This is a genomic window from Muriicola sp. SD30, assembly GCF_041205185.1.
In the GTDB taxonomy this organism is placed as follows: Bacteria; Bacteroidota; Bacteroidia; order Flavobacteriales; family Flavobacteriaceae; genus Muriicola.
The window spans coordinates 633,954-689,674 of sequence record NZ_JBGEWB010000003.1; the positions used below are offsets into that span (position 1 = coordinate 633,954).

67 protein-coding genes (2 of these 67 cut by a window edge) are annotated in these 55,721 nt (G+C 42.6%); 16 read left to right on the plus strand and 51 right to left on the minus strand.

Annotated features, from left to right (window positions below; translation table 11 throughout):
• From ctlX to rpsL, 38 genes are all read right to left on the minus strand, one after another.
• Positions 1–744 carry the 5' portion of a citrulline utilization hydrolase CtlX gene (gene ctlX, locus AB8P51_RS11895; protein WP_369749047.1) on the minus strand. The gene continues 192 nt to the left of window position 1, outside the view, so only the first 744 of its 936 coding nucleotides appear in the window; its start codon is at positions 742–744; its stop codon lies off the left edge, out of view.
• A 92-nt stretch (positions 745–836) separates the two neighbouring features.
• Entirely contained in the window at positions 837–1,751 is a 915-nt protein-coding gene (locus AB8P51_RS11900) for a dimethylarginine dimethylaminohydrolase family protein (RefSeq protein ID WP_369749048.1), read from the minus strand.
• A 10-nt stretch (positions 1,752–1,761) separates the two neighbouring features.
• Positions 1,762–3,045: a citrate synthase gene (locus tag AB8P51_RS11905; RefSeq protein ID WP_369749049.1), complete on the minus strand. Its 1,284-nt coding sequence runs from the start codon at positions 3,043–3,045 to the stop codon at positions 1,762–1,764.
• A gap of 136 nt (positions 3,046–3,181) precedes the next feature.
• Entirely contained in the window at positions 3,182–4,723 is a 1,542-nt protein-coding gene (locus AB8P51_RS11910; protein WP_369749050.1) for a glycogen synthase, read from the minus strand.
• Positions 4,724–4,799: 76 nt separating this feature from the next.
• Positions 4,800–6,092, minus strand: coding sequence for a phosphopyruvate hydratase (gene eno / locus AB8P51_RS11915; RefSeq protein ID WP_369749051.1), 1,293 nt, complete (start codon positions 6,090–6,092; stop codon positions 4,800–4,802).
• 102 nt (positions 6,093–6,194) lie between these two features.
• The gene (carA, locus tag AB8P51_RS11920; protein WP_369749052.1) at positions 6,195–7,322 is read right to left on the minus strand and encodes a glutamine-hydrolyzing carbamoyl-phosphate synthase small subunit; all 1,128 of its coding nucleotides are present in this window, start codon (positions 7,320–7,322) and stop codon (positions 6,195–6,197) included.
• A 93-nt stretch (positions 7,323–7,415) separates the two neighbouring features.
• A complete protein-coding gene (gene rplQ, locus AB8P51_RS11925; RefSeq protein ID WP_369749053.1) occupies positions 7,416–8,027 on the minus strand; it encodes a 50S ribosomal protein L17 in 612 nt (203 codons plus the stop codon).
• A 60-nt stretch (positions 8,028–8,087) separates the two neighbouring features.
• Entirely contained in the window at positions 8,088–9,080 is a 993-nt protein-coding gene (locus AB8P51_RS11930; protein WP_129605521.1) for a DNA-directed RNA polymerase subunit alpha, read from the minus strand.
• Positions 9,081–9,097: 17 nt separating this feature from the next.
• On the minus strand, positions 9,098–9,703 hold the full coding sequence (rpsD, locus tag AB8P51_RS11935; RefSeq protein ID WP_369749054.1) for a 30S ribosomal protein S4: 606 nt from the start codon (positions 9,701–9,703) through the stop codon (positions 9,098–9,100).
• Between the two features lie 95 nt (positions 9,704–9,798).
• Positions 9,799–10,191 (minus strand): 30S ribosomal protein S11, encoded by a 393-nt coding sequence (gene rpsK / locus AB8P51_RS11940; RefSeq protein WP_129605525.1) that lies wholly within the window; start codon positions 10,189–10,191, stop codon positions 9,799–9,801.
• 11 nt (positions 10,192–10,202) lie between these two features.
• Complete coding sequence (gene rpsM, locus AB8P51_RS11945) at positions 10,203–10,577, minus strand: 30S ribosomal protein S13 (protein WP_369749055.1); 375 nt, start codon at positions 10,575–10,577, stop codon at positions 10,203–10,205.
• Between the two features lie 2 nt (positions 10,578–10,579).
• Entirely contained in the window at positions 10,580–10,696 is a 117-nt protein-coding gene (ykgO, locus tag AB8P51_RS11950; RefSeq protein ID WP_010519235.1) for a type B 50S ribosomal protein L36, read from the minus strand.
• 12 nt (positions 10,697–10,708) lie between these two features.
• Entirely contained in the window at positions 10,709–10,924 is a 216-nt protein-coding gene (infA, locus tag AB8P51_RS11955) for a translation initiation factor IF-1 (RefSeq protein ID WP_013751343.1), read from the minus strand.
• Positions 10,925–10,927: 3 nt separating this feature from the next.
• Complete coding sequence (gene secY, locus AB8P51_RS11960) at positions 10,928–12,268, minus strand: preprotein translocase subunit SecY (RefSeq protein WP_369749056.1); 1,341 nt, start codon at positions 12,266–12,268, stop codon at positions 10,928–10,930.
• A gap of 13 nt (positions 12,269–12,281) precedes the next feature.
• Positions 12,282–12,734 (minus strand): 50S ribosomal protein L15, encoded by a 453-nt coding sequence (gene rplO, locus AB8P51_RS11965; protein WP_369749057.1) that lies wholly within the window; start codon positions 12,732–12,734, stop codon positions 12,282–12,284.
• 15 nt (positions 12,735–12,749) lie between these two features.
• On the minus strand, positions 12,750–12,929 hold the full coding sequence (rpmD, locus tag AB8P51_RS11970; protein ID WP_369749058.1) for a 50S ribosomal protein L30: 180 nt from the start codon (positions 12,927–12,929) through the stop codon (positions 12,750–12,752).
• A 6-nt stretch (positions 12,930–12,935) separates the two neighbouring features.
• On the minus strand, positions 12,936–13,460 hold the full coding sequence (gene rpsE / locus AB8P51_RS11975; protein WP_369749059.1) for a 30S ribosomal protein S5: 525 nt from the start codon (positions 13,458–13,460) through the stop codon (positions 12,936–12,938).
• An 8-nt stretch (positions 13,461–13,468) separates the two neighbouring features.
• On the minus strand, positions 13,469–13,825 hold the full coding sequence (rplR, locus tag AB8P51_RS11980) for a 50S ribosomal protein L18 (RefSeq protein ID WP_369749060.1): 357 nt from the start codon (positions 13,823–13,825) through the stop codon (positions 13,469–13,471).
• A gap of 10 nt (positions 13,826–13,835) precedes the next feature.
• Positions 13,836–14,378 (minus strand): 50S ribosomal protein L6, encoded by a 543-nt coding sequence (gene rplF / locus AB8P51_RS11985; RefSeq protein ID WP_369749061.1) that lies wholly within the window; start codon positions 14,376–14,378, stop codon positions 13,836–13,838.
• A 20-nt stretch (positions 14,379–14,398) separates the two neighbouring features.
• Positions 14,399–14,797, minus strand: coding sequence for a 30S ribosomal protein S8 (rpsH, locus tag AB8P51_RS11990; RefSeq protein WP_369749062.1), 399 nt, complete (start codon positions 14,795–14,797; stop codon positions 14,399–14,401).
• Positions 14,798–14,816: 19 nt separating this feature from the next.
• Positions 14,817–15,086: a 30S ribosomal protein S14 gene (rpsN, locus tag AB8P51_RS11995; RefSeq protein ID WP_369749063.1), complete on the minus strand. Its 270-nt coding sequence runs from the start codon at positions 15,084–15,086 to the stop codon at positions 14,817–14,819.
• A gap of 1 nt (position 15,087) precedes the next feature.
• Positions 15,088–15,639 (minus strand): 50S ribosomal protein L5, encoded by a 552-nt coding sequence (gene rplE, locus AB8P51_RS12000; RefSeq protein WP_369749064.1) that lies wholly within the window; start codon positions 15,637–15,639, stop codon positions 15,088–15,090.
• A gap of 2 nt (positions 15,640–15,641) precedes the next feature.
• Entirely contained in the window at positions 15,642–15,953 is a 312-nt protein-coding gene (rplX, locus tag AB8P51_RS12005; RefSeq protein WP_369749065.1) for a 50S ribosomal protein L24, read from the minus strand.
• 12 nt (positions 15,954–15,965) lie between these two features.
• A complete protein-coding gene (gene rplN / locus AB8P51_RS12010) occupies positions 15,966–16,334 on the minus strand; it encodes a 50S ribosomal protein L14 (protein ID WP_129605547.1) in 369 nt (122 codons plus the stop codon).
• 2 nt (positions 16,335–16,336) lie between these two features.
• On the minus strand, positions 16,337–16,594 hold the full coding sequence (gene rpsQ, locus AB8P51_RS12015; protein WP_369749066.1) for a 30S ribosomal protein S17: 258 nt from the start codon (positions 16,592–16,594) through the stop codon (positions 16,337–16,339).
• Positions 16,595–16,607: 13 nt separating this feature from the next.
• Positions 16,608–16,799: a 50S ribosomal protein L29 gene (rpmC, locus tag AB8P51_RS12020; protein WP_369749067.1), complete on the minus strand. Its 192-nt coding sequence runs from the start codon at positions 16,797–16,799 to the stop codon at positions 16,608–16,610.
• Positions 16,800–16,819: 20 nt separating this feature from the next.
• Positions 16,820–17,242, minus strand: a complete 423-nt coding sequence (gene rplP / locus AB8P51_RS12025; RefSeq protein WP_369749069.1) for a 50S ribosomal protein L16 — start codon at positions 17,240–17,242, stop codon at positions 16,820–16,822.
• Between the two features lie 19 nt (positions 17,243–17,261).
• The gene (gene rpsC / locus AB8P51_RS12030; RefSeq protein WP_369749070.1) at positions 17,262–17,972 is read right to left on the minus strand and encodes a 30S ribosomal protein S3; all 711 of its coding nucleotides are present in this window, start codon (positions 17,970–17,972) and stop codon (positions 17,262–17,264) included.
• Between the two features lies 1 nt (position 17,973).
• Entirely contained in the window at positions 17,974–18,381 is a 408-nt protein-coding gene (gene rplV, locus AB8P51_RS12035; RefSeq protein ID WP_369749071.1) for a 50S ribosomal protein L22, read from the minus strand.
• A 3-nt stretch (positions 18,382–18,384) separates the two neighbouring features.
• Positions 18,385–18,663: a 30S ribosomal protein S19 gene (rpsS, locus tag AB8P51_RS12040; protein WP_369749072.1), complete on the minus strand. Its 279-nt coding sequence runs from the start codon at positions 18,661–18,663 to the stop codon at positions 18,385–18,387.
• A gap of 13 nt (positions 18,664–18,676) precedes the next feature.
• Positions 18,677–19,501 carry a 50S ribosomal protein L2 gene (gene rplB / locus AB8P51_RS12045; protein WP_369749073.1) on the minus strand — a complete coding sequence of 275 codons (825 nt, stop codon included), beginning with the start codon at positions 19,499–19,501 and terminating at the stop codon, positions 18,677–18,679.
• A gap of 9 nt (positions 19,502–19,510) precedes the next feature.
• Entirely contained in the window at positions 19,511–19,801 is a 291-nt protein-coding gene (rplW, locus tag AB8P51_RS12050) for a 50S ribosomal protein L23 (RefSeq protein WP_369749074.1), read from the minus strand.
• 6 nt (positions 19,802–19,807) lie between these two features.
• Positions 19,808–20,437, minus strand: coding sequence for a 50S ribosomal protein L4 (gene rplD, locus AB8P51_RS12055; RefSeq protein WP_369749075.1), 630 nt, complete (start codon positions 20,435–20,437; stop codon positions 19,808–19,810).
• On the minus strand, positions 20,437–21,054 hold the full coding sequence (gene rplC / locus AB8P51_RS12060; protein ID WP_369749077.1) for a 50S ribosomal protein L3: 618 nt from the start codon (positions 21,052–21,054) through the stop codon (positions 20,437–20,439). The genes rplD and rplC overlap by 1 nt, the downstream gene beginning before the upstream one ends.
• A gap of 155 nt (positions 21,055–21,209) precedes the next feature.
• Positions 21,210–21,515 carry a 30S ribosomal protein S10 gene (rpsJ, locus tag AB8P51_RS12065; RefSeq protein WP_008613600.1) on the minus strand — a complete coding sequence of 102 codons (306 nt, stop codon included), beginning with the start codon at positions 21,513–21,515 and terminating at the stop codon, positions 21,210–21,212.
• 10 nt (positions 21,516–21,525) lie between these two features.
• Complete coding sequence (gene fusA, locus AB8P51_RS12070; protein ID WP_369749078.1) at positions 21,526–23,652, minus strand: elongation factor G; 2,127 nt, start codon at positions 23,650–23,652, stop codon at positions 21,526–21,528.
• A gap of 8 nt (positions 23,653–23,660) precedes the next feature.
• Positions 23,661–24,137, minus strand: coding sequence for a 30S ribosomal protein S7 (gene rpsG / locus AB8P51_RS12075; RefSeq protein WP_369749079.1), 477 nt, complete (start codon positions 24,135–24,137; stop codon positions 23,661–23,663).
• A gap of 22 nt (positions 24,138–24,159) precedes the next feature.
• Complete coding sequence (gene rpsL, locus AB8P51_RS12080) at positions 24,160–24,534, minus strand: 30S ribosomal protein S12 (protein WP_013305196.1); 375 nt, start codon at positions 24,532–24,534, stop codon at positions 24,160–24,162.
• A 498-nt stretch (positions 24,535–25,032) separates the two neighbouring features.
• Between rpsL and AB8P51_RS12085 the strand changes: the two genes are divergently transcribed.
• From AB8P51_RS12085 to rlmB, 6 genes are all read left to right on the plus strand, one after another.
• Positions 25,033–28,269: a SusC/RagA family TonB-linked outer membrane protein gene (locus tag AB8P51_RS12085; RefSeq protein ID WP_369749080.1), complete on the plus strand. Its 3,237-nt coding sequence runs from the start codon at positions 25,033–25,035 to the stop codon at positions 28,267–28,269.
• 18 nt (positions 28,270–28,287) lie between these two features.
• On the plus strand, positions 28,288–29,940 hold the full coding sequence (locus AB8P51_RS12090; RefSeq protein ID WP_369749081.1) for a SusD/RagB family nutrient-binding outer membrane lipoprotein: 1,653 nt from the start codon (positions 28,288–28,290) through the stop codon (positions 29,938–29,940).
• Between the two features lie 17 nt (positions 29,941–29,957).
• Positions 29,958–30,827 carry a hypothetical protein gene (locus AB8P51_RS12095; RefSeq protein WP_369749082.1) on the plus strand — a complete coding sequence of 290 codons (870 nt, stop codon included), beginning with the start codon at positions 29,958–29,960 and terminating at the stop codon, positions 30,825–30,827.
• Between the two features lie 184 nt (positions 30,828–31,011).
• Positions 31,012–31,767 (plus strand): hypothetical protein, encoded by a 756-nt coding sequence (locus AB8P51_RS12100; protein WP_369749083.1) that lies wholly within the window; start codon positions 31,012–31,014, stop codon positions 31,765–31,767.
• Positions 31,764–32,534, plus strand: a complete 771-nt coding sequence (locus tag AB8P51_RS12105; RefSeq protein ID WP_369749084.1) for a hypothetical protein — start codon at positions 31,764–31,766, stop codon at positions 32,532–32,534. Before AB8P51_RS12100 ends, AB8P51_RS12105 begins: the two co-directional genes overlap by 4 nt.
• Before the next feature lie 72 nt (positions 32,535–32,606).
• Positions 32,607–33,344 (plus strand): 23S rRNA (guanosine(2251)-2'-O)-methyltransferase RlmB, encoded by a 738-nt coding sequence (gene rlmB / locus AB8P51_RS12110; RefSeq protein WP_369749085.1) that lies wholly within the window; start codon positions 32,607–32,609, stop codon positions 33,342–33,344.
• Here the strand turns inward: rlmB and AB8P51_RS12115 are convergent.
• Positions 33,341–34,084 carry a rhomboid family intramembrane serine protease gene (locus tag AB8P51_RS12115; protein ID WP_369749086.1) on the minus strand — a complete coding sequence of 248 codons (744 nt, stop codon included), beginning with the start codon at positions 34,082–34,084 and terminating at the stop codon, positions 33,341–33,343. The two genes, rlmB and AB8P51_RS12115, sit on opposite strands and share 4 nt — an antisense overlap.
• A gap of 93 nt (positions 34,085–34,177) precedes the next feature.
• Between AB8P51_RS12115 and AB8P51_RS12120 the strand changes: the two genes are divergently transcribed.
• Positions 34,178–35,455, plus strand: coding sequence for a replication-associated recombination protein A (locus AB8P51_RS12120; RefSeq protein ID WP_369749087.1), 1,278 nt, complete (start codon positions 34,178–34,180; stop codon positions 35,453–35,455).
• Here the strand turns inward: AB8P51_RS12120 and AB8P51_RS12125 are convergent.
• The 6 genes from AB8P51_RS12125 to radC form a co-directional block, all read right to left on the minus strand.
• Entirely contained in the window at positions 35,452–36,336 is an 885-nt protein-coding gene (locus AB8P51_RS12125) for a hypothetical protein (protein ID WP_369749089.1), read from the minus strand. The genes AB8P51_RS12120 and AB8P51_RS12125 overlap by 4 nt on opposite strands.
• A 9-nt stretch (positions 36,337–36,345) precedes the next feature.
• Entirely contained in the window at positions 36,346–37,791 is a 1,446-nt protein-coding gene (locus AB8P51_RS12130; RefSeq protein WP_369749090.1) for a DUF5723 family protein, read from the minus strand.
• Positions 37,788–38,330, minus strand: a complete 543-nt coding sequence (locus AB8P51_RS12135; protein ID WP_369749091.1) for a hypothetical protein — start codon at positions 38,328–38,330, stop codon at positions 37,788–37,790. The genes AB8P51_RS12130 and AB8P51_RS12135 overlap by 4 nt, the downstream gene beginning before the upstream one ends.
• 64 nt (positions 38,331–38,394) lie before the next feature.
• Complete coding sequence (locus AB8P51_RS12140; protein ID WP_369749093.1) at positions 38,395–39,084, minus strand: YjjG family noncanonical pyrimidine nucleotidase; 690 nt, start codon at positions 39,082–39,084, stop codon at positions 38,395–38,397.
• Positions 39,077–40,324: a polysaccharide deacetylase family protein gene (locus tag AB8P51_RS12145; protein WP_369749094.1), complete on the minus strand. Its 1,248-nt coding sequence runs from the start codon at positions 40,322–40,324 to the stop codon at positions 39,077–39,079. Before AB8P51_RS12145 ends, AB8P51_RS12140 begins: the two co-directional genes overlap by 8 nt.
• 49 nt (positions 40,325–40,373) lie before the next feature.
• Positions 40,374–41,072 carry a DNA repair protein RadC gene (gene radC / locus AB8P51_RS12150; protein ID WP_369749096.1) on the minus strand — a complete coding sequence of 233 codons (699 nt, stop codon included), beginning with the start codon at positions 41,070–41,072 and terminating at the stop codon, positions 40,374–40,376.
• Between the two features lie 62 nt (positions 41,073–41,134).
• On the opposite strand from radC, the gene AB8P51_RS12155 reads away from it, so the two are divergent.
• The gene (locus tag AB8P51_RS12155) at positions 41,135–41,578 is read left to right on the plus strand and encodes a DUF1569 domain-containing protein (RefSeq protein WP_369749097.1); all 444 of its coding nucleotides are present in this window, start codon (positions 41,135–41,137) and stop codon (positions 41,576–41,578) included.
• A 20-nt stretch (positions 41,579–41,598) separates the two neighbouring features.
• On the opposite strand, the gene murC is transcribed toward AB8P51_RS12155, so the two are convergent.
• Entirely contained in the window at positions 41,599–42,960 is a 1,362-nt protein-coding gene (murC, locus tag AB8P51_RS12160) for a UDP-N-acetylmuramate--L-alanine ligase (protein ID WP_369749098.1), read from the minus strand.
• A 178-nt stretch (positions 42,961–43,138) separates the two neighbouring features.
• On the opposite strand from murC, the gene AB8P51_RS12165 reads away from it, so the two are divergent.
• Genes AB8P51_RS12165 through AB8P51_RS12175 form a run of 3 tightly spaced genes read left to right on the plus strand, consistent with a single transcriptional unit; the run spans position 43,139 to position 45,019 of the window.
• Positions 43,139–43,894: a class I SAM-dependent methyltransferase gene (locus AB8P51_RS12165; RefSeq protein ID WP_369749099.1), complete on the plus strand. Its 756-nt coding sequence runs from the start codon at positions 43,139–43,141 to the stop codon at positions 43,892–43,894.
• 12 nt (positions 43,895–43,906) lie between these two features.
• Positions 43,907–44,224, plus strand: coding sequence for a cupin domain-containing protein (locus tag AB8P51_RS12170; RefSeq protein ID WP_369749100.1), 318 nt, complete (start codon positions 43,907–43,909; stop codon positions 44,222–44,224).
• A gap of 6 nt (positions 44,225–44,230) precedes the next feature.
• Positions 44,231–45,019: an SDR family oxidoreductase gene (locus AB8P51_RS12175; protein WP_369749102.1), complete on the plus strand. Its 789-nt coding sequence runs from the start codon at positions 44,231–44,233 to the stop codon at positions 45,017–45,019.
• A 70-nt stretch (positions 45,020–45,089) separates the two neighbouring features.
• Here the strand turns inward: AB8P51_RS12175 and AB8P51_RS12180 are convergent, their stop codons facing one another.
• The 3 genes from AB8P51_RS12180 to AB8P51_RS12190 form a co-directional block, all read right to left on the minus strand.
• The gene (locus tag AB8P51_RS12180) at positions 45,090–45,605 is read right to left on the minus strand and encodes a DUF4136 domain-containing protein (protein WP_369749103.1); all 516 of its coding nucleotides are present in this window, start codon (positions 45,603–45,605) and stop codon (positions 45,090–45,092) included.
• A gap of 106 nt (positions 45,606–45,711) precedes the next feature.
• A complete protein-coding gene (obgE, locus tag AB8P51_RS12185) occupies positions 45,712–46,713 on the minus strand; it encodes a GTPase ObgE (RefSeq protein WP_369749104.1) in 1,002 nt (333 codons plus the stop codon).
• A gap of 67 nt (positions 46,714–46,780) precedes the next feature.
• A complete protein-coding gene (locus AB8P51_RS12190; protein ID WP_369749106.1) occupies positions 46,781–47,905 on the minus strand; it encodes an adenylate kinase in 1,125 nt (374 codons plus the stop codon).
• Positions 47,906–48,003: 98 nt separating this feature from the next.
• Between AB8P51_RS12190 and AB8P51_RS12195 the strand changes: the two genes are divergently transcribed.
• The 3 genes from AB8P51_RS12195 to AB8P51_RS12205 all read left to right on the plus strand — a co-directional run bounded on the left by AB8P51_RS12195 (position 48,004) and on the right by AB8P51_RS12205 (position 51,765).
• Positions 48,004–49,185: a 5-(carboxyamino)imidazole ribonucleotide synthase gene (locus tag AB8P51_RS12195; RefSeq protein ID WP_369749107.1), complete on the plus strand. Its 1,182-nt coding sequence runs from the start codon at positions 48,004–48,006 to the stop codon at positions 49,183–49,185.
• A complete protein-coding gene (gene purE, locus AB8P51_RS12200; protein WP_369749108.1) occupies positions 49,182–49,670 on the plus strand; it encodes a 5-(carboxyamino)imidazole ribonucleotide mutase in 489 nt (162 codons plus the stop codon). Before AB8P51_RS12195 ends, purE begins: the two co-directional genes overlap by 4 nt.
• Positions 49,671–49,734: 64 nt before the next feature.
• On the plus strand, positions 49,735–51,765 hold the full coding sequence (locus AB8P51_RS12205) for a M3 family metallopeptidase (protein ID WP_369749109.1): 2,031 nt from the start codon (positions 49,735–49,737) through the stop codon (positions 51,763–51,765).
• On the opposite strand, the gene AB8P51_RS12210 is transcribed toward AB8P51_RS12205, so the two are convergent.
• On the minus strand, positions 51,762–52,121 hold the full coding sequence (locus AB8P51_RS12210) for a rhodanese-like domain-containing protein (protein WP_369749110.1): 360 nt from the start codon (positions 52,119–52,121) through the stop codon (positions 51,762–51,764). The genes AB8P51_RS12205 and AB8P51_RS12210 overlap by 4 nt on opposite strands.
• Positions 52,122–52,191: 70 nt before the next feature.
• Between AB8P51_RS12210 and AB8P51_RS12215 the strand changes: the two genes are divergently transcribed.
• Positions 52,192–52,752, plus strand: a complete 561-nt coding sequence (locus AB8P51_RS12215; RefSeq protein WP_369749111.1) for a sigma-70 family RNA polymerase sigma factor — start codon at positions 52,192–52,194, stop codon at positions 52,750–52,752.
• A gap of 220 nt (positions 52,753–52,972) precedes the next feature.
• On the opposite strand, the gene AB8P51_RS12220 is transcribed toward AB8P51_RS12215, so the two are convergent.
• Positions 52,973–53,797: a hypothetical protein gene (locus AB8P51_RS12220; RefSeq protein WP_369749112.1), complete on the minus strand. Its 825-nt coding sequence runs from the start codon at positions 53,795–53,797 to the stop codon at positions 52,973–52,975.
• A gap of 140 nt (positions 53,798–53,937) precedes the next feature.
• Here AB8P51_RS12220 and gcvP point away from each other — a divergent pair, with 140 nt between their 5' ends.
• Positions 53,938–55,721 carry the 5' portion of an aminomethyl-transferring glycine dehydrogenase gene (gcvP, locus tag AB8P51_RS12225; RefSeq protein WP_369749113.1) on the plus strand. Its footprint extends 1,069 nt past the window's final position, so 1,784 of the gene's 2,853 nt are visible here — the first part of the coding sequence; it begins with the start codon at positions 53,938–53,940; the stop codon falls past the right edge of the window.

Below are 55,721 nucleotides of genomic sequence, written 5' to 3' on the forward strand. Positions count from 1 at the left end.
AACCTGGAGCATATTACCGGCAAAGTTTTGCAGCTGTACTTCAGTGATTGCTATGATCTCTTTTCCATCTCCTTTAAGGTGATTCAAAACGTTCCTTCGTTCCTTTTTGTCGTCTATTGCATCTAAACATATCACTGCGAAGGTTTCTGCTACACACATCATGACATTGGTGTGATATATGGGCATTCTGTTGCCATCTACCGACTGGTAGGCGGTAAAAATAATCGGCGTACATTCCATATCCTCACAGAATTCTATAAAGAGCTCTTCATCTGCTCTGGGGGATAAAGCACAATAGGCTTTCTGATGATCCCTGTCCATAATAATACTGCCTGTCCCCTCTAAAAACAGACCCTCTTCTTCTGCTGAAGTATAATCGATGACCGTTCTGATCTCAAATCCTTTTTCTTCTAGAACATCCAGAATATCTTCGCGTCGTTCCCTACGTCTGTTCTCGGCAAACATCGGATATAATCCTACGGTACCACTAGCGTGAAAAGACACCCAGTTGTTAGGGAATATAGAATCAGGGGTATCTCTTTCATAAATGTCATCTATAACAATCACATCTACTCCCTTTGATCTCAAAAGCGACACAAATTGGTCAAATTCCTGCTGTGCTCTCAGGTTGATCGTCTGATTCTTTATATCGATATCTTCCTGGAAATAGTTGTTGACCGCAGTTTCCTCGTTCATTCGAAAACGAACCGGTCTCACCATTAATATTGTATTTGTAATCTGCATTGAAGGAAAAAATTTGCAGGCTAAAGGTAGCTCTTTACCCGGATTATTTTAGTGGCCTTTCTCCTTTATTTTACCCGAAGAAATTGCTGGAATTATTCCCTGATCAGGGGCAGGGTACTACAACGCAATAGACCTTCCTGTTTGCCGATTTCTTGGTATGGAACTTCCTCAACCGTAAATCCCTGATCCCTTAACCAGTTGTTGAGTCGGGTAAAAGATCGCTCAGAAACGATCACTTCAGATGAAATGGAGAACACATTGCTAAACATCTGGTACATTTCCTCACTGTCAATTTCAAAGACACTATCTTTTCCAAAGTAGTTCAGTAGCCATTCGTATTCTTCTTCTACCAGAAAACCGTTTTTATGAAGTATAGCTTTGTCTCTTCCGATAGGCTGAAAACAACAATCGAGATGAAGGGCATTCTGCCTTGGATCTGTATTTGATTTTCTCAGATCAAAGGACTTTACTTTTTTATGTGGAAATGCCTCTTTTAAATAGGCAACCGCTTCAGTATTGGTCCGCGCGGTGATGTAGTCGGAGTAGTCGTCTCCCCTATAGGTTCCAACAAATATATAATCCTTCCACGGCATCACATCACCCCCTTCTATATGGACGGGCTCAGGCGGGATAAGGATTTTATCTGGATCGATGACATCGAGCACATGTATAATGGCTTCAAACTCCTTTTCCCTTTCAGGAAGGATATTAGCCTTGATGAGTTTATCCTCAATTACGAAAGCGATATCTCTAGAAAAAATCTGATTACAATTCTCCAGGATCTCTGGTCTGAATACTTTTACCCCATGTTTCCTGAGAACGCTGTTAAATGCCTCCATTTCACCTATCATATCCTCTTCTCTGGGATAGGTCCCTGCCAGGATATGTTCAAGTGATTTAGGGTCATAGGCTTCCTCCGGCTTTGGGATAGGGCCGGGACTGTTAGCAATACCAAGGACTACTGCTTTTAGCGGGGAGGTCTCATCCCTTACATTAAGTTGAAGCATAGATAGCTGCCTAACGCTTTTTTAGAGGAACAAAAGGTCGTTCATTTTCACCTATGTAAACTTGTCTCGGTCTGCCTATGGGTTCTCCCCTCAATCGCATTTCGCGCCACTGGGCAATCCAACCGGGTAATCTACCCATTGCAAACATTACAGTGAACATCTCCGTTGGTATACCCAAAGCTCTGTAAATGATCCCTGAATAAAAATCTACATTGGGATACAGTTTTCGCTTTACAAAATAAGGATCTTCGAGGGCCACCTTTTCAAGGCCTTTGGCGATAGAGAGGATAGGATCTTCGATTCCTAAATCCCCAAGAACTTCATCTGCGGCCTTTTTGATAATCTTGGCGCGGGGGTCAAAGTTTTTGTAAACCCTGTGGCCAAAGCCCATCAATCTGAAAGGATCATCCTTGTCCTTGGCTTTATTCATATATTTCTGAGTATCCCCTCCGTCGGCTTCTATAGCCTCCAGCATTTCCAATACCGCCTGGTTGGCCCCACCATGAAGAGGACCCCATAGGGCCGATATACCCGCCGATAGGGACACAAAAAGTCCGGCATGCGATGATCCTGTTATTCGCACCGTGGAAGTAGAACAATTCTGTTCGTGATCAGCATGCAGGATAAGGAGCTGATCCAGGGCATCGATAACAATCTTATTCTTAACGTATTCCTTATTGGGTCTCTTAAACATCATTTTGTGGAGGTTCTCCACATAACCCAGCGAATCATCCCCATAGTCGAGAGGAAGTCCTTTTTGTTTTCTCATTGTCCAGGCTACCAAAACCGGGAATTTTGCCATAATCCTGATAATAGCGTGGTACATTTCTTTCTCGGAGGAAATATTTACGGAAGAAGGATTAAAGGCTATTAAAGCACTGGTAAGGGAGGAAAGCACTCCCATCGGGTGTGCCGATTTTGGAAAGGCGTCAAGGATCTTTTTCATCTCCTCATCCACATGAGATTCATGTTTAATGTCTTCGTGGAACTGATTTAATTCTTCTTTATTGGGTAATTCCCCGAAAATAAGGAGGTAAGCAACTTCGAGAAAATCAGCCTTTTCAGCTAATTCTTCGATATTATATCCGCGATAGCGCAAAATACCTTTCTCTCCATCGAGGTAGGTTATTGCACTTTCGCAGGAGCCTGTGTTTTTATAACCGGGATCCAGCGTGATCATTCCTGTAGAGGAACGCAGGGTTTTGATATCTATGGCCAGTTCCTGCTCTGTGCCTTCAACGACAGGGAATTCGTATTTTTTTCCTTCGTATTCGAGTATTGCTTTGTCTTTCATGCAGGTGATTTTGAGATTATAATGACGGGATGTTAAAGGTAAGAAAAAGGGGCCTTCTTAACAATTCTAAGCAAGGCTTTATGTCCAGACAATGAACATTTTTTAAAGAATTTATCAGAGTGATAAATACATCTGTCTAATTTTGAATACTATAGAGTTTCTCGTAGTATTCATCGACGGATTTCTTCCAGGTAAAGCGCATTTTTTTGGCTTCAGACTTAATCGCCTTCCACTTTTCGGGTTTGTTTTGATAAATATCCAGAGCCTCATCAAAACAGCTGAGCATATTTTCGATCTTTTCATCATAACTGTCCCCGTCGAACGCAAAGCCCGTTTTAAGATGAGTTACTGTGTCCTTTAATCCTCCCGTATTGTGCACAATGCATGGATTGCCGTTTCTCATAGCCAGCATCTGACTAATTCCACAAGGTTCAAACTGACTGGGCATAAAATACAAATCGGTCTCCAGATAAATAGAGTCGATCACATCTTCAGACTGCCCGTTAAAAAATATAAAGTTTTGCTGTTCCTTACTCAGTTTCCTGAACAACTCCTCGTATTCAGGAGCCCCTGTCCCAAGGACCATATAGATGCCGTTTACTTTTTCAAGTTTCTCTAAAATAGCCAGAAGTGCCTCAGGCGATTCCTTAAAGAAAAAGAATTTTTGCTCTGTTAGTCGGGCAACACTGGAGCAAATAAATTTTGGTTTTTCGTATAAATAGGGAAGTAGCTTTTCCCCCGTATGAGCAAGAAAATCGGCTTTGTATTTCTTTGACTCTTCCTGCAGCCAACCAAAAATAGCCTTTACGGCATTTTTAAAGAGCATATTCCGTTTTGCCGATCGAATGTTTTTGTAGTTACTCCCATTTAATATCCCAAACAAACGACCCTGATTATCGGCCTGCAGAAGATCCTTCTCAAGCGACTCTCCTCCAATGAATTCAGGCGGTCTGCTGGGCTGTAAAATATCCCGTTTATACGAAGGTGAAACCGTATGAACCGCATCAGCAAGCCTTATCCCTGTTGCCATAAGGTTTATACAGTCCTGATAGCGATAGTCCATCAGTCGTTTCATATCATAGCTCACTTCGGGAAACCAGGTATTGACCGATGCCTCATTCCCTTCAAAAGGACGGATGCCCTGTATGGCCAGGTTGTGAATGCTATAAACAAATCTGTATTTCTTAAGGGAAGCGTATTTAGCGTGATAGGTTTTTAGAAAGAGTAAAAGACTCGTATGCCAGTCGTGTAAATGCACTATGTCTAAAGCTCCAAAAGCCTCGTTATTCAACGCTGTGGCTGCTGCTGTGCAAAAGATGGCAAATTTGTTCGAATCAGTGAAAAATGGCTTCTCCGGATCATTGTGATAAATTTTACCTATCTCACCCGCCTTAATCTCCGGATGGTGAATTACATAATGTTGAATATTCTCCAGTTCCTTCTTGGGTGGCACCTTGTAGAGTTCGGCCGTATAGGGTTTCCCGTTTAAACTAAAATTAAGTTCTGCCAAGAGTTCGCCATTGAGATGTAATCTCGAATAGCTCGGAACCACCACATGAACCATATCACCCCGTTCGGCAATCTGCCTGGGTACGTCACGTACCACATCTCCCATTCCTCCTGCTTTGCAATTAGGAATGGCGTCATTTTCGGCTGCGACAAATAAAAAGTGATTCATAAATGAGTTCTGGGAATAAGGGAAGTTAAAAAAAGCCTTTCAATTTACGAAAGGCTTTTCTATTCTTAACTGATTATTAATGTCCGACCTTGAACGCATCGACACCCGGATAATGGGCAACTTCACCCAGTTCCTCCTCAATGCGAAGCAGCTGGTTGTATTTTGCCATCCTGTCTGAACGGGAAGCAGAACCAGTTTTAATCTGCCCGGTATTAAGGGCAACTGCCAGATCGGCGATGGTATTGTCTTCAGTCTCCCCTGATCGGTGAGACATCACGCTCGTATACCCGGCATTCTTAGCCATGTTTACAGCAGCTATGGTTTCTGTGAGTGTTCCTATCTGGTTGACCTTAATGAGGATTGAATTGGCGATACCTTCCGAGATTCCTCTTGAAAGCCTTGTGACATTGGTCACAAATAAATCGTCTCCCACCAATTGTACCTTATCTCCTACCAGATCAGACAAGATCTTCCATCCTTTCCAGTCATTTTCATCCATTCCGTCTTCAATGGAAATAATTGGGTATTTGGCACAAAGTTCAGCCAGGTATTTCGCTTGCTCTTCCGAAGTTCTCACGGCTCCTTTGTCCCCTTCAAATTTTGTGTAATCGTATTTGCCATCCACAAAGAATTCGGCTGCGGCACAATCAAGGGCTAACATTACCTCATCGCCAAAAGAATATCCCGCATTCTTAACAGCAATGCTTATTGTATCTAAAGCGTCTTCCGTACCTTCCAGGGTTGGGGCAAATCCACCTTCATCTCCTACTGCAGTACTTAAACCACGATCGTGCAGTACTTTTTTAAGATGATGAAATATTTCCGTTCCCATCTGTATGGCATGCGAAAAACTCTTCGCCTTTACGGGCATCACCATGAATTCCTGAAAAGCGATAGGTGCATCCGAATGCGATCCCCCGTTGATTATATTCATCATGGGTACTGGAAGGGTGTTGGCACTTACCCCGCCTACGTACCTGTATAGTGACATCCCCATTTCGTTTGCTGCAGCTTTGGCAACCGCAAGAGAAACACCCAGAATAGCATTTGCTCCGAGTTTAGACTTGTTTGGGGTACCATCTAGTGAGATCATGGTCTGGTCAATCAGATTCTGATCAAACACCATCATCCCCCTAATTTCTTCAGCTATCTTAGTATTGACATTTTCGACCGCATTCATAACTCCCTTCCCCATATAGGCTTTCCCGCCATCTCGTAATTCCACGGCCTCATGTTCCCCGGTAGAAGCACCGGAAGGCACGGCTGCCCGGCCCATTACTCCGTTTTGTGTTACCACATCTACCTCTACGGTAGGATTACCCCTGGAGTCAAATATCTGACGGGCATGGACATCTAGTATAATACTCATAATTCTTGCTTTTTATGGGTTGATTTCTTTCATTTCAAAGATACAAAAGGCCCCGGTGAATCTTGAAGATTCCTGAAAAAATGGTTGATCCCCCTTCTTTTTTTATACTGAAACTCCTGTATTAGAATGCTCTTTAATCAATTGAAAAAACTGATCGAATAAATAGGAAGCATCATGTGGCCCAGGACTCGCCTCAGGATGGTACTGCACGGAAAAGACATTTTTATCTTTCATCTGTATCCCTGCTACTGTTTTGTCATTGAGATGTTCATGAGTGATCACCAGTTCCGGATGAGCCTCCGTTTCTTCTCTGTTTATAGCAAAACCGTGGTTCTGAGAGGTAATTTCTCCCTTCCCAGTTTCAAAATTGATCACCGGGTGGTTGATTCCCCTGTGTCCGTTGAACATTTTATAGGTAGAAACCCCGTTTGCCAGGGCAATAATCTGATGCCCCAGACATATTCCGAATAGTGGCTTGTCCTGGGCGATGATTTCCCTTGCCGTTTCAATTACTCCTTTCAGTGGTTCCGGATCACCCGGGCCATTTGAAATAAAGTATCCGTCGGGATTCCATGCCTTAAGCTCTGAGAAGGGAGTATTGTATGGGAACACTTTAATATAAGCATCCCTTGCTGCAAGATTTCTCAGGATATTCTTTTTGATTCCTATGTCAAGTGCCGCAATCCTGTAGGTTGCGTCTTCCTTTCCATAGTAGTATGGTTCTTTGGTCGATACTTTTGAAGCAAGCTCCAGGCCTTCCATGCTGGGTATCTTTTTAAGTTCAGCTTTGAGGGCATCCAGCTCATCTACTCTTGTTGAAATCACCGCATTCATGGCCCCGTGATCCCGAATATAACTTACCAGGGCTCGCGTGTCTACATCAGAAATAGCAAAGAGCTTATTATTGTTTAGAAATTCTAAGAGGCTTTCATCAGCGTCCGGCCTGGAATAATCATAACTAAAATTTTTGCATATGAGGCCGGCAATTTTTACAGAATCTGATTCAATCTCTTCGTTATGGGCTCCGTAATTCCCAATATGGGCATTAGTCATCACCATCAACTGTCCGAAATAGGACGGATCTGTAAAAATTTCCTGATAGCCGGTCATTCCCGTATTAAAACACACCTCTCCAAAGGCCGTGCCATCGGCATTTCCAACCGATTTACCATAAAAAATAGTTCCATCTGCCAGCAATATGAGTGCTTTCTTCTTGGTTTGATATTTCATTAAACTGCAATTTTTTGGTTTCACAAATAAACATAAAAAAAGGATAGACTTGCAGGTCTATCCTTTTCAAATTTTAAAGACATTATGAACATCCTATTCTTTGGAGTCATCTGTTTTTGTTTCTTCTGCGTCCTTGGCTTTCTCCTTCTTTGGAGCTTCAGCTTTAGGCTCTTCAGTTTTGGTTTCCTTTTCGGCTTTAGGAGCTTCAGCTACTTCCACCTCTTCAACGCTTTCAGCTGCAGGTGCTGCGGTAGTTTCTGCTTTCTTAGAGCTTCTGCCTCTACGCGTAGATTTCTTTTTCTTTGGCTTCCCGGCATTGTAAATTTCATTGAAATCCACCAATTCGATCATCGCCATATCAGCGTTATCACCCAGACGGTTTCCCAATTTGATAATTCTGGTGTATCCTCCTGGTCTGTCCCCTACTTTTTCTGCAACTGTGCTGAACAATTCAGATACTGCATATTTATCTCTCAGGTTTCTGAATACGATTCGCCTGTTATGGGTTCCTTTTTCCAATGACTGATTATTTTCAGCTTTGGATTTAGTGATCAGGGGCTCAATAAACTGTTTCAGGGCCTTGGCCTTGGCTACAGTAGTATTGATCCTTTTATGTTCAATCAGGGAACAGGCCATATTAGCCAGCATAGCCGACCTATGTGCCGTTTTCCTACTCAAGTGATTGACTTTCTTACCGTGTCTCATGCTCGTGTACTATATGATCTTCAGTTCCGGACCATTGCGGGTACCGGATCAGAACTAATATTAATCTTTATCTAATTTATATTTTGACAAATCCATTCCAAAATTCAGACCCTTGTTGATCACAAGTTCTTCTAATTCTGTCAGGGATTTTTTCCCGAAGTTCCTGAATTTCATCAGGTCATTCTTATTAAAGGAAACCAGGTCACCCAGCGTATCTACTTCTGCCGCTTTAAGACAATTTAAAGCTCTAACAGACAAATCCATGTCTACGAGTTTGGTCTTGAGCAACTGTCTCATATGCAGAGATTCCTCATCGTAAGTCTCTGTTTGTGCAATCTCATCAGCTTCAAGGGTGATACGCTCATCAGAAAACAGCATAAAGTGGTGAATAAGTACCTTCGCTGCTTCTGTAAGAGCTTCCTTTGGATGGATTGAACCGTCGGTGACAATTTCGAAAACCAATTTTTCGTAATCGGTCTTTTGCTCAACCCTGAAGTTCTCTATGCTGTATTTTACATTTTTCACCGGGGTGAAAATGGAGTCTACTGCAATGCTACCGATAGGTGCACTTGATTTCTTATTTTCTTCAGCCGGTACATATCCTCTGCCCTTTTCGATGATCAACTCCATGTTGATACTTACCTTAGGATCCATATTGCAGATCACCAGGTCTGGGTTCAGTACCTGGAAACCAGAGATAAACTTCTGAAAGTCTCCTGCAGTAAGTTGTTCTTTCCCACTGACAGAAACTGAAACGGTTTCTTCGTTAACATCGTCGATCTGTCTCTTGAAACGAACTTGTTTTAAGTTGAGAATAATTTCCGTAACGTCTTCTACAACGCCTTCGATTACCGAAAATTCGTGTTCAACCTTATCTATCCTTACCGAAGTAATGGCGAATCCCTCCAGGGAGGAAAGCAATACTCTTCTAAGTGCGTTCCCAACAGTTAGACCGTATCCGGGTTCCAAAGGGCGGAATTCAAATTTCCCTTCGAAATCTGAGGAATCGATCATTATAACTTTATCGGGTTTCTGAAAATTAAATAATGCCATAGTCGGGTATATGTGGTTTATTTAGAGTATAACTCAACGATTAATTGTTCTTTGATATTCTCCGGAATCTGCAGGCGTTCTGGAACGGCTACAAAAGTTCCTTCTTTCTTTTCGCTATTCCAGGTGATCCATTCGTACACACTGCTGTTAGCGGAAAGAGAATCTGCAATAGTCTGTAAGGATTTTGACTTTTCCCTTACTCCAACTACGTCACCCGGTTTAAGGGAGTAGGAAGGAATATTCACAACATTCCCATTCACGGTGATGTGTCGGTGAGAAACCAATTGTCTCGCACCCCTTCTTGAAGTGGAAATACCCATTCTGTAAACGACATTGTCTAGTCTGGCTTCACATAATTGAAGTAAAACTTCCCCGGTAACACCTTTGCTTCGGTTAGCCCTTGCAAAAAGGTTTCGGAATTGTTTTTCCAAAATACCATAGGTATACTTGGCTTTCTGCTTCTCCATCAGCTGGATAGCGTATTCTGATTTTTTCCCACGGCGTCTGTTGTTCCCGTGTTGCCCCGGAGGGTAATTTTTCTTTTCAAACGACTTGTCGTCGCCAAAAATCGCTTCGCCAAATTTACGAGCGATCTTAGATTTTGGTCCTGTGTATCTTGCCATCTTCTTTAAAATTAAAAGTGTGATTATGAATTAAGGCTTATCCTTCGATAATCGTAACTACACTTTTGTGAGAAATTAATTATAGGATATAATGATTAAACTCTTCTTCGTTTGGGCGGTCTGCAGCCATTGTGAGGCATAGGAGTTACATCGATGATCTCAGTAACCTCTATTCCGGCATTGTGCAGGGAACGAATGGCAGACTCACGACCATTTCCAGGTCCTTTTACGTATACCTTTACTTTCCTTAACCCGGCTTCATGTGCTGTTTTTGCGCATTCTTCTGCAGCAATCTGTGCAGCGTAGGGAGTATTCTTTTTTGAACCTCTGAATCCCATCTTACCTGCCGACGCCCATGAAATCACATCCCCTTTTTTGTTCGTCAGGGAAATAATGATATTGTTGAACGACGCAGTAATATGAGCCTCACCTGTAGATTCAACAATTACCTTACGTTTCTTGGTTGTTTTTGTACCTGTTTTTGCCATGTTACGCCTTATTACTTAGTAGCCTTTTTCTTGTTGGCCACAGTTTTTCTTTTTCCTTTCCTGGTCCTGGAATTATTCTTGGTTCGTTGCCCGCGTAACGGAAGTCCGGATCTGTGCCGGATTCCACGGTAACAACCGATATCCATCAGCCTTTTGATATTCAGCTGGTTCTCGGACCTCAATTCCCCTTCTATCTTGTAAGAAGAAACTACGTCCCGGATTCTCCCGATCTCGTCATCATTCCAATCAGACACCTTCGCATCAGCATTTACCTTTGCTTTGTCCAGAATTTCCTGAGCTCTGCTCTTACCAATTCCGAAGATGTAGGTAAGGGCTATAACACCTCTTTTTTGTTTTGGGATATCTACCCCTGCAATTCTTGCCATAATTACCCTTGTCTTTGTTTGAATCTGGGATTCTTCTTATTAATTACGTACAACCTGCCTTTCCTGCGAACAATTTTGCAGTCGGCACTTCTTTTCTTTATCGATGCTCTTACTTTCATGTCTCGAGTTTCTTAATATCTATATGTAATTCTGGCCTTACTCAAGTCGTAAGGACTCATCTCAAGTTTTACCTTATCCCCGGGCAATAATTTGATATAATGCATTCGCATTTTTCCCGAGATATGAGCAGTAACCACATGTCCGTTTTCCAGTTCAACCCTGAACATGGCGTTAGACAATGCCTCTATGATACTTCCATCCTGCTCTATTGCTGCTTGTTTGGCCATATCTTATGCTACTTTTCTGTTCTTTCCTGTTTTCATAAGTCCGTCGTAATGACGGTTCAATAGGTAGGCATTCACTTGCTGCACGGTATCGATTGCAACCCCTACCATAATAAGCAGGGAAGTACCTCCGTAAAACAGTGCCCAGCCTGCCTGTATATCCATCAATTTCACTACTATAGCCGGCAATACTGCCAAAAAGGCCAGAAATATTGAACCGGGAAGTGTAATCAATGACATGATTTTATCTAAAAAACTACCTGTTTCCTTTCCGGGTCTGATACCGGGAATAAAACCACCACTTCTTTTCAGGTCGTCCGCCATTTTATTGGTCGGGACAGTAATGGCTGTATAGAAATAGGTAAATATGATGATCAGCAAGGCAAATAATATGTTGTAAGCCAGACCAAATATATCCTGGAACTGGACTTCCATCCACTGACCAATTGCTGTGTCATTAAACGTTCTGCCAAGTAATCCCGGTGCAAACATAATTGCCTGTGCAAAGATGATTGGCATTACCCCTGAAGCATTCAACTTTAATGGGATATACTGCCTGCTTCCCATTATATTTTTTTCGTATCCTCCTGAGGCCGATCTCCTGGCGTACTGCACAGGGATCCTGCGGGTAGCCATCACCAGAAGCACACTTGCCAAAATAACAACAAACCAAAGGATTACTTCAACCAGAATAAGCATAGGACCTCCATTTCCGTCCCATCTCGTGATCGCTTCCTGTACAAAGGCCTGAGGCATTGTTGCAATAATTCCGATCATAATAAGAAGAGAAATACCATTTCCGATCCCCTTATCAGTGATCTTTTCCCCTAACCACATGGCAAAGACACAGCCTGTCACCAGTATGATCACAGAAGGTACAATAAAGCCTAATCCTTTTCCGAGAAGGAAAGCACTATCGGGAACTCCAAGTGCCCCAAGGCTGTACAAGTAAGCAGGAGCCTGAACGATACTGATACCGATTGTCAACCATCGGGTAATCTGATTCTTGGTCTTTCTGCCGCTTTCTCCTTCTTTATCGAGCTTTTGGAGGTACGGTACTGCTATACCCATCAGCTGCACCACAATGGATGCCGAAATATAGGGCATGATTCCAAGGGCAAAAACAGAAGCATTAGCGAATGCCCCTCCTGTAAATGCATTCAGAATACCCAGGATACCAGTTTCTGTTTGAGATGATAAGGCTGCCAATTGTGAGGTATCAATACCGGGAAGTACCACCTGTGCACCAAAACGGTAGACAAGCAAAAGACCGAGGGTCATCAGAATCCTGTTCCTCAGCTCTTCTATCTTCCAGATATTAGATATGATCTCAAAAAATTTCTTCATAGAGCCCGCTCTCTTATAATGTTATCGCTTCTCCTCCAGCCGCTTCAATTGCTTTCTTGGCGCTGGCGGTATACTTGTGTACTGTTATTTTCAATGGAGCCTTAAGTTCTCCTCCTCCGAGTATTTTAACCAAATCGTTTTTGCCGGCCAGGTTATTTGCAATGAGGTCTTCTAACCCCACTGATTTTTTTACTGCCCCGTTATCTACCAGCTCTTGTAGTTTATCGAGATTGATTCCTCGATATTCTACCCGATTGATGTTGGTAAATCCGAACTTGGGTACTCTTCGTTGTAAAGGCATTTGTCCCCCTTCGAATCCAATCTTTTTAGAATAACCAGAACGGGATTTAGCTCCTTTATGCCCTCTTGTGGCGGTACCGCCTTTCCCGGATCCCTGGCCTCTACCGATGGTCTTTCCGTCCTTATGGACAGAACCTTCTGCTGGTTTTAAATTGCTTAAATTCATTTCAACACTTATTTCTTAAGCTTCTTCTGTAGAAACCAAATGTTTAACTTTATTGATCATGCCAAGGATATTAGGCGTATCGTCGTGAACAACCTGTTGTCCTATTTTACGCAGTCCTAGGGCTTCAAGGGTCCTCTTTTGATTCTGAGGTCTTTTAATCCCGCTTTTTACCTGAGTAACTTTAATCTTTCCCATCGTTCCTTATCCTTTAAAAACTTTTTCCATGGCGATTCCACGCTGTGACGCTACTGTTTTGGCATCTCTGAGTTGCAGCAGGGCATCAAATGTAGCCTTCACCACATTATGAGGGTTGGAAGATCCCTGAGACTTAGACAAAACGTCCTGTACTCCTACAGATTCCAATACCGCCCTTACAGCACCTCCGGCAATAACTCCTGTACCATGAGAGGCAGGTTGAATGTAAACTCTGGCTCCTCCGTATTTCCCTTTTTGTTCATGGGGTAAAGTTCCTTTGTTTAAAGGAATACGAATGAGATTCTTCTTAGCATCTTCAATGGCTTTCGCGATCGCAGTCGCAACTTCCTTGGATTTCCCAAGACCATGGCCAACAACTCCGTTTTCATCTCCTACAACCACAATGGCAGAAAAACCAAATGCTCTTCCCCCCTTGGTTACCTTGGTTACCCTTTGAACGCCTACCAGGCGGTCCTTAAGTTCGAGGCCTCCGGGTTTTACTGTTTCTACATTCTTGTATTTGCCGTACATAGTATCTATTAAAATTTTAATCCACCTTCTCTGGCACCTTCGGCCAATGATTTTACCCGTCCGTGGTACAAATTCCCTCCACGGTCAAAAGCTACAGTTTCAATTCCGGCTTTTTTAGCTTTCTCGGCCAGTGCCTTCCCTACCAGGGCGGCAATTTCCATTTTTGTCCCTTTGCTTTTACTCAATTCTTTATCTCTTGACGAGGCAGCAACCAGGGTTTTACCCTCATTGTCATCTATAACCTGTGCATAGATTTCATTGTTGCTTCTGTAAACAGACAATCTTGGTCTTTCTGCCGTCCCAAAAGAGATTTTTCTGATTCTCTTACGGATACGATCTCTTCTTTCTGTTTTTGATAATCCCATAATCTTACTCTTATGCTGATTTACCTGCTTTTCTTCTCAATTGTTCCCCGACAAATTTGATTCCTTTCCCTTTGTAAGGTTCAGGTTTGCGGAATGAACGTATTTTGGCTGCAATTTGCCCGATTAACTGCTTGTCGTGCGACGTTAGTTTAATGGTTGGGTTTTTACCTTTTTCAGAAGTGGTTTCCACCTTTACTTCCGGTGCAAGGTCAAAAACGATGTTGTGAGAGAAGCCGAGAGCAAGGTCTAATTTCTGACCCTGGTTGCTCGCTCTGAATCCTACACCTACCAATTCCAATTCCTTCGTCCAACCCTTGGATACTCCTTCGATCATATTGAAGACCAAAGATCTGTACAGTCCGTGTTTTGCCTTGTGCTCTTTTGAATCAGAAGGCCTGGTGATCCATACTTGTCCGTCTTCAACTTTGATCTCAACGGCAGAGTATTCCTGAGTAAGTTCACCCAGCTTTCCTTTTACCGTAATGATATTCTCCTTGACCTCTACGGAGGTTCCCTCTGGGATCGCTATCGGATTGTTACCTATTCTAGACATTTCTTTTAACTTTTATCGGTTTAATAAACGTAGCAAAGCACTTCGCCCCCAACATTTTCTTTTTTGGCTCGTTTGCTGGTCATCACCCCGTGTGAGGTAGAGACAATCGCTACGCCCAAACCATTTAAAACCCTCGGCATATCATCAGATCCGGCATATTTACGCAATCCCGGCTTACTGATTCGCTGAATTTTTTTAATAACAGGCTCTTTAGTCTGCTTATCGTATTTCAGAGCGATTTTAATTGTACCCTGAACTTTATCATCCTCGAATTTATAACTCAGGATATAGCCCTGATCAAATAAAATCTTAGTGATTTCTTTCTTTAGATTGGAAGCTGGTACCTCAACAACCCTGTGACCCGCCCTGCTGGCGTTTCTAATTCTTGTCAAATAATCTGATATAGGATCTGTTAACATCTTCTTGCCTTTTATGGTGTTACCAACTTGCTTTTTTAACTCCCGGAATCAATCCTTTATTAGCCATTTCCCTGAACATTACCCTGGACAAGCCAAAAGTTCTCATATAGCCCTTTGGTCTCCCTGTGAGTTTGCAACGATTGTGCATACGCACCGGAGAAGCGTTTCTTGGCAATTTTTGCAATGCCTCGTAATCGCCGGCCTCTTTTAAGGCTTTTCTCTTCTCAGCGTATTTTGCTACTGTTTTTGCCCTTTTACGTTCACGGGCTTTCATTGATTCTTTAGCCATACTAATTCTTTTTAAAAGGTAGTCCCAGTTCTGCTAAAAGGGATTGTGCTTCTTTATCGGTTTCGGCGCTGGTCACAAAGGTGATATCCATCCCGTTAATTCTGTTGATCTTGTCAATATTGATTTCGGGGAAAATGATCTGTTCCGTAACTCCGAGGTTGTAATTCCCTCTTCCATCAAAACCGGTAGCTCTGATTCCCTGAAAATCACGTACCCTTGGTAAAGCTGTTGTTACCAATCGATCAAGGAACTCGTACATCCTTTCTCCTCTCAAAGTCACTTTGGCCCCAATAGGCATTCCTTTTCTGAGTTTGAAAGACGCCACATCCTTTTTGGAAATTGTGGAGACTGCTCTTTGCCCGGTAATGTTTGATAGTTCTTCAACCGCATGGTCGATGAGCTTCTTATCGGCCACAGCGGCACCTACACCTCTGCTCACGACAATCTTCTTCAATTTAGGCACCTCCATAATGTTCTTGTACCCGAATTCGTCCTGCAACGCTTTTACCACGCGCTCTTTGTATTCTTTCTTTAATCTTGGAACGTAACTCATAACTATATTACCTCGTTAGATTTCTTTGAAACCCGTACTTTTTTTCCATCTCTGACCTCAAAGCCAACCCTTGTGGTCTCTCCCGATTTTCCGTCGATAAGAGAAAGATTAGAGATATGGATGGGAGCTTCTTTTTTAACTATTCCCCCCTGTGGGTTCTTGGCGCTCGGTTTCTCATGCTTAGACACCATATTGACGCCTTCTACAATCGCCTTGTTCTTCTGTAGGTTTACAGTAACCACTTTACCTTCTGACCCTTTATGATCACCGGCTACTACTCGTACTGTATCTCCTGTTTTTATTTTTAATTTCATCGTCTTGTCTGATTATAGCACCTCAGGAGCTAATGAAACAATCTTCATAAATTGTTTGTCCCTGAGCTCTCTCGCTACAGGACCAAATACCCTGGTTCCTCTCATTTCCCCTGTTGGGTTAAGAAGTACACAAGCGTTGTCGTCGAAGCGGATATAAGAACCATCTGGTCTGCGGACCTCTTTCTTGGTGCGCACTACTACTGCAGTAGACACGGCTCCTTTTTTTATTGTTCCGTTAGGTGTAGCTTCTTTTACAGAAACCACAATCTTATCTCCTACAGAAGCATATCTTCTTTTGGTTCCTCCCAGTACACGAATGGTCAACACCTCTTTCGCCCCGGTATTATCTGCCACTTTAAGTCTAGATTCTTGCTGTAACATAATTATTTAGCTCTTTCAAGGATTTCTACCAATCTCCAGCATTTGGTCTTACTCAAAGGTCTGGTTTCCATGATCTTTACAGTATCACCAATTTTGCAATCATTGGTTTCATCGTGTGCAACATATTTCTTTGTCCGCAATACGAACTTACCATACATAGGATGCTTTACCCGCTTTACTTCAGAAACCACAATTGATTTCTCCATTCTATTGCTGGTTACAACGCCTACTCGTTCTTTTCTTAAATTTCTTTTTTCCATAAAGCAGAACCCGTTATTGGTTTTCCCTTTTTGTTAATTCTGTGGCCAATCGTGCTACTGTCCTTTTCACCTGCCTCAGCTGAAGAGGGTTTTCAAGTGGTGTTACAGCGTGAGCCATTTTCAAATCGGCATGTTTCCTTTTGAAATCGGACATCTTTTCCTTTAATTCCTCTACCGATAATTCTTTTACTTCTGATTGTTTCATGATCTTCTATATCAGTATCATTAAGCGGCATCGTAATCTCTAGCCACAATAAATTTTGTCTTCACCGGTAATTTCTGAGCAGCAAGCCTTAAAGCTTCCTGAGCCACATCCATAGGAACCCCTGCAACTTCGAACATGATTCTTCCCGGTTTTACAACCGCAACGAAATATTCCGGTGCTCCTTTTCCTTTCCCCATCCTTACTTCAAGGGGCTTTTTGGTGATAGGCTTGTCTGGAAATATTTTAATCCAAAGCTGACCTTGTCTTTTCATGTATCTTGTAGCAGCAATCCTTGCAGCTTCAATCTGACGTGAGGTAATAAAGCTGGAATCCAATGACTTAATTCCAAACATCCCGTTAGAAAGTCTGTGTCCTCTTCCGGAATTTCCTTTCATTCGGCCCTTCTGCGCTTTACGAAACTTGGTTCTTTTCGGCTGTAACATTTTTTCCTACTTTACTAAATTATTTTCTTCTGCGTTTTCTTCCGGAGTCGGACTTATCCTTGCCCGTCCCTTTAGACATTCCTACTAAGGGCGACAAATCTCTTTTTCCGTAAACCTCACCTTTCATTATCCACACTTTGATCCCTAGTCGTCCATAAGTTGTATGTGCCTCTTCCATGGCGTAATCAATATCAGCCCTGAAGGTGGATAAAGGAATACGACCTTCTTTATAAGACTCTGAACGTGCCATCTCCGCTCCATTCAACCTACCTGAAATCATAATTTTGATTCCCTCAGCATTCATCCTCATTGCGGCTGCAATTGCCATTTTAATGGCCCTCCTGTAAGAGATCCTGTTTTCTATCTGTCGTGCGATACTAGCAGCAACCAGGTTTGCATCAACTTCGGGTCTTTTGATCTCAAATATGTTGATCTGAACCTCTTTATCGGTAATCTTTTTAAGCTCCTCCTTCAGTTTATCCACTTCCTGGCCACCTTTACCGATAATGATACCGGGTCTTGCAGTGGTGATGGTAACGGTAATCAACTTCAGCGTTCTTTCGATAATGACTCGAGAGACACTTGCCTTGGCCAAACGGGCGGAAACATATTTCCTGATTTTATCGTCTTCTGCGAGTTTATCCCCGTAATCATTACCTCCGTACCAGTTAGATTCCCATCCCCTGATTATACCCAGTCGGTTTCCTATTGGATTTGTCTTTTGTCCCATACTAAGCTTCTGTATTATTGTTAGCGCCTAAAACCAAGGTTACATGGTTTGAACGTTTTCTTATCCTGTGAGCCCTTCCCTGTGGTGCAGGTCTGAGGCGCTTTAGCATTCTGCCAGAATCAACCCGAATCTCCTTCACGAAAAGTTCTGCTTCTTCAATATCGGCATCTTCATTCTTCGCCTGCCAGTTAGCGATGGCTGACAACAATAGCTTTTCCAGCCTTCGGGAAGCTTCCTTAGGATTAAACCTGAGAATTGCAAGGGCTTTTTCAACCTCAGCACCCCTTACAAGGTCGGCTACCAAACGCATCTTACGAGGCGAAGTAGGGCAATTGTTTAATTTCGCGAAGGCGAGCTCTTTCTTCTCTGCCTTTATTCTTTCGGCCATTTGTTTTTTTCGAACTCCCATAGCTTACTTTTTACCTTTATTTTTCGCTCCGGCATGACCGCGGAAAGATCTAGTGGGCGAAAATTCACCCAATTTATGTCCTACCATATTCTCGGTAACATAAACAGGAACAAACTGCTTCCCATTATGTACTGCGATGGTCTGGCCTACAAAATCTGGTGTGATCATGGAAGCTCTGGACCATGTTTTGATGACGGTCTTTTTATTCGAATCTACATTCTGTCTTACCTTTTTCTCCAGGCTCAAATGAACGTAGGGTCCTTTTTTTAGTGAACGTGCCATTTCTTTCTACTTTTTATTTCTTTCTACGTTCTATTATATATCTGTTGGTATCCTTGGTTCTGGAACGAGTCCTGTAACCTTTTGCAGGAATACCATTTTTCGATCTTGGATGTCCTCCGGAAGCTCTTCCTTCTCCACCTCCCATTGGGTGGTCTACAGGGTTCATAGCTACCGGTCTTGTCCTTGGTCGTCTACCTAACCAGCGACTTCTTCCCGCTTTACCGGAAACGATCAGCTGATGATCCGAATTGGAAACAGCACCTACGGTGGCTAAGCAATTTCCCAGTACCATTCTGGTTTCCCCGGATGGCAATTTAATAGTTACGTATTTACCCTCTTTCGCCATAAGCTGAGCAAAAGTTCCGGCACTTCTCGCCATCACTGCTCCCTGCCCGGGGCGTAATTCAATACAGGAAATGATTGTTCCCAAAGGAATTTCATTCAAAGGCAACGCATTTCCAATCTCAGGTGCAGAACCGGCTCCCGATGTGACCTTCTGGCCTATCTGTAAACCATTCTGTGCTACTATATAACTCTTCTCCCCATCCTTATACTCAATAAGAGCAATAAAGGCGGTTCTGTTTGGATCGTACTGAATCGATTTCACCTCGGCATTAACACCGTGCTTCACTCTTTTGAAATCGACTAAACGATACCTTCTTTTGTGACCTCCACCTCTATGGCGTATGGTCATCTTTCCATGACTGTTTCTACCTCCGGACTTTTTTAACGGAGCAAGCAAGCTTTTCTCCGGCTTATCAGCAGTAAGCGCGTCAAATCCGTTTACTACTTTAAATCGCTGTCCTGGAGTGATCGGTTTTAATTTTCTAACTGACATTTGGTGTCTTTATAGATTACTGTAAAAATCAATGACATCACCTTCCGCAACATCAACAATTGCCTTTTTATAAGCCTTTGTCTTCCCTTGTTGTACCCCTGTTTTGGTGTACTTGGTCTTGCGGGTTGGACCATAATTCATGGTTCTTACCTTCTTTACGGATACCCCGTATGTTCCTTCAACCGCATCCTTAATCTGCAATTTGTTGGCTCCGGGATTTACAATGAAACCATAGCGGTTGTGTAACTCACTATCGGCTGTCATCTTTTCCGTTATGATTGGTTTTATTAACACACTCATGATTTCCTATTTATTTAAGTTGGCCTCTATACCTTCCAGCGACCCTTCTAAAAGCACAATATTATTTGCATTTAATATTTTGTAAGTGCTTAATTCTGAGTTAGTTACAACCTCAGAACCTTCCAAATTGCGCGACGACAAATATACGTTATTATTTGAATCGCCCAAGACAAAGAGGGACTTTTTATTTTCCAATCCGAGACCTTTGAGAACCTGTAGAAAATCCTTGGTCTTTGGACTCTCGAAATTAAAGTCCTCAACTACCATAATCGCCTTTTCCTGATTCTTGATACTCAGCGCCGATTTACGGGCCAGACGCTTCAGGTTCTTATTGAGCTTAAGGCTATAATCCTTAGGCCTTGGCCCAAAAATTCTACCCCCACCGCGAAAGATTGGCGACTTGATGCTACCTGCCCTTGCGGTTCCGGTTCCCTTTTGCTTTTTAATCTTACGGGTACTCCCCACAATTTCAGCCCTTTCTTTGGCCTTGTGAGTACCTTGTCTCTGGTGAGCCCTGTATTGTTTTACATCCAGATAAATGGCATGTGTATTAGGCTCTATCTTAAAAACAGCATCAGAAAGGTCTGCCTTTCTCCCTGTTTCTTTTCCGTTGATATCTAAGACTGCTACTTTCATTATTTCTCAATCGTTAAATATGCGTTCTTATGACCGGGTACACACCCTTTCAAAACGATCAGGTTTTTTTCCGGTACAATTTTCAAGACGCGCAGGTTTTGAACAGTTACCCGTTCTCCGCCCATTCTTCCGGCCATTTTCATTCCCTTGAATACTCTGGCGGGATATGATGCTGCACCGATAGATCCAGGAGCCCTTAAACGGTTGTGCTGCCCGTGGGTAGCCTGTCCGACACCGGCAAAACCATGTCTTTTTACAACCCCCTGAAAACCTTTACCTTTTGAAGTTGCAGTTACATCTACAAACTCCCCTTCCACAAACAGATCTACCCCAAGGGTATCTCCCAATTTGTACTCTCCTTCAAAATCACGGAACTCGACGACTTTTTTCTTAGGAGAAGCACCTGCCTTTTTAAAATGTCCCTTTTCGGACTTTTTAGCACGTTTTTCTGCCTTGTCATCGAAACCGAGCTGAAGGGCATTATACCCGTCTACCTCTTCGGTTCTGACTTGGGTAATCACACATGGTCCTGCCTCAATGACCGTACATGGAACATTCTTTCCATTGTCGTCAAAGATGCTGGTCATGCCTACTTTTTTTCCTATTAACCCAGACATACTATTTATTATTAATTGTTTTTACTATTCTAAATTATCTGACAAAAAAACAGGGCCAAAAATAATTCGACCCCGAATGTATTTTTGTTACCGTTTTTCCTTTGCAAATCGCTCCGGACATGTCGCGGAAAGCATCCTGCCTTCCGATACTTTTATCACACTTTAATCTCAACTTCCACCCCACTTGGCAGCTCCAATTTCATGAGCGCGTCGATGGTTTTGGAAGAAGAACTGTATATATCAAGTAATCGCTTGTAAGAGCTTAATTGAAATTGCTCTCTCGACTTCTTATTTACATGGGGTGAACGTAAAACTGTAAAAATCTTTTTGTGGGTAGGCAACGGGATAGGTCCTGTTACCACAGCTCCGGTAGTTTTTACGGTTTTAACAATCTTCTCGGCAGACTTATCTACCAGGTTGTAATCGTATGATTTTAACTTTATTCTGATTTTCTGACTCATCTCCTAAGAATTAAGCGGTTACCCCTTTGGTTGCTTTTATCACCTCTTCTGCAATATTTGTAGGTGTTTCGGCATAGTGCGAAAACTCCATTGTACTTGTTGCCCTACCTGAAGATAATGTCCTCAGTGCAGTAACATATCCAAACATTTCCGAAAGCGGCACCTCTGCTTTGATCACTTTGGCTCCGGCTCTGTCGTCCATATTGTTTACCTGTCCTCTTCGTCTGTTAAGGTCACCTACTATATCACCCATGTTCTCTTCCGGCGTAAGCACCTCTAACTTCATTATCGGCTCCATCAAGACGGCACGGGCGGCTTTGGCAGCCTCTTTGTACCCTAGCTTGGCAGCCAGTTCAAAAGAAAGAGAATCCGAATCCACCGGGTGGAAAGATCCATCCTTTAAGACGATCCTCATACTATCCATTTCAAAACCGGCCAAAGGACCGTTTTTCATCGCCTCCCTGAATCCTTTCTCAACAGAAGGAATGTATTCTTTAGGAATATTACCCCCCTTGATCACATTGACAAATTCGAGTCCCGGTTTTTCTTCCGTAGAAGGCTCCATAGTAAATACGATATCTGCGAATTTACCTCTACCTCCTGTTTGTTTCTTATAAACCTCTCTGTGATCGGCAGGTCTTGTGATTGCTTCCTTGTATTCAACCTGAGGTTGTCCCTGATTGACATCAACCTTAAACTCTCTTCGGAGACGATCGGTGATGATATCAAGGTGAAGCTCTCCCATTCCTGAAATAATCGTTTGGCCTGAAGCCTCATCGGTTTTTACCTGGAATGTAGGATCTTCTTCCGCCAGTTTGGCAAGGGCCATCCCTAATTTATCTACATCAGCCTTGGTTTTTGGCTCCACGGCAATCCCTATTACAGGATCGGGGAAGTTCATACTTTCAAGGACAATAGGGTGTTTTTCATCAGAAAGGGTATCCCCAGTCTTAATATCTTTAAATCCAACAGCAGCTCCAATATCACCGGCAGCAATAGAATCCACTGCGTTTTGCTTGTTAGAGTGCATTTGGTAGATACGCGAAATACGTTCTTTATTTCCAGATCTGTTGTTTAAAACATAGGATCCAGCATCTAGTTTTCCTGAATACGCTCTGAAGAATGCCAGTCGACCCACAAAAGGATCTGTTGCAATCTTAAAAGCAAGTGCAGCAAAAGGTTCTTTGATATCCGGTTTCCTGGAGATCTCAGCACCTGTATCGGGATTTACTCCTACAATCGCTTCCTTATCCATAGGAGAAGGAAGGTATCGGCATACGGCATCCAGTAAAAATTGTACTCCTTTATTCTTAAAGGAAGAACCACAGATCATTGGAATGATACTCATATCCATAACCGCAGCTCTCAGGGCAGCATGTACCTCATCTTCTGTGATGGAATCTTCGTCTTCGAAGAACTTCTCCATCAGGGTTTCATCGTACTCAGCTACAGCCTCAATAAGCGCCGCTCTGTATTCCTTCACCTCAGCTTCCATTTCAGAAGGGATATCGATCACATCAAACGTTGCACCGAGATCTTCCTCATTCCAAACAATTGCCCGGTTTTTAACCAGGTCAACTACCCCTCTAAAATCAGCTTCATCTCCAATAGGAAGTACGATTGGCACAGCGTTGGATTTCAACATATCCTTTACCTGCTTGCACACATTAAGGAAGTTGGCACCCTGCCTGTCCATTTTATTGACAAATCCCATTCTCGGCACCTTGTAGTTATCTGCCAGACGCCAGTTAGTCTCAGACTGAGGCTCAACTCCGTCAACAGCACTAAAAAGGAATACCAGACCATCGAGAACCCTCAAAGATCGGTTCACCTCAACGGTAAAGTCAACGTGGCCGGGAGTATCGATGATGTTAAAGTGATAAGGCTTTGACTCATCAGTAAGCTGACCGTTTTTCATTGGGAAATTCCAGGTACAGGTTGTAGCGGCGGAAGTAATAGTGATTCCTCGCTCCTGCTCCTGCTCCATCCAGTCCATGGTAGCAGCCCCATCGTGAACTTCTCCAATCTTGTGGCTTACGCCAGTATAAAAAAGGATTCGTTCTGTGGTTGTGGTTTTACCGGCATCAATATGAGCGGCAATACCTATATTTCTTGTAAATTTTAAATCTCTAGCCATCTTGCGTATTAGAATCTAAAGTGAGAAAATGCTTTATTGGCTTCTGCCATCTTATGAGTATCAACTCGCTTTTTCACTGCCGCGCCCTCTTCTTTTGATGCTGCCAGGATTTCCGCTGCCAGCTTCTGAGCCATCGACTTTTCATTTCTTTTTCTGGAAAAGCTGATTAACCATTTCATCGCAGTTGATATTTTACGATCCGGCCTGATCTGCATTGGGATCTGGAAAGTAGCCCCTCCAACTCTTCTGCTTCGTACCTCTACGTGAGGCATCACATTGGAAAGTGCGTCTTTCCATAATTCGAGACCTGATTTCTCTTCGTCAGTCTTTTTTTCTTCCACGATATCAATCGCGTCGTAAAACACCTTAAAGGCCACTGATTTCTTTCCATCCCACATCATCATATTGACGAAACGGGTTACCAGCTGATCATTAAATCTTGGATCTGGTAATAGTGGTCTTTTCTTTGCCTGTCTTTTTCTCATTGCTTCTTCTTAAAAGTGTTGCTTACTTTTTGGGTCTTTTGGCACCGTACTTAGAACGTCTCTGTGTCCTGCCGGCTACACCTGCAGTATCCAGAGCTCCTCTCACTATGTGATATCTAACTCCTGGCAAATCCTTCACCCTTCCGCCTCTAACCAATACTATCGAATGCTCCTGTAAATTGTGTCCTTCTCCGGGGATGTATGCGTTTACTTCCTTTCCGTTGGTTAACCTCACCCTGGCTACTTTTCTCATAGCCGAGTTAGGCTTCTTCGGTGTAGTGGTATAAACACGCGTACAAACACCCCTTCGCTGGGGACACGAATCCAAAGCAGCCGATTTACTCTTCTTGGTAATTGTGGCCCTTCCTTTTCGTACTAATTGTGAAATTGTTGGCATACTATTATATAATGTATAAATCTACCCTCTTTTAAGGGCTGGCAAATGTAGTAATTATTCATTATAATTCAAATGCCTGTGGCTTAATTTTGCAGGATTTTTTTTTCACGCATAATACTTTGAGAATCAGAGTCGTCTTTGCCTTTGAAAACCAAACTGATTTACACCATAGTTTATACCTAAATATATATAGGAAATTCATTTTAAAAATTTTTTACAGTTTTAGAACATAATTCCCGATAAAAATATCTTTAAGCCTTTTAGAGTGGATTTGCGAACTGCACAATATCAGACATCCTTAAATATTCATTTCTAATTCAACTCATGAATTCGGATTCGATTTATTAATTTTTTAACAAAACCAATTCTTATTTGCCCTTTTTACTGTTCTCAAAATCAGGAGACCCCTATTATTCTCTTAAAGTTTTATTAAAATAAGTTTGGATTATTAACATAGAATTGTGATTTTCGCACTTAGCTAATTCAAATAATTTTAAAATGAGAACAAATTTAAATGGAATCTTGACGCTTTTATTGGCGTTTGTTGTGCATTTGACTTTTGCGCAGGAGAAGACGGTCTCCGGTACCGTGACGGACCAGGACGGACTTCCGCTTCCAGGAGTAAACATCGTCGTTGAAGGAAGTACCTCAGGTACTCAAACCGATTTCGACGGAAATTACTCTATTAGAGGTAGTGCAGGTCAGACACTTCTTTTCAGTTACATCGGTCAAAGAGATGTACGGGTTACTATTGGAGCGAGCAACACTATCAATGTGCAGATGCAGGAAGATGCTCAGGCACTGGAAGAGGTAGTAGTAACTGCTCAGGGTATTAAGAAAGAGAAGCAAGCCCTGGGGTATGCGGTTTCTGAAGTAGGCGATGAACTGCTTGAGCAACGTGCCGAGGGTGATGTTGGTCGTATCTTAACAGGTAAGGCATCCGGGGTTAATATTCAGGCCCAGAGTGGTCTTTCCGGATCTGGTACCAGTATTATCATCAGGGGTCTCAGTACCTTTAGTGGTAGTAACCAGCCATTGTTTATCGTTGACGGGGTACCTTTTGACAGTGGTACTAACGGACAAACACAAAACGGACAAGGTAACAGCTTCGTTGATGGAAACAACGGTTCCAGTAGGTTCCTGGATTTGGATCCCAACAACATAGAGAGTGTAAACGTATTAAAAGGTTTGGCTGCTGCCACACTTTACGGTACTGCCGGACGTAACGGGGTAATCCTTATTACTACCAAGAACGGTGCTGCCGGAACAGGACAGGCCAAGAAAAACGAAGTAACAGTGAGCAGCTCGATCTTTATTAACGAGATTGCTTCCCTTCCTGATTACCAGGATGAATTCGGTAACGGATTCGACCAGGCTTTCGGTTGGTTCTTCAGTAACTGGGGACCAAGTTTCGACAGAGACGGAGTAGCAGGCTGGGGAACTCAGTCAGCTATCGATGATGCAGGAACTCTTGCTCACCCATACTCTACTTCTACTTCAGCTATCCAGGCTGCATTCCCGGAATTTCAGGGAGCCAGATACCCTTGGAGACCTTATGACAGTGTAGAGAAATTCTTTAAGCAAGGAGTTGTTCAGACAAACTCTGTAAACGTAAACGGTTCTTCCGATGACGGAAGCATGAGTTACAACATGAACTTCGGTCACCTGGACGATCAAGGATTTACACCAGGTAACAACCTGAGAAGATATACAGTAGGTCTTGGTGGTAGAGCAGTGCTTTCCAATAAGATCACTGCTTCAGGTACACTGAACTTTGCAAATACTAACTTCCAGTCGCCACCGGTTGCTGCAAGTACAGGTAACAGTGTTTTCGGTACAGGTTCTTCAGTCTTCGCCAACGTATTCTATACGCCAAGGAGTGTGGACATTCAGGGACTACCTTTTGAGAGCCCTGTTGACGGTTCCAGTGTATACTATCGTCAGAACAACAGTATCCAGCATCCGCTTTGGACCGTTAAAAACTCCAAGACTGAGCAGGATACCAAAAGGGTTTTCGGAAACATGGCCCTTGTTTATGATATCAATGACAACCTTAACCTGACTTACCGTTTTGGTTTGGATGTCTACAGTGAAAATAATATTACGTCTCAGAATAAAGGTGGTATCGGAGGTAGCGTTGCTACACAGAGTGGTATCCTCCAGACCTGGAACAACACTAACACCCTTTTTGATCACAACCTGATCCTTACAGGTCAGTACGAGATCTCAGAGAAAGTTGGGTTCAGCTTTAACGCTGGTGCTACTACAAGAAGCGAGAAATTCGATCAGAATGGTGTAGCTTCTTCAGGGCAGCAGGTATTCGGAGTACTGAGACATTTCAACTTCTCCCTGTTCGAACCCATCCAGTTTCTACAAGAAAGAAACATTGCAGGGGTTTACGGACAGTTAGACTTCGACTACGATCGTATGGTCTATCTTACGCTTGCAGGAAGGAATGACTGGGTATCTAACCTTGCCCAGGACAACAGAGCGATCTTCTATCCCAGTGCTAGTATTTCGCTTATTCCTACCAAGTTTATCCCAGGATTGCAAAGTCCTAACGGAGTTAACTACATGAAGCTTAGAGCAGGTTATGGAACATCGGCTAACTTCCCAACAGGGTATCCGGTAGCTTCCACGCTGATCCTCGATACACAGAACTTCCAGGATGGAGACGGAAATAATACCGTTACCAACGTAAGTGCTAACTTGTTGGGTAATCCTAACCTGAAGCCTGAACTTCTGCAGGAATTAGAATTTGGTATTGAAGCCAGACTTTTTGACAGCAGACTTACATTAGATGCTTCTTATTATTCAAGGATCACAGAGGATCTTATTATCGACCGTCCACTTGACCCATCGACTGGTTATACAACTACACAAACAAACGTGGGTGAGATCAAGTCATGGGGAACGGAAGTTGACGCTACCCTGGATATCTTCAGATCTAGTGAGCCGGGAGGCTTAAACTGGAGCCTGAATTCAAACTGGTTCTTTAACGAATCAGAGGTAACCGACCTAGGTCTTGATACTGATATCGTTGTATATGCAGGGTTTACCAACTTAGGTAATGCTGCAAGGGTTGGAGATCCATTAGGAATAATGGTAGGTACCCGTATCCAAAGGGATGACAATGATAATTTTGTGGTAAATGCCGCTGGTGACTATATCGAAGAAGAAGGATTGTTTGAAATCGGAGATCCTAACCCAGACTGGGTACTAAACGTTGGTAACAGCTTTAGTTACAAGAACTTCAATTTTAATTTCTTGTTCAACTATACACATGGAGGAGATATTTATTCAAGAACCGCATCCGTATTAATCGGAAGGGGATTGACCACAGACGTTGTAGATCGTTTAAATACCTTTATCCTTCCAGGTGTGAAGGGTGACGGAACACCTAACGATGTTCAGATCAACAACTCAACGTTCTACTTCAACAACGTTTTATTCGGACCTGATGAATTAGGAGTCTTTGACGCATCAACTGTGAGGTTACAGGAAGTTTCTTTAGGCTATAGTGTGCCTGCTAAGTTCCTGGATAAAACACCATTTGGTTCCTTGAGCTTTACTGTTTCAGGATTCAACATGTGGTACGAAGCCATTAACATTCCCAAGGGAACAAATTTTGATCCCAACGTAGCCGGTATCGGTATTGGAAATGGTAGAGGATTTGATTATCTTAATGGACCTAGTTCAAGAAGATACGGATTCAGTGTTAAAGCTTCATTTTAATTAAAATAAAAATTGATCATGAAAAACATATTTAAATATTTAAGTATTGGTCTGTTGGGTGGAGTCCTTTTCACAGGATGCGAAACCTCCAATCTGGACCTTACCGAAAACCCCAATGCGCTGACACCTGCTCAGGCTGATCCTGACTTCTATCTAAATGAAGTTCAGGTAAAGTTTGCCCGAGTGGTAGAGTCCCTGGGTGAAACAGGTGCTGAGGTAACTCGTATCGAATGGATGGGTAGCAGAAACTACCAGAATGCGTATTCTCCATCTGGCTTTGACGCCAACTGGGAAGATGCTTACCAGGAAGTTATCAAGAACGCCAGAGATCTTACGCCAATCGCGGAAGAAGCTGGTCTTACACATCACATAGCCATTGCTCAATTGATCGAGGCATATACGATGACCCTGCTTGTAGATTATTTTGGAGATGTTCCTTATACAGAAGCCATAGGCGGAGCCGATAATCTAAATCCGGGCCCAGATAGTGGTGCAGACATCTATACAGCTGCTCTGGCACTTACAGATCAGGCGATAGCTAATTTCAACGCTAACGCTTTAGCTGATCCGGCTATTGATTTCTATTATGACGGAGACTGGGATGCATGGGTAAAAGCTGCAAACACACTGAAATTGAGGTTACACCTTAATCTTGGAAATACTTCAGCTTTTAACAGCATTATCTCCGGTGGAAATTTTATCTCCTCAACAGATGATGACTGGCAGTTCCAGTGGGGGTCTAACCAGGTACAGCCTGATACAAGACATCCTAATTATGCTCAAAACTACACTGTAACAGGTGGTGGTGATTACGCTTCTATCTGGATGATGAACCTAATGGATACATCTGATGATCCAAGGATCAGATACTATTATTATCGCCAAAACGAAGGTACTCCGGGATCTAACGATATCGATGGTGATCCTGTTGCACCGAATGAAGAAACATTAGATTGCTCTCTTCAATCACCTCCTGCTCAATATACTGCAGGTGGGTTCCCATTCTGTACTTTAGACAACGGATACTGGGGTAGAAATCACGGGAATGATTCTGGTATTCCACCAGATGGGTTATTGAGAACTGCCGTTGGAGTTTATCCACAAGGAGGTCAGTTTGACGATAACAGTTTTGGAGAAACCAGTTTAGGTACTGGTGGTGGCGGAGCAGGTATTACTCCCGTTATCCTTGCCTCAACTGTTGATTTCTGGAGAGCTGAAGTTGCAATGAATGGAAGTCCGGCCGCCGGGAAACCTTTTATCCTTGCCGGGATAGACAAGTCTATTACGAAAGTACAGACCTTTGCTTCCCTGGATGCCACTGCAGATCTTTCCTTTGAGCCATCTGCAACAGACGTTTCAGATTTTATCGCTTCCGTCGATGCTGCCTTTGATGCGGCAGATGATGAAGGTAAATGGAATATCATGGCCGAACAATTCTTTGTTGCCCTGAAAGGGAACGGTCACGATGCGTATAATTTTTATAGAAGAACTGGATATCCTACTAATTTGGAGCCAAATCTGGAGCCAAACCCAGGAGCATTTATCCGAAGCTTCTTCTATCCGGCGAATGCTGCAAACACCAATTCTTCCTTAGCGCAGAAATCAGGTGTTACAGAACAGGTGTTTTGGGATACAAATCCTTCATCACCAACATTCCCAGTTGCTAATTAATTTAAAAAAAAATTACGATGAAAAAAGTTAGTGTATTTCTTTTAGCGTTGTCCACAGTCTTCTTTGTCTCCTGTGAAACGGATGACAAAGTAGTGGACCAGGTTCTTGAAAACTACACCGTAGGTGCGGTTTTGAGAACAAGAGCTCAGGAAGGTAATCCATTTAATGCCTTTGTGCCGGAATCTGTTTTTACAGTTACCGTTGAAGAGCAGGATGCCGAATTTGGAGACTTGTTAGCCTCAGTTGATCTGTATGCTTCATTTACAGATAACCAGGAAGATCCTAATGACAACAGTAAAGCCGAGATTTTGATTGCCACTTATGATGTCAGCGACTTCTCCACTAGTTCACGGGGACTTCCAGAACTTACATTCTCAACTACTCTTGCAGAGTCGGCCAGCCTTTTAGGAGTTGGTACAGATTATTCAGGAGGAGATGTGTTCAGCTACCGATTTGTAGTAAACCTTACAGATGGTTCAACCTGGACAAATGTAAATGGTAATCAAAACGTACTTGGGGGATCTTATTTCAGTTCTCCTTATAAGTACGATGTTATTGTAGCATGTATCCCAGTAGGTCCTGTTCCTGGTGATTATACCCTGGATATGCAGGATTCTTTTGGTGACGGGTGGAACGGTGCTTCTGTCAGAGTTACTGTTGATGGTGTAGCTACAGATTATACCATCTCTGCTGCACAGGGAGCCTCTAACTCGGAGGTATTTACAATTCCTGACACAGCAACTACTGTAACTTTTGAATATGTTTCAGGAGACTGGGATTCGGAAGTTACTTACCAATTGTACGCTCCAAACGGCAAGATTGCCTTTGAAGATGGACCTAGTCCGTTTATTGGCGACTTTACGGGTAGTTTAAGTATATGTCCATAGAAGGATTATTCAATAAATCAGAAAAGGCCATCCCAACAAGATGGCCTTTTTTAATTCTTAGTCGGGAATTTCCCAAACTCTTTTTATTACATTTGGAAAATTTTAAAAATGAATGTATTTCCAAAGCTGTTTATGGTAAACTCACGGAATACTTCTTATATATAGAAATTATTACTTATCAATTATGAAATATAAATTCCTGGTAGTTTTGGTATCCATATTATCCTTTACAGGCTATTCTCAGGTAACCGGCGCTGCCCCAACAGGAGAGGCAGGACTATTTAATTCCGCCCAGGGAGGAAATCCTATGCTCAACCTCGTGATGATGAACCTGCGTGTAAATGAGAAGGCTAAAGGAGGCGAGGAAATACTAGGTTCTCCTTACCTCACAGAAAACTTCATTAAAAGTAAAGTGTATTTTGGGGAGGAATTTGTGGGCGATTTCTTTGTCCGATACAACGCATTAAACAGTGAGATTGAAATAAAGGAAACAGCGCTTGAGGAAGAAAATCCCAAACGTCTGTTAGCCAATCAGGATCTCAGAGTGAAATACGGCAACCGTGAATTGAGGTTTACAACTTATATCACTAAAAAAAATGAAACCAAAAACGGATACCTTTCCATTATCTCAGCCGGTGATTCATATACTCTTTATCACCGCCTTGCGGTGAAGTACAGCGAAGGGAAAGCTGCTGCCAACTCCATGGTAATGGCCATACCCAGCAGATATGCCCATTTTGTAGAATACTACTACAAAAAAGCCGGGGTTGAACGGATTGATCAGCTCACTCAGAAAAAAGGTGCACTGCTGAAAATACTCGACAAAGAAATCAAGGACCAGGTAAATTCATTTATAAAAGAAGAAAAAATTGATCTGAGCGAAGAAACTGATCTGATTCGTACCTTTGAGTATATCAATTCAATAGACACTTCCTCATGAAACATCTAATCCTTCCCACTGCTCTATTATCATTCTTTGTACTGAGCGGCCAGCTGGTTGACCAGGCCGCACCTCAAATGGCAGGGGTGGAGAATGATCCATTTGCCAACTTCCACCAAAGATGGACCCCTTCAATGCAGAAACTATTCCAACTTGTTCGTGACGATGACGGGAAGGTAACTCACTATGTTGGAGCCGAAGTGGGAACACCCTATGAAACAATTGATTTTAAAAAAGGGCATGTTTGGTATAAGGATGAAGACCTGGGAGAATTCTATTACAGGTATAATATTTTTTCCAATGAAATCGAACTTAAAAGAACTCACCTTCAGGAAGAAAAACACCAGGCATTGATCAGGGATCTCAACGTTGTTCTAGTATCTAATACAAGGGACAAGGAATATTTTTACCTTTCTTTTATAAACGATAAAGCGATGAATAAGGAAGGCTACCTTATCCGTTTGTACAACGGCAGCTCTTTTAAACTCTACAAACATCTCGAGTCGAAATATACCGAGGCCAAACCGGCTGCCAATTCAATGGTAAATCCTACTCCCAGCAAATTCACAACCTTTAGTTCTTACTTACTACAAAAAAACGACGGAGAGATCCGGGAAATCAGCCAAAAGAAAAATAAATTCCTCAAACAGCTCGATGCTAACTCAGCTGAAAAGATGAAGGCTTATTTGAAAGTAAATAAGATCGACCTCTCTGAAGAAGCACAATTGATAAGGGCCATTTCCCATTTGGACGAAGCGGAGTTGTAAGCTCTTGTTTTATGGCTTATTTTAAGCCGATTTCAGACATTTTTCAGTACAATTGTTCACTACCTTTGCCTTATGTCTAAAAACACCCAGATTTACGGTATTAGAGCCGTCATGGAGGCTATAGAGTCTAAAGAACCTATTGACAAGGTATATATTCAGAAAGGCCTGAAAGGCCATCTTTCAAGGGAATTGGAAAATCTCGTACGCAAAGAGGGTATTCCAGCTTCTTTCGTGCCTTTGGAAAAGATCAATAAATTAAGTCAGAATAACCACCAGGGGGTGGTGGCTACAATCTCCCCTATTTCCTTCCAGTCCATGGAATCTTTAATCGACCAGGTCCTGGCGGAGAAAAAAGATCCGCTCTTCCTTTTGCTCGATGGTATTTCAGACGTGCGCAACCTGGGGGCAATTATCAGAACTGCAGAATGTTCTGGTGTAGATGGAATAATTATGCTTAAAAAAGGCGCTGCCCCAATCACCGGAGATACCGTAAAAACTTCAGCAGGGGCTGTTTTTAAAATTCCCATTGCCAAAACAGACCATATAAAAGACGCTGTCTTTTATCTAAAGGCATCGGGGGTGACGGTCGTAGCTGCAACTGAAAAAACAAATAATTTATTATACACCCTGGATCTAAAAGGTGCTGTTGCGGTGATCATGGGTGCTGAAGACACTGGGATTTCACCTTCCATTCTCAAAGAATCTGATCATACAGCTAAACTTCCCTTGATGGGAGAAATTGGTTCATTGAATGTTTCGGTCGCCTGCGGGATATTTTTATTTGAAGTGGTCAGGCAACGTATGAGCTAATCATTTTTACCATCAGGATCCTTACTGGCTTTTTTATAGTGATAAGTTATTTTGAGATTCTCTTCCTCTTCCTTCGATAGATTTTCTATAAAATTACCGTCTTCATCGAAATGCTTTAGAAATTCGTCCTCCTCTTCATTGTAATCCTCCTTTTCCCAGGCGTACTTCACGGGAGGAGGCACACTCACTTTTAAAAAGATAGCCATCAGTAATCCCACGAGAAAACCGCCCAGGTGCCCTTCCCAGGAAATCTCCTCCTTAATTGGGAATATATACCAGAGCATACTTCCATATATAAAGGAAACAACAAGAGAAACAGCTACCAAACGGTAATGTTTTGTGAAGATCCCTTTAAAGAAAATAAAACTCGCCAGAAGATAAATAAGTCCGCTCGCCCCAATATGGTAAGCAGGGCGGCCAATCGCCCAGATGATAATTCCCGTGGCAATCAATCCCCACAGAAGAAATCTAAAGGAAATATTACGGTAGAAATACAGGAGTGTGGCCAGTAAAATAGCCAATGGCAGGGTATTGTTGTACAGATGTTCAACAGATGAATGCAACAAAGGACTAAATATAATCCCCCGGAGTCCGGTCACAGTTCTGGGGTAGATTCCAAATTCATTCCAGTTAGTGTTGAATTGCAGTTCCAGCCAGAAAACTGTCCAGATCAGCAGGACCGCAATCATAGGCACCAGCAGTACCCCATTAGAATACCTGAAATGTGTTTCCTCTTTCAATCGGGTTATCTTTCCCCTAATAGTACAAATTTCGAACCATTTTGCCAATTCCTGCCCTCTTGTCATCCGTAGAAAAAATGTACTTTTAAGGTCATGAATGAACCCCTGGCAGAACGCGTAAGACCCAAGACTCTGGAAGACTATATTAGTCAGCACCATCTGGTAGGTGAGCAGGGATCTCTTACCCATCAGATCAGGAAGGGAACAATTCCTTCTCTCGTACTCTGGGGTCCGCCCGGTACCGGAAAAACCACCCTGGCACAGATCATCGCCAATGAGAGTAAAAGACCCTTTTACACTTTGAGCGCGATCAACAGCGGGGTAAAGGATATCAGGGAAGTCATTGACAAAGCGAAGGAAAGAGGCAACCTCTTTACTACTAAAAACCCCATCCTCTTCATTGATGAGATTCACCGGTTTAGCAAATCCCAACAGGATTCTTTGCTGGGTGCCGTTGAAAAAGGCTGGATAACCCTCATAGGAGCAACCACTGAAAACCCAAGTTTTGAGGTTATTCCCGCTTTGCTGTCGCGATGTCAGGTATACGTACTAAACCCTTTTGGAAAAGAAGATCTCGAAATTTTATTGAAAAGGGCTATAGATGAAGATCGTATCCTTAAGGAGAAAAAAATTGAGCTAAAAGAAACTGAAGCCCTCTTAAGACTATCTGGCGGTGACGGAAGAAAACTCCTGAATATTTTTGAACTGGTTGTCTCTTCAGAGCCAGATACAAAAATTACCATTACCAATGATATGGTGATGAAAAAAGTACAGAAGAACACCGTTTTATACGATAAAACCGGAGAGCAGCATTACGACATTATTTCTGCATTTATAAAATCAATCCGGGGAAGTGATCCACAGGCAGCTGTATACTGGCTGGCAAGAATGATAGAGGGAGGCGAAGACGTAAAGTTTATCGCCCGGCGATTGCTGATTTCAGCTTCTGAAGATATCGGCCTTGCAAATCCCACTGCCCTGGTTATCGCTAATAATACTTTCCAGGCCGTTACAACCATAGGTTATCCCGAGGCAAGAATCCTGTTGAGTGAATGCGCTATTTATCTGGCGACAAGCCCCAAGAGCAATTCGAGTTATACCGCCATAAAAAAAGCTCAGGAGGCCGTAAGGCAACACGGTGATCTCTCGGTCCCTGTCGACTTGCGGAATGCTCCTACCCGACTCATGAAAGATCTCGGCTATGGGAAAGAGTACAAATACGCACACGATTACCAGGAAAACTTTGTGGATGCAGAATTCCTGCCTGATGCTATCACAGGTTCCGTTTTTTACTCCCCCGGTGACAACTCACGTGAAAAGGCAATCAAGGACTATCTGAAGCAGAGATGGAAAGATAAGTACCAGTATTAGAACTTTATCTGCAATTCTTCCTGGATACGATCTGCTCCCTGATAAAATTCAAATATCCAAATATCATCTTTCAGGAACAACAAGCCGGTCTGCCCTTTCCTTTCCGCCACGAATACATTGGACAGGGATGTCTCTTTTAAATAGAACTGTATACTAGGTGTTGTATCAACCAATTGAAAACCCGTTTCGGTTTTCTGCGCGTAAAGTGTCCCTAAAAAGACTGGTTCATTTTCAGCAACCTCAGCAACGGCGTCCTGCAATGTAATTGCCTCCGTTTGCTCCTCAGGCATCGGGAGTAAGTCCGACTTTTCTTTATCCTGCGGCTCCTGTGTGGATTCAGTTGTGTCTTCGACCACTTCAGGTTCGGGTTCTACTGCCGGCGGTGGTGGTGGCGGTGCTGGTAATTTTTTTACATCGTCCTTGAAATTCAGAATAACCGGAGTATTATCCTCAGCTTTGGCATAGGTGTATTGAAAATTACTCAAGGAATTAAAGGCCTCAGATATGGCTTCCCGATACGCTTTTACATATTCTTTTGTTTTACTGCTACCCATTTGGGTACGGTACTGCTCTTCCCCTTTACAGTCTTCAAATACAATAGCTACTTTAGTGGAGAATAGGTTCGATTGATCATCCAGTTTTGTATAGAGCGCCAGACAACGATTGGAGTCTAATTCCAGAGGTAAAGCATCATCGTAAAAAGTATTAATACCTTGTTTTGAAAGGTAAAACTTAACCATAGTACTTGTTTTATACTGATTTTCACTTCGAAATTTCTCGAATTGTTTTGGTACAATGACGTATTTGTAGTTATTGATGACAGACTGCGCAAAGCAAAAGGTCCCCAGGAAGAGAAGCAAAACGGTACTGTAAATTTTCATGTATCGGAACTATCGGTTAGTTCCCCAAGATAGGATATTAAATCCTATTTGAAAAGACGCATAATGACTGTCGGCAAGGTTCTGATATCCGAGGAGGTTATTTCCCAGAACATAAAAATTGACCGGGCCTGCCTGCACATTTAACCCCAATCCTATATTGGTCATGGAAAATTTATCAACTGTGTAGGTTGTTTTCAAACCTAGAAAATTACCGATTCTGCGAAGGTAAAAGGCCGTAAGAGCTGCTTGTGGCCCCCTGGGTCTGTTAATTGCATGAAGTTGCACTCCCAGGGCATTTCGGTAAGAGAACCGTGTATCAGCATCTGTAACCCCAATATCACAGTCACAATCGAGATCACCATTTACAGGTTCACCAAAATTATATCTCAGCGACCCGTATAATTGAGTGGGCCTGAATGTGATATAACTTGTATTGTTATCCTCAAAAGGTAATTGGGCTTCTATTTCATCAACCAGATCCTGCCAAAAATCTGAATTGGCATCGTCAAAAGCATCGGGCAGAATGACTTCCACACCCTCTGTAGTGGCACTCCCCTGCAGGGAATATCCTTTGATGTCTCCCGAATGATATACAAATCCGAGATCGAGCAGGCTTCCTGTCACCACTGTTCTTTCATTGAGCTGATATGTAAAACCCAGATCAATCCCAAGACCCAGGTCTCCCCCTAGAAGGGCTCTTTTGGTAATCACATTCGCCACGGTACCAGCTGCTTCGTTATCAATGATAGCCCTGATCTCTTCTATGCCTGAGGTTCGCAATTGCATATCGGCTACCAGGGTATTAGCCAAAAGGTTGTTCTGACCTTCATTGGTTACGAAATAACCCGAATTCGTTGAAGAATGGAAATCGTAGATGCCAGAATATAACTTGGCTCTGGCTCCCACGGTGAGACTTCGGTTTAATTCTTTGTTCAGGCCGAAATGAAAAACCGTAAGTCCTTCTCCCCTGGTCTTCAGGTGCCCCAGATCGAACCTTCTACCAAGCTGATCTGCGTTCCCCTCAAATGCCAGATAAGCGAGATCCTGTGGCCAGTAAAGAATTGTACTCGATTCAAAATACACTCCAAAGGAATAAAAATGCCTTGGGTTTTTCTTACTTCTATATCCACCGTGAAGCAGGTCTAATTGTACTGTTGCTCCAAATTCATCCCTTTTTGACAAGCCATTAAGTGCACGTGTACGAACTTTTATGTTGAAATCAACTCCATCATTGGCAAACAGATCATTCACCGTAATCCCGCTTGTCCCGGCCTGGCCGTAAATTCCGGATGCAAGAGGAACTCCTGCATACCAGGAAAAAGAGGTGTTCATCCCGGGATTCAATAAAATAGCCTGTGGTATCTCAGTAAAATCGTAGAGTAACTCCTTGTTCTGGCTAAAAAGAGAGCCACTACCCCAGAGAGCAGCTATAATTAAGAGTCCCCAGAATCTCATTTTAATTGTAACCTGAATTTACCACTAGACCTGAAGACAACCATAGGGTCTGGCAGAGATGAAACACTCGTTGTATCGCCCAGATTACTGGCACTTACCCGAACTGCCGAAGTGTTTCTGATAATATCTAAACTTCGCCCTGTCGGAGTGCCATAGGTGGTCTCACGTCTTATTATTGATGCAGGGCCGGGATCGAGCGAAAAAAATTCTGTATCAAGGACATTTCCGGCTTCATCGAGGTACTCAAAAACAATCTCTAGCTCCTTACTGGTAGTGTTTTCAAGCTCATAAGTCATTACCCCATCCAAGACGTTATCCGCAAAAAAACTCTCGTTAAAAGCATCGAAATTAAAGGTCTGAATATACCAGATAGCACCATTGGCGTCATTAATTACACTTTCAGGACTTTCCACATACAAAATGCTCGCTTCAATGGTCGGAATGATCTCAAGGTCGTCAAACTGGTCGAAATTTTGTTCCTCCACACAGGAGGTCAAACCCAGCAAGAGTACTAATATGAAGTATTTAAATTTCTGCATCGTAAGGCCCTGTTAATAGGCATCCGGATTTACAAGATATGCTCTTTCCTTTCCCTATATAACTTTATAAAAACGATTTTATTTCACTAAGATGGTGAATGATTTCCCCATGTTTGTGAAGAGGATCGCCATGGACATTAAGATGAATTGTATGTAAACCCATTGCACGTGCACCCAGTATATCAGCTTCAAGGTTATCTCCCACCATAACGGCATGCTGAGGAAGTACCATGGTTCGGGCCAGGGCAAGTTGAAATATTATTGGATTTGGCTTTTTAACTCCTGCCATTTCTGAATTAATAATTTGATCAAAGTATCCCGATATTCCTGCGTTGTCCAACTTTTTCGTCTGTACTTCTTCAAACCCATTGGTAATAATATGCATCTTATATCGCGGTTTCAAATAATCAAGAATCTCACGAGTATAGGGCAGTAAGTGCCCATATGTTGAAAGATGTTCGATATAGGCATGAGCAAGGCTATTAATCACAGTATCCTCAACAGCATAATTCACCCTGTCAAAGACCTTACGCAGCCTTTGATAACGCAAAGCTCCTTTTTCAATTTTATCCTCCCTGTATAATTTCCAGAATTCCAGATTGACCGGTCTATATTCTTTCAGGAAGAACTCCAGCTCGAGATCGATACCATGATCCTCAAATATTTTCTCGAAGGTCAGTGCAGAATTTTTTTCAAAATCCCAAAGGGTATGGTCAAGGTCGAAGAAAACATCAGTCACTACTTCTCTATACATAATACCTGACAATCATTTCGGAATATAACTTGAGCCAGTTCGATTTTTGTTCCGTCCCAAGCAATTCGTTAGAAAATACAGTTATAAAATGCCCATTGACATTCTTTACTTCCCGGTGTAACCGGTCTAATTCCGAAAATATTTCTTCCTCAGACTCCAGCTTTAACAAGGCATAATCATGCGCTGCAAACGGATGGATCTTTACCGGTTGTTGTATCTCCAGGGGAATGTCATAAAAGTAAAAGGAGGTGCAGGTTCCTGCTTTGAATCCCGTTTCATGGGTATATCCCATGGAATAATCATCCGTAAATTCGGCATCAACAAGATTCCGGTAGGTTTCCGGAATATCGACCCGGTTGTAGCGCAACCGCACATAATCCACCGGTCTGTTGATCACATTAGTTAAATTCAGCTTTTCATCCTTGAGTAAATCAAAATTGGTAAAAGAACTATACGATGCCGCCAGAGAAACCTTATTGTAGTCAGCCACCGATTTTATTAAATACCGAAAGTGGTTGTTTTCAGTAGATATATTTTTATCGTATCTCGAGTATTGGGCAAATTGAAAGAAAAACATCCCCGGTACCCCATGTTTTTTATGAATCTCAATCAAATCAGAAAAGTTATCAAAAGGATCTTTCCTCAGCCTGGTAATGACCATAATCCTTTGTGCTACCCTCCTGAATTTCAGGGAGAACAAATCGAGGAACAAGCCTATTCCACTGCGAAAAAATCCCCTGTGTCCAAAGCTGTGGGACACTGGAACGTCAATAACGGAAGTATATCGCACCTGTCTTACAGGGACCTTCAAATCGGGGAATCGCTCCTGAAGTAAAATGCGAAGTTTCTGAGCCCAGAGATCAACTACGGGGCGTTTTAGAAAACTATGCTCATGGGCCAGGCTTTCCCTGAAAGGAAATCTGCCGAAAAGGTCTTTAACATGAGGAAAATATTCCTCATAACGGGATAAGAGATAAAAACTCGCCGCGAAAATATCAAAAGGAACATTGCTCCTTTCCCCTGTCTGAAAAAAACAGGGTACCTCATCCCATTGAGATATGGTAATATCAACACTGCGAATACCCTGTTCAAACAACAAAGGATGGCTTTTAATAAAGAATTCATTTTGTAGCGGCTGTTTGGTGTAGGTGATCTTTGGCCCCGAGTGTTTGATAAAATCTTCTATTTTGGTAGTATATCCAACCTCAATCTGAAGCATCCGCTTAAATATCTGTTTCATGATATAACTGAAGCGTGGAGTAATTTTATGGGTGTAGATCAACAGCATATTAAAGTAGTTGTTGGTCTGCAAAGCTGTAAAAGGACTTCTCGGCGATGATCAGATGATCAAGGACTCTTATATCGAGTACCTTCGCAGCTTCTTTTAATTTTTTTGTTATGGCCCTGTCTGCTTCGCTCGGAACAAGAGCTCCGGAAGGGTGGTTATGTGCCAGGATGATGGCCACAGCACTGAGCTCCAGCGCCCTTTTTAAGACGAGTCTTACATCGACCAGGGTACCTGTAATTCCCCCTTTACTAAGCTGAGCCCTGTGTATTACAGTATTGGCATTATTTAGATAAAGTATCCAGAATTCTTCATGCTCAAGTTCGGCCATAATGGGTTCTAGTACAGCAAATGCATCGGCACTCCCCCTGATTTTGGTTGGCGAATGACTTCCCGATTCTCTTCTTCTTCTCCCTATTTCGAGTGCTGCAGCAATGGTTACGGCTTTGGCCTCCCCTATTCCTTTAAATTTCATAAGGCGTTCTACAGAAAACTTCCCCAACTGATGAAGGTTGTCATTTGAACTACTGAGTATCTTTTTAGCAAGGCTAACGGCACTGTCTTCTCGGCTACCGGAGCCTATCAAAATTGCCAGAAGTTCGGCGTCTGTAAGTACCGACCTTCCCTTTTGTCTTAATTTTTCCCGCGGTTTGTCGTCGTCAGCCCACGATTTTATGGAGAATGAGTCCGCCATTTTTTCCATGTCTAAAGATAATCAACTAATATTTTTAATGTACATTTCCCAGTGCAATAAAAAAGCAAGTTGTGAAATCTCTTTTCGACAGTGAAGTTTATGGGGAAATACTGAACAGGATAGACCAATTAAAAGCTACAGACAGGGGACAATGGGGAAAGATGACTGTTGGGCAGATGGTATGGCATTGTCAGGTTCCGTTAAAAGTGGCTGTTGCCAATAAACCCAATTCAAAAAAAGGCAATCTGCTGGTCAGATGGTTTTTTAAAAAGTCGCTCTATAACGACACACCGTGGCGAAAAAATTTACCCACCTCCCCTTTTGCAAAAACAACTGAAGCAAAAGATTTTACTACTGAAAGAGAAAAACTACGGGCGTTGATCACTGAATTCCACCAGCTGAACAATAGAAAAACATGGAATCCTCACCCCTTATTCGGGCGCCTTACTCATGAACAATGGGGTTTGATGCAGTACAAACACCTAGATCATCACCTCAGACAATTTGGTGTCTGACCTTCTTGTAATAAGAAAACTTAACTAATCCCTAAGTGACCCAGGAATGCCTGCAGGTCTAGTCCGCCATAATTTCCGGAACTCATCAGCAGAAATACGGTATTATTAATTTCCTGCTGGTATAAAAATTGTTCAAATTCCGCGGGATCGGTAAATACTTCCAGCTTCTCATTTTTAAAAGCCCGTCTGATCTGTTCTGCTGACAAAGGTGCCAGCTTTTTGATAGCCACAGATTCAGGGGAATAAAATACCGCCGTTACGTCTGCAACGTCCAGCGTTCCCTGATAGTGTGAGAGAAAGGCCTCGTTAAGGCTGCTATAGGTATGTAGTTCCAGGCAGGCCACCAGCTTTTTGTCAGGAAATTGTTCTTTACTCGCTTTTGTGGTTGCCGCTACTTTACTAGGCGAATGGGCAAAGTCTTTAAAGACAACAGAGGACTTACTTTCCCCCAGTTTCTCCAGACGCTTTGATGCCCCTTTAAAGGTGCTTATGGCCTGGTAAAAGTCATCCTCATCAACACCCATCTGCTGACAAATCCATTTTGCCCCGGCCAAATTACTCAGGTTATGTTTCCCAAAAACTTCAATGGGTAAGGGGCCTTCTTCAGTACTTAGATAGGTCTGGCCTTCTATAACCTGGTAATCAGGGGTTCCGTAGGGAAATTTCCTGATCGTGTTTTCCGTCTTTTCCACCACTTCAGCAACCCATTTGTCTTCCTGGTTGTAAGTAATACTACCTCCCTTAACTATGCTATCTACAAAGATTTGAAATTGCTGGAGGTAATTCTCAAAAGTGGGAAAGACATTCATATGATCCCAGGCGATTCCACTCAAAAGGGCAATATTAGGTTGATACAGGTGGAATTTAGGGCGTTTGTCTATAGGAGAGGACAAATACTCATCCCCTTCAAGAACTATAAAGTCGTTTTCCTCGGTCAGATGAACCATACGGTTAAATCCTTCCAGTTGTGCCCCTACCATATAATCGACGGCCTTTCCATTATAGGCGAGCACATGCAGTATCATTGATGTGATCGTTGTTTTGCCATGACTTCCGCCGATCACTACCCGTGTTTTATTTTTTGATTGCTCATAGAGGAACTCCGGGTAGGAATATATCTTTAACCCCAGCTCCTGAGCTTTTAATAATTCGGGATTGTCTTTCTTTGCATGCATCCCAAGGATGACAGCATTTATGTTTTTGTCAAGTTTCCCCGGATACCATCCAAATTGCTCTGGTAACAGGCCTTGCCGCTCTAACCGCGATTTAGAGGGTTCAAAAATAACATCATCACTCCCTGAAATTTCATACCCCTTGTCGTGCAAGGCCAGGGCGAGGTTGTGCATGGCACTTCCCCCTATAGCAATAAAATGGATCCGCATTTGCCAGTAAAATTTCGAACAAAGATAGGGTTTGAAATATGCTTCCCAAAGTGAAGAGGCACGGAGATTCTTACTATCTTAGATTCTGCATAGGATTTTTGTTCTGGAACAGAAAATAAACATACACGAGACCGCTTTTGTCACAGCTGCATTCAGGGCCGGAGACCCTTCCCTGAGTTTGGATCCTTTTGCCCATCTATGGGCAAATGAAGCTACAAATGTGCATGCCCAACGCTATAGTCAGGCTGTATCTTCTTATGAAGCTCTCGCCCACTGCCTTCGGAACAGGTACTTTTTCGATACCCTGAATACCCTGGCAAAAGAAAATAAAATCGATATCCTTATGAATTTTGGATGTGGATTCAGCATGTATCCTTTTACCCTCCCCCCGTCGGTTCTATATGTGGAAATTGATACGACCGATGTCATTTCTTTTAAAAAGGATAAAACCCACCTATGGCAGGCTGAAGGACTACTGCCAAAGAGAAATATCGAATATGTGTCGGCCGACTTTAATGCGGTTTCACTGGAATATCTTTATAATAAATTACTTCCGCTGTCAGAGGGTAAAAAAATATTTATTCTGATTGAAGGAGTTTTGTTTTTTTTGGGGAGGGAGGATACTTCCCGACTTTTTAATCTCTTCAATCGGTTGCAAAAAAAGGAAGATTTTATTGGAAGTGTTTCCTTTGAGCCCTCTCTGGAAAAGCAAAAAGTTTTTAAGAAGTTAATCGATTTTGTAGAAGTGAATCTGGAGAAAAATCAGCAATTTAATTATCAGACCGTACCGGAAGAATTCTACACATCCGTTCAAGGATATCACCTCATTGATCACCAGGATACCATGAGTCTGGCTTCAAGATACAAACCAGACATATCGATATCTGAAGATGAAATACTCAACGAACATATGTACCTTATACAAAAGAGCTGAACCTATCATCAAATGAAAATACATTTAGAAAAAATGACTCCGGAAGAGATCATCCCGGGCTTTCTGGGCAAAATGATACATGGAGAAAAAATGACCCTAGTTTACTGGGAAGTAAAGAAAGATGCAGAAGTTCCGGAACACTCACATGAAAATGAGCAGATCATGCAGGTTCTAAAAGGCGAATTTGAATTTACCGTGGATGGAAGTACGGCAATTTACAAATCCGGTGAGCTCATTGTTATTCCGCCACACGTCCCACATAGTGGCAAAGCATTAACTCCCTGTCTGCTAATGGATATATTCAGTCCTGTAAGAGAGGCCTATAGATAAACGATTATGATCATTAACTTAAATGGGAAAAATGCTCTTGTTGGAGGTAGTAGCCGGGGAATAGGACTTGGCATTGCCCGCCAATTGGCCAAAAGCGGCGCCAGCGTTACAGTAATGGCCAGAAGGGAAGAAAAACTCAGGTCGATTGTAACCTCACTGCATAAAAGTAGGCCGGAGCAAGAGCACCAATATTTGGCAGTGGATTTTAACAATTATGAACAGTACAAAGGAATCATGGAAGAGTACTTTGCTACGAATACTGTTGACATCCTTATCAATAATACTCAGGGACCTCTGGCTGGATCAGCTACAGAAAAAGAGGTAGGAGATTATCAAAATGCCTTTGATACCATGTTTAAGACAGTGGTCTTCACCTCTCAGCTGGCCTTAACACATATGAAAGCCCGGAGTTGGGGCCGAATTATCAATGTTGCTTCGGTTTCGGTAAAAGAACCCTTGTCATATCTTGTGCTGTCTAACACAATCCGCTCTGCCGTGGTGGCCTGGGCAAAAAGTCTGGCAACTGAGGTCGGACCGTATCAGATTACGGTCAACAATGTTCTAACCGGATACTTTGACACAGAACGATTGAATGAACTCAATCAAAAAAAAGCAGAACAGCAGCAAATCGAACTAAGCGAAGTAAAAGATTTTATGACTGGTAATGTCCCTTTAAAAAGGTTGGGTAAACCAGAGGAATACGGCTACCTGGCAACCTTTCTCGCCTCAGATCAGGCCGCTTATATCACGGGAACCAATATTCCCATAGACGGAGGCCTGTTGAAATCCCTTTAGACAGGTAAAAGAAACTTGTTTAAACTTCGTAAAGAAAAATATATGATTACAATCAACAAGGGCTATCCAGCTAAAGGGGCGGATATTTAGACATAACCTTAATCACAATTTGTCGTAACAGCCGTTCTCGTTCTGCCGGACTAGCGTTTTCGCGATAGCTACTTGTACTGATAGCCTGCCAGAATAAAATATCCCGCTGACTATCTATAAAGTCGAACAGAATCTCCCGTTCTATCCCTGACCCACCCAGGGGCACACCAATACTGACACCTCCACCTACATTTCTACCTCCGCCTCCTATGCCAACTCCCACATTGCTGTTTTGAGTGGGGCCAAATTCTCTTGATTCGATATTGATAAAGAAATCGGGTTCCTCGGAAGATTTGAAACCCTTTGAAATAAGCACTGAATCGAGAGCCGATAATAATCGCCTTGTATCTAATTCACTTAAGCCCGTCTGCATGTCGGGATAGTAATTGTAGGTTTGGAAACTGCTAAAATCAGTTTGTGCGTCATAGTCGTAGTCTACCTTCAGCGAAGAGCAGGCAGATAACATAATGAGCAAAAAAAACAGACAGTTTCTCATGAATTCTGAACTAGAGTATTTGAATTAATCCTATAGGTGTTCAATCCTTAAGATGGTTAAACTCTAATTTACGGAAAATCAGAATGTTCAGGAAGAGAAAGAAAACTTATTCGTTTAACAGCCCCCAGAGCTTGTCTTTGAGCGATTGAAGTCCGTATTGAGAAACTGAAGAAATAAACATAAAAGGAACGTCTTTAAGGTCTTTTTTAACTTCTTTCCGCATTTCGTCCATCAGTTCCTCATCGAGAAGATCAGCCTTGGAAATAGCTACCAGTCTTTCCTTATCCAGGAGTTCGGGATTGTAATCCCTCAGTTCCTTCAGAAGAATTTCGTATTCCTGGGATACATCGATACTATCGGCAGGAATAAGGAAAAGCAGGATAGCATTTCGTTCAATATGTCTTAGAAAATAATGCCCAAGCCCTTTTCCCTCTGCAGCGCCTTCAATAATCCCCGGGATATCGGCCATCACAAAACTTTTAAAGTCTCTGTACTCCACAATCCCCAGGTTGGGCTTTAAGGTAGTAAAAGGGTAGTCAGCAATTTTAGGTTTGGCTGAAGTAAGCACAGAAAGTAAGGTAGATTTGCCGGCATTGGGGAAACCTACAAGACCTACGTCGGCCAGTACTTTAAGTTCGAGGATGACGTCTTTTTCCTGACCCGGAATGCCCGGTTGAGCATATCGGGGGGTTTGATTGGTTGCGGTTTTAAAGTGCCAGTTCCCACGACCCCCCATTCCACCCTCTGCAAGCTTTTCTTCCTGCCCGTGTTCGGTAATCTCCATTAATACTTCTCCGGTCTCTGAATCCTTCACTACGGTTCCCAAAGGAACTTCCAGGTATACATCCTGACCGTCGGCGCCTGTACTCCTGTTCTTACTGCCATTTTCGCCATGACCCGCCTTAAAATGGCGTTTGTATTTAAAATGCAAAAGGGTCCACAGGCTTTCGTTTCCTTTGAGAATAACATGACCTCCACGGCCACCATCTCCCCCGTCGGGACCGCCTTTGGGTACATACTTTTCGCGATGCAGGTGTGTAGAGCCCTTGCCCCCTTTACCAGAGACAACGTGTACTTTGACGTAATCAACAAAATTACCTTCAGTCATAAATCAAAATAATTATGCTCCGGAAGAATGTTAGTATTCGAGCACTCAACTATTAAAAAGGTTCCGCTTACGAAAGGGTATCTATCACCTTTGACAGGCGTTCAGTGATTTCTTCAATATCACCAATCCCATTCACACTGTGAAACTTGCCCTGTGCCTCATAAAACTCTTTGAGGGGTGCCGTTTTCTGATTGTATTCTTCAAATCTGTTTCTGATTTTTTCCTCGTCCTGATCATCCGAACGACCACTGCTCTTCCCACGTTCCAAAAGTCGATTAATCAGAATTTCATCCTGAGCTTCCAGGGCTATTGTTGCGTGGATTTTCATGTCCTTGGAATCCAGGAAATTATCCAAAGCCTCTGCCTGGGCCGTTGTGCGGGGGAAGCCGTCGAAAATAAATCCATAGGCTTCCGGGTTTTTCTCAACCTCGTCCTTCAGCATACTTATGGTGACTTCGTCAGGAACCAGATCGCCTTTATCCATATAAGATTTGGCTAATTGCCCCAATTTGGTATTGTTCTTTATATTATAGCGAAAAACATCTCCTGTTGAAATATGCTTAAGGTTGTACTTTTCCTTTAAATATCCTGCCTGAGTTCCTTTCCCGGCTCCGGGCTTCCCGAATAAAACGAGGTTAATCATATGCGATTGGTTAATTTGATAAACTGCTTTTAGGTTTCGCCCCTGCTCCATATAATCCAGACCATATCCCACAATAAACTTATCAGGAATTTTCATTCCAAAGTAATCTATAGTGTATTCCCCATTGTAGACCTCTGATTTAAAAAAGAGGCTGGCGATCTTAAAATTCTTGACATTGGTGTTAGAAAAGAGGTGTACCAATTCCTGTAAAGTCCTTCCTGTATCTATAATATCCTCGAGGATAATTACACTGCGCCCTTCTATATTGTCGGGTACATCCAGAAGGGTTTCCACAATCCCGGTAGATGTGAGACCCCTGTAGGAGCTCAATTTCACAAAAGAAACCTCACAAGGATAGGGATAATTCTTCAGGAAATCGGACACAAACATAAAGGCTCCGTTGAGCACACCGACAAAAATGGGAACCTCATCCTTATAGTCGGCAGCTATTTCTCCGGCAACCTTTTTAACGGCATTGAGAATCTCTTCCTCTGTAAGGAATAATTCAAAATTCTTATCAAGGATTTTTATGGTGTCCGTTTTGTCCATCAGGAGGGCAAATATAGCATTTTGAAATCTCTTTTTAGAGGCGCTGGCCTTGGTTTATAAGATTAAGATGTATTTTTGTCAAAACCTCTTCAAATTACATGTCTACGTCTGATAATTCGAGTTATTTTTCTTCATCATTCACCCTGGGTATTTTAGGTGGTGGGCAATTGGGAAAAATGTTGCTTTATGAAACGCGCAAATGGGATATCGCAACCAGGGTTATGGACCCATCAAAAGATGCTCCATGTCGTTTGTCCTGCAATGAATTTGTTCAAGGCGACCTGATGGACTACCAGGCTGTTTACGAATTTGGTAAAAACCTGGATGTACTTACAATAGAAATCGAAAATGTCAACATTGAGGCCCTGGAGAAATTGGAAGAAGAGGGTGTACGGGTTTTTCCAACCCCAAGGGAACTAAGGCTCATTCAAAATAAAATTACCCAGAAGTTGTTCTATGTAGACCACGGTATACCTACGGCAGATTTCTCCCGTTTTGCCTATACCAGCGAGATACAGGAAAGTATAAATCACGGGGGGCTGAACTTGCCTTTTGTGTGGAAAAGCGCACAATTTGGGTATGACGGACAGGGGGTTAAGATCATCAGGGAAGTTTCGGATCTGAAAAATCTTCCCAATGTGGAATGTCTGGCGGAAGAGCTGATACCTTTTAAGACCGAATTAGCCGTCATAGTAGCCAGGAGTGCCAATGGAAGTAGCGTTAACTACCCGGTTGTGGAGATGGAATTCCATCCGGAGGCCAATCAGGTAGAATACGTGCTGTGCCCTGCTCGTATTGAAGATCACATCGCCCGGAAAGCCATTAAAACGGCTCTTAAGGTTTCTGAAGAATTGCAACATATTGGGTTACTTGCAGTAGAAATGTTCCAGACCAAAGATGATGAAGTACTGGTCAATGAAGTAGCACCAAGACCACACAACAGCGGTCATTACAGTATTGAAGCCAGTTTCACCAATCAGTTTGAACAACACCTTCGCTGTATTCTTGGTTTACCTCTGGGAAATACAGAAAGTAAGGTGGCAGGGGTCATGGTAAATCTGGTTGGTGCTGAAGGTTATGAAGGGGAGGTTTTTTATGAAAATATTGAGCAGATTCTTAGGCTGAAAGGGGTAACTCCTCACATTTATGGAAAAACCTTCACCCGGCCATTCAGGAAGATGGGGCATGTGACCATTGTAAATGAAGATATGCAGGAAGCCAGAAAAATTGCTGCAGAGGTAAAACAAACGATCAACGTAATCAGTAAACAGAAAGTATGAGCAAAGTTGCCATTGTCATGGGAAGCACGAGTGACCTTCCGGTTATGCAGGAAGCTGTGGATATCTTAAAAGGATTCGATCTGGAAGTTATGGTCGATATCATCTCGGCCCACAGGACGCCTGAGAAGCTTTTTGAGTTTGGAAAATCGGCGCACACTGAAGGATTTAAAGTCATTATCGCTGGAGCTGGGGGCGCTGCACACCTACCTGGTATGCTGGCTTCTTTATCTCCGCTACCAGTTATTGGTGTACCGATCAAAAGCAGTAACTCAATAGATGGGTGGGATTCTGTTCTTTCTATCCTTCAAATGCCAGGTGGGGTTCCTGTTGCTACTGTTGCCCTGAATGGAGCTAAAAACGCGGGGATACTCGCCGCTCAGATCATTGGATGCCAGGATAGCTGTGTCCTGGACAAAGTTGTACTCTACAAAAAAGGCCTAAAAGAAAAAGTGATTAAAGGGGCAAAAGAAGTAAAGAAGGGTTGAAAATTATATACTTCCTCAATTGTAGCTATTCTCATTCTTTTGTCTGATTCAATTTAACAAGTACATGAAAAACGCATTGCAAGAGCCATTTGATCTGGCTCCTTTCAGTTCCATAAAAACAGCCCATTTTAAACCGGCCTTTGAAAAGGCTTTAGAACAGGCTCGCCTGGAGATCGATGAGATTGTAAGTTCGAAGGAAAAGCCCACCTTTAAAAATACCATTGAAGCCCTCGAATTTGCCGGGGCTCACCTCGACAGGCTTTCCAGCCTGTTTTTCAATCTGAATTCTGCTGAGACCAGTGAGGAAATTCAAAAACTGGCTCAGGAAATTTCTCCCATGCTTACCGAATTTAGCAACGATATTGCGCTGAATCAGGCTCTGTTTGAGAAAGTAGCGGCAATTTTTGAAATAAAAGACTCCTTGGCACTCAATGAGGAGCAGCAAATGTTACTCGATAAAAAATACAAATTCTTTAGCAGAAACGGAGCTCACCTTCCTGACGATAAAAAAACACAACTCCGTGCCATCGACAAGGAATTAGCCCAATTAAAACTGACTTTTGGTGAACATGTGCTGGCCGAAACCAACAAATATGAAATGCATCTCACCAGGGCAGAAGATGTGGAAGGTCTTCCCGAGGGTGCAAAAGAAGCTGCCGCCCAACTGGCTGCTTCAAAGGGAAAAAAAGGCTGGATCATCACCCTTGATTATCCCAGTTATGTCCCTTTTATGACCTATGCCAAGAACAGAAAATTACGCAAAAAGCTGGCAATTGCTTTCAGCAGCAAGGGTTTCCACGACGATGAACTCGATAATAAAAAACTGGTTCTGAAAATTTCTCAACTGAGGTATGAAAGGGCTAAATTGCTGGGGTATGACACCCATGCGCACTACGTGCTGGAAGAACGCATGGCAGAAACTCCTGAAAAAGTGTTGTCGTTCCTCGAGGAACTCAAAGAAAAAGCCAAACCCGCTGCCTTCAGAGAATTAAATCAGCTTAAAGAGTTTGCAAAGGAACTGGACGGGTTAGAGACTTTTGAAAAGTGGGATAATAGTTATTATAGTGAGAAACTAAAACAGAAACTGTTCGACCTTGATGATGAAAAGCTGAAACCTTATTTTAAACTGGAAAATGTTATCAACGGGGTTTTTAGTATTGCGAGTGTATTATACGGCATACAGTTCAAGGAAGTTTCAGATATTGACACCTACCATGAGGATGTAAAAACGTATCGGGTTACCAACCAAGATGGTGAACTGATTGCGATTTTTTATGCTGATTTCCATCCAAGACCGGGGAAACGGGGAGGCGCATGGATGTGCTCCTACAAGCCTCAATTCAGAAAGGAAGGTAACAATGAAAGACCCCATATTTCCATTGTTTGCAATTTTACAAAGCCCACCAAAACCAAGCCGTCATTACTCACTTTTAACGAGGTAACCACTTTATTCCATGAGTTCGGGCATGCCCTTCACGGTATGCTTGCCGATACTTCCTATCCCAGCCTCTCAGGCACTTCTGTCTATTGGGATTTTGTAGAATTACCCAGCCAGATCATGGAAAACTGGTGCTTTGAAAAGGAAGCCCTCAAACGATTTGCACACCACTATGAGACGGGGGAAGTCCTGCCCATGGAAATGATTGATAAAATAAAGGAGTCCTCTAATTTCCTGGAGGGAATGGCGACTTTAAGGCAATTAAGTTTTGGATTTCTCGACATGGCGTGGCATGGCAGGGATCCCTCAGGGATTGACGAAGTGAAAGAATATGAACTGCAAGCCTTCCAAGATACTCAGCTATTTGCGGATATTCCCCAAACCTGTATGAGTACGGCGTTTTCGCACATATTTCAGGGAGGATATTCTGCGGGCTATTACAGTTATAAATGGGCTGAAGTTCTCGATGCGGATGCCTTTGCCTACTTTAAGGAAAATGGAATATTCAATAAAGAGGTGGCCAGAAAGTTTAAGGACTACATTCTTAGTAAGGGAGGTACTGAAAAACCTATGGAACTTTACAAGAAATTCAGAGGAAGTGAACCTAAGCTCGATGCGTTGCTTGAACGAGCAGGCCTGCTAAAGAGATCGGCTTAATCCTCTTCCGAACCGGTTATCACGTCATAGCCCCCAGTAAGGTCTACAGCCCTGAATCCCAAAGAATCGAGAACGGCCTGTGCTTTGGCACTTCTACCCCCTTTCTTACAATACACATAGATGGTATTCTTCTTATCCAGAACACCAACCCTCTCAGTAAAATCAGCATCGTACCAGTTGATGTTGATCGCATTGTCAAGATGTCCTGCCTCAAATTCCTCCGGGGTACGTACATCCACTAAGGTGTAGTTCTCCAGATTCTCTTGCTGAAACTGATTGATCGGCAATTGATTGGTGGTGTTTTTGCAACTCCCGGCAACGAGCAGAAATACAAAAAAAGATAGATAGTTTTTCACCTTTTTGTCATTTGAATCAAAGTTACCTATTTTCTTTAAAAACCCTTATTTTTATAAGCAATAAAACGCTATGAAACCTCGTCAACTAGAGCCGGATTCCTGGGTAGATGCTCATGCCGACTATCTTTTTAACTACGCTATTTCCAGAGTGAGTGACCAGGAAATAGCCAAGGACCTTATCCAGGATACCTTTATAGCAGCCTTGAAATCGGCTGAAAATTACAAAGGAAAGGCGTCTGAAAGAACCTGGCTTATTTCAATCCTCAAAAGAAAGATCATTGATCATTATCGCCGGATCAATTCTAAAAAGGGCAAAGCTGAAGTACGCCGTAATTATAAATCATCATCAGAAAATGAAGGGGATTGGCTTGAAGAACAAGTAGCAGATCCGGGTAGTATCACTGAAAATGATGCTATTGAAAATAAGGAATTAGGGTTGGCCATTCAGGCTTGTATTGATTTATTACCTGTAAACCAACGCCGTGTATTTACCATGAAAACCGTGCGCGGACTTGCTACTGAAGATATTTGTAAAGAACTCGATATAAATCCGTCTAATCTTTGGGTAATGATTCACAGGGCCAGGACAGCTCTGATGGGATGCCTTAATAAAAACTGGTTTACGTTATGATCTCTTGTGATGAAGCCGCATTGATTTGCAATAAATCGCAATACCATGAGGCAAGTGTATCGGAAAAAATAAAGCTAAAGCTTCATGTCCTGTTTTGCAGCACATGCAAATCTTTCTCCAGAAAAAACAAGCAACTATCGAACTTGTTCGAGAAGGCCAAATTGATTGTCCTCAGCGATGCCGCGAAAGAAGATCTAAAGCAAAAACTCAGGGATAACCTTTAGACAGCATTAAGTATACCCCATAAGAACCCAGCCCAAAAAACAGGAAAAGCCTCCACCCAAAAAGATGCGAAGTACCTGTGTTGCTTCTCGGGCAGCCAGACCAGAAGTCCGATAAGACTAAGCGAAATAATCGATTTGCCAAGTACTTCATAGGCTAACAGCTCGTCTTTCATGAATGTCAGCAGAAAGCCAATCAGGCATAAAATAATCCCAAGTCGTCTTGTTTTTCTGATTCCCAATCGCTGAGGGATTGTCATCATCTCATTGGGATCAACGCCAAGGTCCCTGATTTCGAAAGGGACCATCAGGACCAAAATCACGAGTAAGCGTTGCAAAGTTTCAATCCATACATCCCAGCTCAAATAGTGTTGTACTTCGATAACCGGTAATAATACAGTAGCACCGGCCCATACGAATGCAATTATGAAAACTTTTATGATCCCTGAATGTCTGAGCGTTTTCCGGCTCGGAAAAATGGGTATGGTATAAAATACAGCGAGTACAGCAAGGATAAGAACACCCATCATTGTATTGGCTGTTAGCTGCGTTCCAAAATACGCGGCGAATGTAAGGGAAAGAACACTGAACCAGCGTATGGTTTTATCACCTGATAATAAACCGAAATACTGATTTTGACCGCCCCTGGTTTGTTTTATAAAATTATATGCAGGTATTGTACCAAAAAAAATGAAAAGATAAAGGCTGTTGGGCACGCTAATGTTTAAGAAACAGGAGCTTAGAAATAAAAAGGAAACCACGGCCAAAGACACGTGGATACTGGCTTTGACATAAAAATCAAAAATCTTTCCTGCCCACTGCATTAAACAAAAATAGACAAAGCAGTTCTATCAACTGGTTTTGGTTAAAAACTTTGGCTTTGCAGGCCTTTTATCTGCCTGATTTAAAGGAATAATTACCTAATTTTGTGCTCCTTTTAGCAATGTAAATTTACGCATCGATTATGAACACAGATTCTTTTGCACTTCGCCATATCGGTATTAGAGAAGAGGACCTTCCTGATATGTTAAAAACTATTGGAGTCGATAGTCTGGATGAACTTATTTTTCAGACTATCCCACAAGACATCCGCCTGAAGGAAGACCTGCCTTTGGATAAACCCATGAGTGAACAGGAATTTCTCAATCACATTCACGAGGTGTCCCGAAAAAATAAAGTGTTCAAATCGTATATCGGCCTGGGATATCACGAAAGTATTACGCCCTCGGTAATCAAACGAAATATCCTGGAAAATCCGGGATGGTATACGGCCTATACTCCTTATCAGGCTGAGATTGCCCAGGGACGACTGGAAGCTCTGCTGAATTTTCAGACCATGGTATGTGACCTTACCGGAATGGAGCTGGCCAATGCCTCACTATTAGATGAAAGTACGGCTGCGGCAGAAGCCATGACCATGCTCTTCGATGTAAGAACAAGAGATCAGAAGAAAAACCAGGTAGTAAAATTTTTCGTGTCAGAAGAAGTATTACCTCAGACCCTCTCTCTGCTTGAGACGCGATCAAAACCCCTTGGCATAGAATTGGTTATAGGAAAACACTCAGAAATTGAATTAGATCCTGGTTATTTTGGAGTTCTGCTGCAATATCCGGGGAAATACGGAGCGATTTTTAATTATTCGGACTTTGTCTCGAAGGCAAAAAACAATGACATCCGTGTGGCTGTTGCCGCTGATATTTTGAGCCTGGTGCTGCTTACCCCTCCAGGTGAATTCGGAGCAGATGTAGTTGTCGGATCTACTCAGCGTTTTGGCATTCCGCTTGGGTATGGTGGACCGCATGCTGCTTTTTTTGCCACAAGAGAAGATTTTAAGCGCAGTATTCCGGGAAGGATTATCGGAGTTACACGTGATTCTGATGGTGCCCGGGGCCTGAGAATGGCGCTGCAGACAAGGGAGCAACATATAAAGAGGGATAAAGCCACTTCAAACATATGTACAGCTCAGGTTTTACTGGCTGTAATGGCTGGAGCCTATGCCGTTTACCACGGACCTAAAGGATTAAAGTATATCGCTGATAAGGTTCATTCTCATACCCTTCATCTCGCTGATGGGCTGGAACAAATGGGACTATACCAATTAAATTCAGCCTTCTTCGATACCATTCTGGTAAAAGCAAATGCGGAACAGATCCGACCGATTGCTGAAAAAAATCATATTAATTTTCTCTATGTCGATAAGGAGACCATTGCCATCTCCCTCAATGAGGCAACCACAAAAGAAAGGGTAAACGAAATCCTGACTGTTTTTGCAATAGCTCTCGGGAAAGAAAAGCCTACTGGTAACGCCAGTAAAAGAATATCCCTCCTAGGTGCAGATATGCAGAGAACATCAGTTTACCTTACCCATGAGGTCTTTAATTCATACCATTCAGAAACGCAGTTAATGCGTTATCTGAAACGACTGGAACGCAAAGACCTTGCTCTGAACCATTCTATGATCTCTTTAGGGTCTTGTACGATGAAACTCAATGCAGCTTCCGAAATGTTACCCCTGAGTATGCCTGAATGGGGCAATATCCACCCCTTTGTTCCCTTAGAACAGGCAGCAGGTTACCATGAGGTTTTAGAGGAACTCTCACGCGAACTCAGCATCATCACGGGTTTTGCAGCAACATCACTACAGCCCAATTCAGGGGCCCAGGGTGAATATGCAGGGTTGATGACCATCAGGGCATATCACCAATCCAATGGAGAATCACACAGGAATATTTGTATTATCCCCGCTTC

Excerpts from the sequence above, each read along its gene's own strand:
- AB8P51_RS11900 (WP_369749048.1), bottom strand. The coding sequence starts at position 1,751 with ATGCTTCAACTTAATGTAAGGGATGAGACCTCCCCGCTAAAAGCAGTA.
- AB8P51_RS11905 (WP_369749049.1), bottom strand. The coding sequence starts at position 3,045 with ATGAAAGACAAAGCAATACTCGAATACGAAGGAAAAAAATACGAATTC.
- AB8P51_RS11910 (WP_369749050.1), bottom strand. The coding sequence starts at position 4,723 with ATGAATCACTTTTTATTTGTCGCAGCCGAAAATGACGCCATTCCTAAT.
- eno (WP_369749051.1), bottom strand. The coding sequence starts at position 6,092 with ATGAGTATTATACTAGATGTCCATGCCCGTCAGATATTTGACTCCAGG.
- carA (WP_369749052.1), bottom strand. The coding sequence starts at position 7,322 with ATGAAATATCAAACCAAGAAGAAAGCACTCATATTGCTGGCAGATGGA.
- rplQ (WP_369749053.1), bottom strand. The coding sequence starts at position 8,027 with ATGAGACACGGTAAGAAAGTCAATCACTTGAGTAGGAAAACGGCACAT.
- AB8P51_RS11930 (WP_129605521.1), bottom strand. The coding sequence starts at position 9,080 with ATGGCATTATTTAATTTTCAGAAACCCGATAAAGTTATAATGATCGAT.
- rpsD (WP_369749054.1), bottom strand. The coding sequence starts at position 9,703 with ATGGCAAGATACACAGGACCAAAATCTAAGATCGCTCGTAAATTTGGC.
- rpsK (WP_129605525.1), bottom strand. The coding sequence starts at position 10,191 with ATGGCAAAAACAGGTACAAAAACAACCAAGAAACGTAAGGTAATTGTT.
- rpsM (WP_369749055.1), bottom strand. The coding sequence starts at position 10,577 with ATGGCAAGAATTGCAGGGGTAGATATCCCAAAACAAAAAAGAGGTGTT.
- ykgO (WP_010519235.1), bottom strand. The coding sequence starts at position 10,696 with ATGAAAGTAAGAGCATCGATAAAGAAAAGAAGTGCCGACTGCAAAATT.
- infA (WP_013751343.1), bottom strand. The coding sequence starts at position 10,924 with ATGGCCAAACAAGCAGCAATAGAGCAGGATGGAAGTATCATAGAGGCA.
- secY (WP_369749056.1), bottom strand. The coding sequence starts at position 12,268 with ATGAAGAAATTTTTTGAGATCATATCTAATATCTGGAAGATAGAAGAG.
- rplO (WP_369749057.1), bottom strand. The coding sequence starts at position 12,734 with ATGAATTTAAGCAATTTAAAACCAGCAGAAGGTTCTGTCCATAAGGAC.
- rpmD (WP_369749058.1), bottom strand. The coding sequence starts at position 12,929 with ATGGGAAAGATTAAAGTTACTCAGGTAAAAAGCGGGATTAAAAGACCT.
- rpsE (WP_369749059.1), bottom strand. The coding sequence starts at position 13,460 with ATGTACGGCAAATACAAGAATGTAGAAACAGTAAAACCCGGAGGCCTC.
- rplR (WP_369749060.1), bottom strand. The coding sequence starts at position 13,825 with ATGGGATTATCAAAAACAGAAAGAAGAGATCGTATCCGTAAGAGAATC.
- rplF (WP_369749061.1), bottom strand. The coding sequence starts at position 14,378 with ATGTCTAGAATAGGTAACAATCCGATAGCGATCCCAGAGGGAACCTCC.
- rpsH (WP_369749062.1), bottom strand. The coding sequence starts at position 14,797 with ATGTTAACAGATCCTATATCAGATTATTTGACAAGAATTAGAAACGCC.
- rpsN (WP_369749063.1), bottom strand. The coding sequence starts at position 15,086 with ATGGCTAAAGAATCAATGAAAGCCCGTGAACGTAAAAGGGCAAAAACA.
- rplE (WP_369749064.1), bottom strand. The coding sequence starts at position 15,639 with ATGAGTTACGTTCCAAGATTAAAGAAAGAATACAAAGAGCGCGTGGTA.
- rplX (WP_369749065.1), bottom strand. The coding sequence starts at position 15,953 with ATGAAATTAAAAATAAAAACAGGAGATACAGTACGAGTAGTAGCCGGT.
- rplN (WP_129605547.1), bottom strand. The coding sequence starts at position 16,334 with ATGTTACAGCAAGAATCTAGACTTAAAGTGGCAGATAATACCGGGGCG.
- rpsQ (WP_369749066.1), bottom strand. The coding sequence starts at position 16,594 with ATGGAAAAAAGAAATTTAAGAAAAGAACGAGTAGGCGTTGTAACCAGC.
- rpmC (WP_369749067.1), bottom strand. The coding sequence starts at position 16,799 with ATGAAACAATCAGAAGTAAAAGAATTATCGGTAGAGGAATTAAAGGAA.
- rplP (WP_369749069.1), bottom strand. The coding sequence starts at position 17,242 with ATGTTACAGCCGAAAAGAACCAAGTTTCGTAAAGCGCAGAAGGGCCGA.
- rpsC (WP_369749070.1), bottom strand. The coding sequence starts at position 17,972 with ATGGGACAAAAGACAAATCCAATAGGAAACCGACTGGGTATAATCAGG.
- rplV (WP_369749071.1), bottom strand. The coding sequence starts at position 18,381 with ATGGGAGTTCGAAAAAAACAAATGGCCGAAAGAATAAAGGCAGAGAAG.
- rpsS (WP_369749072.1), bottom strand. The coding sequence starts at position 18,663 with ATGGCACGTTCACTAAAAAAAGGACCCTACGTTCATTTGAGCCTGGAG.
- rplB (WP_369749073.1), bottom strand. The coding sequence starts at position 19,501 with ATGTCAGTTAGAAAATTAAAACCGATCACTCCAGGACAGCGATTTAAA.
- rplW (WP_369749074.1), bottom strand. The coding sequence starts at position 19,801 with ATGAGTGTGTTAATAAAACCAATCATAACGGAAAAGATGACAGCCGAT.
- rplD (WP_369749075.1), bottom strand. The coding sequence starts at position 20,437 with ATGAAAGTAGCAGTCTTAGATATCAACGGAAAAGAAACAGGGAGAAAG.
- rplC (WP_369749077.1), bottom strand. The coding sequence starts at position 21,054 with ATGTCTGGGTTAATAGGAAAAAAAGTAGGCATGACCAGCATCTTTGAC.
- rpsJ (WP_008613600.1), bottom strand. The coding sequence starts at position 21,515 with ATGAGTCAGAAAATCAGAATAAAGTTAAAATCATACGATTACAACCTG.
- fusA (WP_369749078.1), bottom strand. The coding sequence starts at position 23,652 with ATGGCTAGAGATTTAAAATTTACAAGAAATATAGGTATTGCCGCTCAT.
- rpsG (WP_369749079.1), bottom strand. The coding sequence starts at position 24,137 with ATGAGAAAAAGACAGGCAAAGAAAAGACCACTATTACCAGATCCAAGA.
- rpsL (WP_013305196.1), bottom strand. The coding sequence starts at position 24,534 with ATGCCAACAATTTCACAATTAGTACGAAAAGGAAGGGCCACAATTACC.
- AB8P51_RS12085 (WP_369749080.1), top strand. The coding sequence starts at position 25,033 with ATGAGAACAAATTTAAATGGAATCTTGACGCTTTTATTGGCGTTTGTT.
- AB8P51_RS12090 (WP_369749081.1), top strand. The coding sequence starts at position 28,288 with ATGAAAAACATATTTAAATATTTAAGTATTGGTCTGTTGGGTGGAGTC.
- AB8P51_RS12095 (WP_369749082.1), top strand. The coding sequence starts at position 29,958 with ATGAAAAAAGTTAGTGTATTTCTTTTAGCGTTGTCCACAGTCTTCTTT.
- AB8P51_RS12100 (WP_369749083.1), top strand. The coding sequence starts at position 31,012 with ATGAAATATAAATTCCTGGTAGTTTTGGTATCCATATTATCCTTTACA.
- AB8P51_RS12105 (WP_369749084.1), top strand. The coding sequence starts at position 31,764 with ATGAAACATCTAATCCTTCCCACTGCTCTATTATCATTCTTTGTACTG.
- rlmB (WP_369749085.1), top strand. The coding sequence starts at position 32,607 with ATGTCTAAAAACACCCAGATTTACGGTATTAGAGCCGTCATGGAGGCT.
- AB8P51_RS12120 (WP_369749087.1), top strand. The coding sequence starts at position 34,178 with ATGAATGAACCCCTGGCAGAACGCGTAAGACCCAAGACTCTGGAAGAC.
- AB8P51_RS12125 (WP_369749089.1), bottom strand. The coding sequence starts at position 36,336 with ATGAAAATTTACAGTACCGTTTTGCTTCTCTTCCTGGGGACCTTTTGC.
- AB8P51_RS12130 (WP_369749090.1), bottom strand. The coding sequence starts at position 37,791 with ATGAGATTCTGGGGACTCTTAATTATAGCTGCTCTCTGGGGTAGTGGC.
- AB8P51_RS12135 (WP_369749091.1), bottom strand. The coding sequence starts at position 38,330 with ATGCAGAAATTTAAATACTTCATATTAGTACTCTTGCTGGGTTTGACC.
- AB8P51_RS12140 (WP_369749093.1), bottom strand. The coding sequence starts at position 39,084 with ATGTATAGAGAAGTAGTGACTGATGTTTTCTTCGACCTTGACCATACC.
- AB8P51_RS12145 (WP_369749094.1), bottom strand. The coding sequence starts at position 40,324 with ATGAAACAGATATTTAAGCGGATGCTTCAGATTGAGGTTGGATATACT.
- radC (WP_369749096.1), bottom strand. The coding sequence starts at position 41,072 with ATGGAAAAAATGGCGGACTCATTCTCCATAAAATCGTGGGCTGACGAC.
- murC (WP_369749098.1), bottom strand. The coding sequence starts at position 42,960 with ATGCGGATCCATTTTATTGCTATAGGGGGAAGTGCCATGCACAACCTC.
- AB8P51_RS12170 (WP_369749100.1), top strand. The coding sequence starts at position 43,907 with ATGAAAATACATTTAGAAAAAATGACTCCGGAAGAGATCATCCCGGGC.
- AB8P51_RS12175 (WP_369749102.1), top strand. The coding sequence starts at position 44,231 with ATGATCATTAACTTAAATGGGAAAAATGCTCTTGTTGGAGGTAGTAGC.
- AB8P51_RS12180 (WP_369749103.1), bottom strand. The coding sequence starts at position 45,605 with ATGAGAAACTGTCTGTTTTTTTTGCTCATTATGTTATCTGCCTGCTCT.
- obgE (WP_369749104.1), bottom strand. The coding sequence starts at position 46,713 with ATGACTGAAGGTAATTTTGTTGATTACGTCAAAGTACACGTTGTCTCT.
- AB8P51_RS12190 (WP_369749106.1), bottom strand. The coding sequence starts at position 47,905 with ATGGACAAAACGGACACCATAAAAATCCTTGATAAGAATTTTGAATTA.
- AB8P51_RS12195 (WP_369749107.1), top strand. The coding sequence starts at position 48,004 with ATGTCTACGTCTGATAATTCGAGTTATTTTTCTTCATCATTCACCCTG.
- purE (WP_369749108.1), top strand. The coding sequence starts at position 49,182 with ATGAGCAAAGTTGCCATTGTCATGGGAAGCACGAGTGACCTTCCGGTT.
- AB8P51_RS12205 (WP_369749109.1), top strand. The coding sequence starts at position 49,735 with ATGAAAAACGCATTGCAAGAGCCATTTGATCTGGCTCCTTTCAGTTCC.
- AB8P51_RS12215 (WP_369749111.1), top strand. The coding sequence starts at position 52,192 with ATGAAACCTCGTCAACTAGAGCCGGATTCCTGGGTAGATGCTCATGCC.
- AB8P51_RS12220 (WP_369749112.1), bottom strand. The coding sequence starts at position 53,797 with ATGCAGTGGGCAGGAAAGATTTTTGATTTTTATGTCAAAGCCAGTATC.